Annotated in this window: 56 protein-coding genes, 1 tRNA gene and 1 pseudogene (2 of these 58 cut by a window edge); 33 read left to right on the top strand and 25 right to left on the bottom strand. The window is 39.0% G+C overall.

The annotated features are described in order from the left end of the window. A protein-coding gene (locus VB715_RS13975) for a mechanosensitive ion channel family protein (protein WP_323301832.1) crosses the window boundary here: on the bottom strand, window positions 1–559 show its 5' portion. Its footprint begins 263 nt before the window's first position; the window shows 559 of its 822 coding nt (coding positions 1–559); the start codon lies at window positions 557–559; the stop codon falls past the left edge of the window. A 138-nt stretch (window positions 560–697) separates the two neighbouring features. Continuing rightward, the gene (locus VB715_RS13970; protein WP_323301914.1) at window positions 698–2,230 is read right to left on the bottom strand and encodes a phosphomannomutase/phosphoglucomutase; all 1,533 of its coding nucleotides are present in this window, start codon (window positions 2,228–2,230) and stop codon (window positions 698–700) included. Between the two features lie 325 nt (window positions 2,231–2,555). Here VB715_RS13970 and VB715_RS13965 point away from each other — a divergent pair, with 325 nt between their 5' ends. From VB715_RS13965 to VB715_RS13930, 8 genes are all read left to right on the top strand, one after another. Beyond that, a complete protein-coding gene (locus tag VB715_RS13965) occupies window positions 2,556–3,530 on the top strand; it encodes a hypothetical protein (RefSeq protein WP_323301831.1) in 975 nt (324 codons plus the stop codon). Window positions 3,531–3,593: 63 nt separating this feature from the next. Further along, on the top strand, window positions 3,594–3,863 hold the full coding sequence (locus tag VB715_RS13960; RefSeq protein WP_323301830.1) for a hypothetical protein: 270 nt from the start codon (window positions 3,594–3,596) through the stop codon (window positions 3,861–3,863). A 12-nt stretch (window positions 3,864–3,875) separates the two neighbouring features. Beyond that, window positions 3,876–4,100, top strand: coding sequence for a hypothetical protein (locus VB715_RS13955; protein WP_323301829.1), 225 nt, complete (start codon window positions 3,876–3,878; stop codon window positions 4,098–4,100). Between the two features lie 124 nt (window positions 4,101–4,224). Beyond that, window positions 4,225–5,085, top strand: a complete 861-nt coding sequence (locus tag VB715_RS13950; RefSeq protein ID WP_323301828.1) for a NifU family protein — start codon at window positions 4,225–4,227, stop codon at window positions 5,083–5,085. A 10-nt stretch (window positions 5,086–5,095) separates the two neighbouring features. Beyond that, complete coding sequence (locus tag VB715_RS13945) at window positions 5,096–5,872, top strand: FkbM family methyltransferase (RefSeq protein WP_323301827.1); 777 nt, start codon at window positions 5,096–5,098, stop codon at window positions 5,870–5,872. Between the two features lie 340 nt (window positions 5,873–6,212). After that, entirely contained in the window at window positions 6,213–7,817 is a 1,605-nt protein-coding gene (locus VB715_RS13940) for a mechanosensitive ion channel (RefSeq protein WP_323301826.1), read from the top strand. A gap of 180 nt (window positions 7,818–7,997) precedes the next feature. Further along, window positions 7,998–9,191 (top strand): hypothetical protein, encoded by a 1,194-nt coding sequence (locus tag VB715_RS13935; RefSeq protein WP_323301825.1) that lies wholly within the window; start codon window positions 7,998–8,000, stop codon window positions 9,189–9,191. A gap of 125 nt (window positions 9,192–9,316) precedes the next feature. Then, window positions 9,317–9,769 carry a two pore domain potassium channel family protein gene (locus tag VB715_RS13930; RefSeq protein ID WP_323301824.1) on the top strand — a complete coding sequence of 151 codons (453 nt, stop codon included), beginning with the start codon at window positions 9,317–9,319 and terminating at the stop codon, window positions 9,767–9,769. Window positions 9,770–9,771: 2 nt separating this feature from the next. Here the strand turns inward: VB715_RS13930 and VB715_RS13925 are convergent, their stop codons facing one another. Continuing rightward, the gene (locus VB715_RS13925; RefSeq protein ID WP_323301823.1) at window positions 9,772–10,113 is read right to left on the bottom strand and encodes a hypothetical protein; all 342 of its coding nucleotides are present in this window, start codon (window positions 10,111–10,113) and stop codon (window positions 9,772–9,774) included. Between the two features lie 222 nt (window positions 10,114–10,335). Here VB715_RS13925 and hypA point away from each other — a divergent pair, with 222 nt between their 5' ends. The 6 genes from hypA to VB715_RS13895 all read left to right on the top strand — a co-directional run bounded on the left by hypA (window position 10,336) and on the right by VB715_RS13895 (window position 14,594). After that, window positions 10,336–10,680 (top strand): hydrogenase maturation nickel metallochaperone HypA, encoded by a 345-nt coding sequence (gene hypA, locus VB715_RS13920; protein ID WP_323301822.1) that lies wholly within the window; start codon window positions 10,336–10,338, stop codon window positions 10,678–10,680. Then, window positions 10,671–11,531 (top strand): hydrogenase nickel incorporation protein HypB, encoded by an 861-nt coding sequence (gene hypB, locus VB715_RS13915; protein ID WP_323301821.1) that lies wholly within the window; start codon window positions 10,671–10,673, stop codon window positions 11,529–11,531. Before hypA ends, hypB begins: the two co-directional genes overlap by 10 nt. 265 nt (window positions 11,532–11,796) lie before the next feature. Further along, window positions 11,797–12,642 (top strand): spondin domain-containing protein, encoded by an 846-nt coding sequence (locus VB715_RS13910; RefSeq protein ID WP_323301820.1) that lies wholly within the window; start codon window positions 11,797–11,799, stop codon window positions 12,640–12,642. 163 nt (window positions 12,643–12,805) lie between these two features. Then, a complete protein-coding gene (locus VB715_RS13905) occupies window positions 12,806–13,822 on the top strand; it encodes a DMT family transporter (protein WP_323301819.1) in 1,017 nt (338 codons plus the stop codon). Between the two features lie 19 nt (window positions 13,823–13,841). Beyond that, window positions 13,842–14,096: a TIGR03643 family protein gene (locus tag VB715_RS13900; RefSeq protein WP_323301818.1), complete on the top strand. Its 255-nt coding sequence runs from the start codon at window positions 13,842–13,844 to the stop codon at window positions 14,094–14,096. 30 nt (window positions 14,097–14,126) lie between these two features. After that, a complete protein-coding gene (locus VB715_RS13895) occupies window positions 14,127–14,594 on the top strand; it encodes a DUF393 domain-containing protein (RefSeq protein ID WP_323301817.1) in 468 nt (155 codons plus the stop codon). Between the two features lie 120 nt (window positions 14,595–14,714). Here the strand turns inward: VB715_RS13895 and VB715_RS13890 are convergent, their stop codons facing one another. Continuing rightward, complete coding sequence (locus VB715_RS13890) at window positions 14,715–15,200, bottom strand: DUF4079 domain-containing protein (RefSeq protein ID WP_323301816.1); 486 nt, start codon at window positions 15,198–15,200, stop codon at window positions 14,715–14,717. Between the two features lie 133 nt (window positions 15,201–15,333). Between VB715_RS13890 and VB715_RS13885 the strand changes: the two genes are divergently transcribed. The 10 genes from VB715_RS13885 (at window position 15,334) to VB715_RS13840 (ending at window position 24,077) form a co-directional block, all read left to right on the top strand. Continuing rightward, window positions 15,334–16,776: a phosphoglucomutase/phosphomannomutase family protein gene (locus tag VB715_RS13885; protein ID WP_323301815.1), complete on the top strand. Its 1,443-nt coding sequence runs from the start codon at window positions 15,334–15,336 to the stop codon at window positions 16,774–16,776. Window positions 16,777–17,287: 511 nt separating this feature from the next. After that, window positions 17,288–18,088, top strand: a complete 801-nt coding sequence (locus VB715_RS13880) for a PEP-CTERM sorting domain-containing protein (RefSeq protein WP_323301814.1) — start codon at window positions 17,288–17,290, stop codon at window positions 18,086–18,088. Window positions 18,089–18,292: 204 nt separating this feature from the next. Next, on the top strand, window positions 18,293–18,508 hold the full coding sequence (locus VB715_RS13875) for an RNA-binding S4 domain-containing protein (protein ID WP_323301813.1): 216 nt from the start codon (window positions 18,293–18,295) through the stop codon (window positions 18,506–18,508). A gap of 191 nt (window positions 18,509–18,699) precedes the next feature. Next, window positions 18,700–18,879 (top strand): hypothetical protein, encoded by a 180-nt coding sequence (locus tag VB715_RS13870; RefSeq protein WP_323301812.1) that lies wholly within the window; start codon window positions 18,700–18,702, stop codon window positions 18,877–18,879. Between the two features lie 15 nt (window positions 18,880–18,894). Beyond that, window positions 18,895–19,125 carry a hypothetical protein gene (locus VB715_RS13865; protein ID WP_323301811.1) on the top strand — a complete coding sequence of 77 codons (231 nt, stop codon included), beginning with the start codon at window positions 18,895–18,897 and terminating at the stop codon, window positions 19,123–19,125. A 65-nt stretch (window positions 19,126–19,190) separates the two neighbouring features. Beyond that, complete coding sequence (locus VB715_RS13860) at window positions 19,191–20,324, top strand: AAA family ATPase (protein WP_323289663.1); 1,134 nt, start codon at window positions 19,191–19,193, stop codon at window positions 20,322–20,324. Between the two features lie 2 nt (window positions 20,325–20,326). Next, window positions 20,327–20,986, top strand: coding sequence for a DUF3226 domain-containing protein (locus VB715_RS13855; RefSeq protein WP_323301810.1), 660 nt, complete (start codon window positions 20,327–20,329; stop codon window positions 20,984–20,986). Between the two features lie 126 nt (window positions 20,987–21,112). After that, complete coding sequence (gene hpnI / locus VB715_RS13850; RefSeq protein ID WP_323301809.1) at window positions 21,113–22,270, top strand: bacteriohopanetetrol glucosamine biosynthesis glycosyltransferase HpnI; 1,158 nt, start codon at window positions 21,113–21,115, stop codon at window positions 22,268–22,270. Between the two features lie 44 nt (window positions 22,271–22,314). Beyond that, the gene (gene queG / locus VB715_RS13845) at window positions 22,315–23,244 is read left to right on the top strand and encodes a tRNA epoxyqueuosine(34) reductase QueG (RefSeq protein ID WP_323301913.1); all 930 of its coding nucleotides are present in this window, start codon (window positions 22,315–22,317) and stop codon (window positions 23,242–23,244) included. A 119-nt stretch (window positions 23,245–23,363) separates the two neighbouring features. Then, window positions 23,364–24,077, top strand: a complete 714-nt coding sequence (locus VB715_RS13840; RefSeq protein WP_323301808.1) for an HAD-IA family hydrolase — start codon at window positions 23,364–23,366, stop codon at window positions 24,075–24,077. A gap of 43 nt (window positions 24,078–24,120) precedes the next feature. Here VB715_RS13840 and VB715_RS13835 read toward each other — a convergent pair whose 3' ends face one another. After that, window positions 24,121–24,681 carry a response regulator gene (locus VB715_RS13835; protein ID WP_323301807.1) on the bottom strand — a complete coding sequence of 187 codons (561 nt, stop codon included), beginning with the start codon at window positions 24,679–24,681 and terminating at the stop codon, window positions 24,121–24,123. A gap of 552 nt (window positions 24,682–25,233) precedes the next feature. Here VB715_RS13835 and VB715_RS13830 point away from each other — a divergent pair. The 6 genes from VB715_RS13830 (at window position 25,234) to VB715_RS13805 (ending at window position 30,610) form a co-directional block, all read left to right on the top strand. After that, a complete protein-coding gene (locus VB715_RS13830) occupies window positions 25,234–26,352 on the top strand; it encodes a tRNA (guanine-N1)-methyltransferase (protein ID WP_323301806.1) in 1,119 nt (372 codons plus the stop codon). Window positions 26,353–26,479: 127 nt separating this feature from the next. Then, complete coding sequence (locus VB715_RS13825; RefSeq protein WP_323301805.1) at window positions 26,480–26,692, top strand: hypothetical protein; 213 nt, start codon at window positions 26,480–26,482, stop codon at window positions 26,690–26,692. Between the two features lie 8 nt (window positions 26,693–26,700). Beyond that, window positions 26,701–27,972 carry a mannosyltransferase family protein gene (locus tag VB715_RS13820; RefSeq protein WP_323301804.1) on the top strand — a complete coding sequence of 424 codons (1,272 nt, stop codon included), beginning with the start codon at window positions 26,701–26,703 and terminating at the stop codon, window positions 27,970–27,972. A gap of 73 nt (window positions 27,973–28,045) precedes the next feature. Next, window positions 28,046–29,323, top strand: a complete 1,278-nt coding sequence (gene ahcY / locus VB715_RS13815) for an adenosylhomocysteinase (protein WP_323301803.1) — start codon at window positions 28,046–28,048, stop codon at window positions 29,321–29,323. Between the two features lie 80 nt (window positions 29,324–29,403). Next, window positions 29,404–29,994 (top strand): YqaA family protein, encoded by a 591-nt coding sequence (locus VB715_RS13810; RefSeq protein ID WP_323301802.1) that lies wholly within the window; start codon window positions 29,404–29,406, stop codon window positions 29,992–29,994. After that, window positions 29,987–30,610 carry an exopolysaccharide biosynthesis protein gene (locus tag VB715_RS13805; RefSeq protein ID WP_323301801.1) on the top strand — a complete coding sequence of 208 codons (624 nt, stop codon included), beginning with the start codon at window positions 29,987–29,989 and terminating at the stop codon, window positions 30,608–30,610. Before VB715_RS13810 ends, VB715_RS13805 begins: the two co-directional genes overlap by 8 nt. Window positions 30,611–30,689: 79 nt before the next feature. Here the strand turns inward: VB715_RS13805 and nblR are convergent, their stop codons facing one another. The 4 genes from nblR to metG all read right to left on the bottom strand — a co-directional run bounded on the left by nblR (window position 30,690) and on the right by metG (window position 34,932). Next, window positions 30,690–31,370, bottom strand: coding sequence for a response regulator transcription factor NblR (nblR, locus tag VB715_RS13800; RefSeq protein WP_323301800.1), 681 nt, complete (start codon window positions 31,368–31,370; stop codon window positions 30,690–30,692). Next, window positions 31,367–32,545: an LPS export ABC transporter periplasmic protein LptC gene (gene lptC, locus VB715_RS13795; RefSeq protein ID WP_323301799.1), complete on the bottom strand. Its 1,179-nt coding sequence runs from the start codon at window positions 32,543–32,545 to the stop codon at window positions 31,367–31,369. The genes nblR and lptC overlap by 4 nt, the downstream gene beginning before the upstream one ends. Window positions 32,546–32,587: 42 nt before the next feature. Beyond that, complete coding sequence (locus VB715_RS13790; protein WP_323301798.1) at window positions 32,588–33,193, bottom strand: NYN domain-containing protein; 606 nt, start codon at window positions 33,191–33,193, stop codon at window positions 32,588–32,590. 131 nt (window positions 33,194–33,324) lie between these two features. Next, entirely contained in the window at window positions 33,325–34,932 is a 1,608-nt protein-coding gene (gene metG / locus VB715_RS13785) for a methionine--tRNA ligase (protein ID WP_323301797.1), read from the bottom strand. 301 nt (window positions 34,933–35,233) lie between these two features. Between metG and VB715_RS13780 the strand changes: the two genes are divergently transcribed. Next, window positions 35,234–35,318 (top strand) — tRNA-Ser (locus VB715_RS13780). A gap of 54 nt (window positions 35,319–35,372) precedes the next feature. On the opposite strand, the gene secA is transcribed toward VB715_RS13780, so the two are convergent. From secA to cysK, 3 genes are all read right to left on the bottom strand, one after another. Then, complete coding sequence (gene secA / locus VB715_RS13775; protein WP_323301796.1) at window positions 35,373–38,174, bottom strand: preprotein translocase subunit SecA; 2,802 nt, start codon at window positions 38,172–38,174, stop codon at window positions 35,373–35,375. A 184-nt stretch (window positions 38,175–38,358) separates the two neighbouring features. Continuing rightward, the gene (locus VB715_RS13770; RefSeq protein ID WP_323301795.1) at window positions 38,359–39,054 is read right to left on the bottom strand and encodes a J domain-containing protein; all 696 of its coding nucleotides are present in this window, start codon (window positions 39,052–39,054) and stop codon (window positions 38,359–38,361) included. A 40-nt stretch (window positions 39,055–39,094) separates the two neighbouring features. Further along, complete coding sequence (cysK, locus tag VB715_RS13765; protein ID WP_323301794.1) at window positions 39,095–40,057, bottom strand: cysteine synthase A; 963 nt, start codon at window positions 40,055–40,057, stop codon at window positions 39,095–39,097. A gap of 151 nt (window positions 40,058–40,208) precedes the next feature. Between cysK and VB715_RS13760 the strand changes: the two genes are divergently transcribed. Further along, on the top strand, window positions 40,209–42,719 hold the full coding sequence (locus VB715_RS13760; RefSeq protein WP_323301793.1) for an AMP-binding protein: 2,511 nt from the start codon (window positions 40,209–40,211) through the stop codon (window positions 42,717–42,719). Here the strand turns inward: VB715_RS13760 and VB715_RS13755 are convergent. The 10 genes and pseudogenes from VB715_RS13755 to VB715_RS13715 form a co-directional block, all read right to left on the bottom strand. Then, window positions 42,716–43,696, bottom strand: coding sequence for a TauD/TfdA family dioxygenase (locus tag VB715_RS13755; RefSeq protein ID WP_323301792.1), 981 nt, complete (start codon window positions 43,694–43,696; stop codon window positions 42,716–42,718). The two genes, VB715_RS13760 and VB715_RS13755, sit on opposite strands and share 4 nt — an antisense overlap. Window positions 43,697–43,815: 119 nt before the next feature. Continuing rightward, entirely contained in the window at window positions 43,816–45,819 is a 2,004-nt protein-coding gene (locus VB715_RS13750) for an iron uptake porin (protein ID WP_323301791.1), read from the bottom strand. A gap of 540 nt (window positions 45,820–46,359) precedes the next feature. Then, complete coding sequence (locus VB715_RS13745) at window positions 46,360–47,751, bottom strand: cobyrinate a,c-diamide synthase (RefSeq protein WP_323301790.1); 1,392 nt, start codon at window positions 47,749–47,751, stop codon at window positions 46,360–46,362. Next, window positions 47,752–47,946, bottom strand: a complete 195-nt coding sequence (locus VB715_RS13740) for a hypothetical protein (RefSeq protein WP_323301789.1) — start codon at window positions 47,944–47,946, stop codon at window positions 47,752–47,754. Between the two features lie 29 nt (window positions 47,947–47,975). After that, on the bottom strand, window positions 47,976–49,073 hold the full coding sequence (mutY, locus tag VB715_RS13735) for an A/G-specific adenine glycosylase (protein ID WP_323301788.1): 1,098 nt from the start codon (window positions 49,071–49,073) through the stop codon (window positions 47,976–47,978). 205 nt (window positions 49,074–49,278) lie between these two features. Then, window positions 49,279–49,377: pseudogene (locus tag VB715_RS21975) on the bottom strand (IS630 family transposase); the annotation flags it as partial. A gap of 281 nt (window positions 49,378–49,658) precedes the next feature. Continuing rightward, a complete protein-coding gene (locus VB715_RS13730) occupies window positions 49,659–50,003 on the bottom strand; it encodes a DUF760 domain-containing protein (protein ID WP_323301787.1) in 345 nt (114 codons plus the stop codon). 169 nt (window positions 50,004–50,172) lie between these two features. Further along, complete coding sequence (locus tag VB715_RS13725; RefSeq protein WP_323301786.1) at window positions 50,173–51,129, bottom strand: RNA polymerase sigma factor, RpoD/SigA family; 957 nt, start codon at window positions 51,127–51,129, stop codon at window positions 50,173–50,175. A 629-nt stretch (window positions 51,130–51,758) separates the two neighbouring features. Beyond that, window positions 51,759–52,886, bottom strand: coding sequence for a hemolysin family protein (locus tag VB715_RS13720; RefSeq protein ID WP_323301785.1), 1,128 nt, complete (start codon window positions 52,884–52,886; stop codon window positions 51,759–51,761). A gap of 84 nt (window positions 52,887–52,970) precedes the next feature. Further along, on the bottom strand, window positions 52,971–53,111 hold the full coding sequence (locus VB715_RS13715; RefSeq protein ID WP_323301784.1) for a hypothetical protein: 141 nt from the start codon (window positions 53,109–53,111) through the stop codon (window positions 52,971–52,973). Window positions 53,112–53,254: 143 nt separating this feature from the next. On the opposite strand from VB715_RS13715, the gene VB715_RS13710 reads away from it, so the two are divergent. Next, window positions 53,255–54,184 (top strand): SGNH/GDSL hydrolase family protein, encoded by a 930-nt coding sequence (locus tag VB715_RS13710; RefSeq protein ID WP_323301783.1) that lies wholly within the window; start codon window positions 53,255–53,257, stop codon window positions 54,182–54,184. Here the strand turns inward: VB715_RS13710 and VB715_RS13705 are convergent, their stop codons facing one another. The 3 genes from VB715_RS13705 to VB715_RS13695 form a co-directional block, all read right to left on the bottom strand. After that, window positions 54,185–54,766, bottom strand: coding sequence for an RDD family protein (locus tag VB715_RS13705; RefSeq protein ID WP_323301782.1), 582 nt, complete (start codon window positions 54,764–54,766; stop codon window positions 54,185–54,187). A 53-nt stretch (window positions 54,767–54,819) separates the two neighbouring features. Next, complete coding sequence (locus tag VB715_RS13700) at window positions 54,820–55,491, bottom strand: N-acetylmannosamine-6-phosphate 2-epimerase (protein WP_323301781.1); 672 nt, start codon at window positions 55,489–55,491, stop codon at window positions 54,820–54,822. A gap of 73 nt (window positions 55,492–55,564) precedes the next feature. After that, window positions 55,565–57,671, bottom strand: the 3' portion of a protein-coding gene (locus VB715_RS13695; RefSeq protein ID WP_323301912.1) for an ATP-binding protein. It continues 188 nt past the right edge of the window; 2,107 of the gene's 2,295 nt are visible here — the last part of the coding sequence; its start codon lies off the right edge, out of view — the gene reads right to left on this strand; the stop codon is at window positions 55,565–55,567.

Here is a 57,671-nt window from a genome sequence, read left to right as displayed (position 1 = left end):
AACCAACCCCAAATATTAAATCAATGCGGCGGGTATCTTCAACAGAATAGTTAGTAATACTATTCTCAAAAAATTTGCTGTTAGGAACAATAATTCTACAGTTATCGGGACTAATTAAAATGGTGTTAAAGATCTGGATATCTTTAACAATACCTGCTGTCCCTCCTCCCTCAATATAATCTCCCACACGAAAGGGACGAAACAGAATTAACATTACCCCTGATGCAATATTCGATAATGATCCTTGTAAAGCTAAACCAACAGCAATACCAACTGAACCTAAAATGGCAATTAAAGAAGCCGTTTTAACCCCGACTTGTCCTAAAACAATAATGGTAACGAGGGCGAGAATGATGACATAAGTTGCATTTCCTGTAAAACTAATTAAGGTAACATCAACTTTCGTTCTTTTCAACAACCTTTGAACTAAATTTCGGGATAATTTTGCTATTTGTATCCCCACAAAAAGAATGATAATTGCTGCAATAACTTGTATGCCGAATTCGACTAACCATTCTTGTAGTTTAGCCCCTAGGACTTCTACATTGATGGTTCCCATTTGCTTTCCTCCAATTGATTTATTTGAATTTTATTCTAAACCATTATAACATATTTATCATAATAATGGGAGTAAAAAGCCTGTATATACAGGCTTTTTAGGGGTAAGATAGGGGTTTAATTTATCAAAATCAAAGAATTATTTTTGCTCAAAAGCTGATAAATCTAATAAATCAAACGGCGTTAAAAATTCTAGCAAGCAAGTGGCTATTTTAGCCACACCTCCCGAAACATTTGATTCAATATTAATAGGTATAACAGGATCGTGAAGAGATAAACGTAATAATAACCAGCCATTTTCTTCAGGAGATTGACAAGAAATTCTTACCCCTTCATAATTATTAGGTACTATTTGCCAATTGTCTTGAGTGCTGGCAAATTCGGTTAATTTCTGAATCACTTGATTGCCATATTCTTTGAAGTCTTCAGTGTTTATTTTCAAGCGGAATTCTTCACTTTCTTCTGGTTCTTGTAAAGTAGCAATTAAATCCGTTAAAAGTTTCCCTTTTTGCAGAGATTTAGCCAATTCAATTAATAGTTTTGTCACTAAATAAGCCCCATCATCTAAAAAATAGTTTTCTTTCATCGCACCATGGCCAGAAGTTTCAATGGCTAACCATGATTCTTGTCCCTCTTTATTTAAACGAATCGATTCATTAATAACATTTTTGTAGCCTCTTTTAAAGCGATGATGAACCCCTTTTAATTCTTCTTCAATAAATTTGGTTAACCCATCAGATGTAATGGAATCTGTGACAATAGTTGAGCCTGGATGCTCTTTTAAAACGATAGCAGAAATTAAAGCAATTAAACGATTGCGATTCAGTTCTTTTCCTAAATTATCAACTGCAGCCCCTCGATCTACATCCGTATCAAAAATAATGCCAAAATCTGCTTTATTATCAATAACTGCTTGACAAATTGAAGCCATTGCTGTTGCATCTTCCGGGTTAGGAATATGATTAGGAAATGTGCCATCAGGATTTAAAAATTGACTACCTGTTGTATCAGCACCCAAGGGTTTTAAGACTTTATCGGCGTAAAATCCCCCTGCCCCATTTCCCGCATCAACAATAATTTTTAACCCTTTTAAGGGTTGTTCAAAATCATCAGGATGATTGACACATTCTCGTACTTTTTTGACTAAACCTTCTGCATAAACAGCGATAAAGTCATGTTTTTCTAGGTTGCCTTTTTCTATTGCTGCAACAAAATTATTCTTTTCAGCTAAACTTAAAATATTCGTAATATCTGGTTTATCCAACCCACCTTCTGCCGTAAAAAACTTTAAGCCATTACGATTAAAGGGTAAATGACTAGCGGTTAACATAATTGCCCCGTCACAGTTAAAATTAGGGGTAATGGTACTCATAAACATAGCAGGGGTTGAGGCAATATCAAAATCATAAACCAGACTTCCCATGAGTCTAATTCCTTCACTTACTGCTGCCATTAAAGTTGGCCCAGATAAGCGACTATCTCGCCCTAAAGATATGGTTAAATCTGAGGCTTTTTTGTCTAATTTCTGGCTTAACCAACTGACAAACCCTTGACCTAAAATTTGAGCAACTTCAGGGGTTAAATTAACGGGTTCATCCACAACCCCTTCTAGGGTAACTCCGCGAATATCTGACCCATTTTGCAGTTTTTTCCAGTTAAATTCTTGTGCCATCATGATTAATGCTCAGCAATCTCTTATTAGTTTAAAGTGTATCAGAATCGGGGTTAGGCGTTAGGGAATCTTACAAATTATTGAAGCGCACTGGATGTGAAGATTATTGATAATAATCTTAAAACAATACAAAGAAAAAGCCCCAAAATTTAGAGCTATTGTTTAAATAGAGTCAGTATTCTGTCAACCTAAAACTTAATCTCTGAATTAGATTTCTATATTGTGAGAAAACCATGACATTTTTTTCTTGAGAAAATAACCATTTCTCATAATTTCTTAAACTATCTGACAAAAGCTTTTAACCCTTATTTGAAATATTAAAGCCGTGACACCTACCATTAGTGATACTAACGTCAAAGCTGCCTTAGCGGCCATCGAGTCTGACATGGCCACTGTGTCAGAAAAGATTGAAATGTTGATTGAAATGGCAGCAGGACTACAAAATAAACCAAAAACCCCGCAACAACTCGAAGATGCTGTCTTTCTCTACCGTAGAGGACTAGAATTATGTCCCCCCGACTATCCTTTATTACGGGCCAGATGTTTGTCAGGAATGGGGACAGCTTTGCGTACTATTCCCTATGAAGGGCCAAACGTATTATTAGAGGCAAAAACGGCTTATGAGACAGCCTTGCCCATTTTAGAAGAATATGCCTCCCCTGAAGAAGTGGCCGAGACACAGATGAATTTGGGGGTAGTATTGCAGGGGTTAGTGGGGTTTAATCAAGCGACCATGCAAGAAGCAATACAAGCGTATCAAAAAGCAGTCAGAGTGTTTACGGGAGAGAGTTATCCGCAAGAATATGCCATTTTGCAGAATAACATTGCCATTGCTTATCTTTCCCTGCCTTTAAGCCCCGAAAAGGACAAAATGCGTCAAGGAATGGCAGTACAGTCTTTTGAAGCGGCGTTGGAATGGGTGACATTAATTGATCATCCGACGGAATATGCCATGTTACAGAACAATTTGGCCAATGCGTTGCAGTACCTTTCTAGTACCCATCCTATCGAAAATAATTTGAAAGCATTAGCTGCTTATGATGAGGCATTAAAGGTGAGAAATGCTCAAGATATGCCCATAGAATATGCTAACACCATTGCTAATAAAGCGAATGTTTTGTTTAACTTACCGGATGATGTAGAACACCCTCAATTTGGCAATGCCAATAATTTAAGACAGGCCCAAAGTTACTATCAAGAAGCGCAAAAAATCTTCAGGGACTATGGACAAGTAGAACGGTCTAACATTGTCGCAGAAATGTTACAAGACATTGCAAAAGAATTATCCGCCTTGACCTAATAACGCTTCGTTTAACTGGGACCAAAAGTTTTTCGTTTACTTAATTTAAGGAGTAAAATTTCAATGACTGACATTATGGGTTATTTAAGTACGGATGAAGTAATTCAGACCTTTTTTGGTAATCTCACAGGAGGAGAAATCACCTTAGTGACTGGACTATTTTGGTTAATGGTTGCTGCGGTTATTTCTGCTATTGGTGGGGCCATTGGTGGCATTTTATTAGCAGGGAAAGATATCGGTTATGAATTAGCGGCAATTCTTGGTAGTATGTTTGGGCCGGCGGGGGTTATTCCTGTGGCGGCTATTGGGTTAGTTATTTTAAAATTTATCTAGGAGTTATTGACAATGTTAGATCTCGCTTGGTATTCTGCAAAATTGTTTTTAAAGGGCAAATTATTCCGTAACCCTGGTTATTTTTATCGACAATTAACCTTTGGCGTATTAATGGGTTTATTGTTATTAGTGGGGTTAGGCGAAACCGGATTAAATCTTGCTGTTGTTATCGTCATTTCTAGTTTAGTTACGGGAATGGCTATGCCATTTTTACTCAAAGATGTAAAGATGCAATAATTAAGGTATTCCTGGGGGCAAACCGCCGTTTGTCCCTGCATTACTAAAACAATATATACAGTTCGTAGTGAAGGCTTTAGCCTTTACAAATCAGCCCTAAAGAGCTTACTACAAACATAAAAAAATGACGCAATCAATTGATAAAATAGCCACCCTAGAAACCTTGATCGAAGAAATTAGTCGTTATGAACAAATTGTGAGTCAATGGGATAAGAATCAACAGGTTGTAGTTGAAAGATTAAAAGAAGCGGTTGAAGCGTTACATAAAGAAGCTTTAACCCGTCTAATTAAGACAGTAAAAAAGGACGCTTTACCTGCCTTACGTCAGGCAGTAGAAGATGAATTAGTCTATGGACTTTTGCGCTATCATGACTTAATAAAGGCCCCCACACCTCCCTTAGAAAAACGCATCGAACAAGCATTAGAAACCGTTCGTCCAGGGCTAAAAAGTCATCACGGAGATGTAGAATTAGTTGCCATCAAATTACCGGATACCGTAGAAGTTAAATTAGTAGGAACTTGTAGCAATTGTCCTGCGTCTACTTTAACCATGAAACAGGGGGTAGAACAAGCAATTAAAACCTACTGTCCTGAAATCAAAAACGTAGTGTCTGTTAATACTTCTGCTGTTAGTAAGACAGGGGAAAATATTAATAGTCCTTTTGCTGCTTCTCAAGATGCAGGGTGGGTAGCATTAGCAAGAGTTGATGAAATTACTAATGGGGGAATATTACCCTTAGAAATTGAAGGATTAAAGTTAATATTAGTGAGAAAAGATGAGATAGTTAAGGGGTATCGTAATAGTTGTATGCACTTAGCGATGTCATTAGATACAGGAAAAGTAGAAAATGGCATTTTAACCTGTTTACATCATGGGTTTCAGTATCAGTTAGAAACAGGCGAATGTCTCACATCTCCAGGAATGTTTTTAGAAGCTTATCCCGTTAAACGGAGTGGGGAAAGAGTGTTAGTTAAAGTAGCTTAGGTTAAAAATCATGATCAAATTCTCTGGTAAAAAAATAAAAAACTTGCTCAAGAAGATAGAACGTAAATATCACCCAAAATATCAAATAAATTTTTTAAATCAGGGAATGATTAACCTCATTGATGTTGGGTCTATTGGTGGTTTACCCTCCCCTTGGAATACTCATGCTAATTGTATCAATTTTTTACTCAATTTTGAGCCAAATGAAGCGATCCAGAAGGGTAAAAATTTCATGACTTATAATACAGCATTATGGGAAAGTGAAGAAACTCTGCCATTCTATATTTATAAAGGATTTAATGCAACAGGGTCTTCTTTATTTCAACAAAATCATGAATATGTTCAAAATCATTGGGAAACTTTAAGGTTACAAGGGCCGAAAGAACTAGCAGAGACATGGTTTGAAAGGTCAAAATTAGTAGAAACAAAAACGTTAAAATGTCGTTCCCTTGATCAAATTATTAATGAAGAATTTTCTTTAAAAACCTTTCACTTTTTGAAAATTGATGCTCAAGGAGCAGAATATAATATTCTTAAAGGAGCATCTGAATTTTTATCAAAAAGTTGTGTTGGACTTCATCTAGAACTTTTTGTTATTCCACTCTATAAAGAAATTGCTTTGCTCAGTGAGGTAGAAAGTTATCTAAATAATTTCGGTTTTAAACTCATTAAAAAGTTTCCCCCCCATGGAACCTTTAATTCTCAGCATGATTGTATCTTTATTCATGAGTCAAGAAATCCACAAATTGCTTCTAAAATTCGTAAAATTTATCAAATTGATCATTAAAAAAAACCTAAACTACAATAAGCTAAGACGCATTTAAAATGCCTATTAGTAACGCAGGCTTCTAGCCTGTGACAAGCAAGAATTATGCTACACAAGTCATTATAAATGCACAGCAGCTTCCTAAAAATTAAGTCTGATATAAGGAAGATATTCTTTAAACAATTGCTGAACTTCAAGAATGTACCGATTATTGGACACAAAAAGAAACCGAAGATCAACTCAAAGAAAATTTAATTAATATTTATCAAGAATTAACGTCACGAAACAGCATCAATATGTTAGGGTACTGACGTATACTTTAGCGAAAAATAAAAATCAAAAACATTCAATGAGTTAGATTATGATTGAATTAGCACCCTCTATTTTACTTCAACTTAAATCCCCTCCACCAGATTTGAGTCAGAGAATTATTTCCGTTGTCGGTGGTGATATCTTTTCCTTTGGTAAAGCCATTTTAATCCTATTGATTGGTTGGATTATTGCGGTATTTGTGCGTAAAATTATCCGGCAAATTCTCAATCAAACTGAGATAGATAATCAAATTGCTTCTCGAATTCTTGGACGAGAAGATGAAGGACAATCTATCCCCATTGAAAAATGGGTGTCCGAGTTTGCTTACTGGATTATTATCTTATTTGCTGTTGTTGCTTTTTTAAATACCCTCAATTTACAAGAGGTTTCCAAACCCCTCAATACTTTATTAGGGGAAATAACGGGCTTTGTGCCTAAACTATTGGGAGCAAGTATTCTCCTAGGAGTCGCTTGGGTATTAGCGACATTAACAAAAATGATTGTCCAAGGTATTCTAGGAAGAATAGGACTTGATGAACAATTAAAGCAGCAAATGGGAACATCAGAACAGCAGCATGAGACACCTTCTCTGCAAAATACCATTAGTAATGCTCTGTACTGGTTTATTTTTCTGCTGTTTTTACCCAGTATTTTAAGTACCCTTAATTTACAAGGAACTCTTCTTCCTGTACAGACTCTCGTTAACAATATTTTGGCAATTGTGCCTAATATTTTTGCGGCTCTACTGATTGGGACTGTCGGTTGGATTATTGCTCAAATTGTGCAACGAATTGTCACTAATTTGTTAGCAGCGACGGGATTAGATCAAATAGGAACGCAATTAGGATTATCAGTCGAAAGAGGACAACAATCTCTCTCCCAAATCATGGGAAATATTGTCTATATTTTGGTTTTGATTCCGGTTGCCATTACTGCGTTGGACGCGCTGAAAATTCAAGCGATTTCGCAACCAGCAACGGAAATGCTGCAACAAGTATTAACCTTGTTGCCCAAATTATTTGCAGCCACTGTTATTCTTGGTTTAGCTTATGTTGCGGGACAATATCTCTCAACCTTAGTCAGTAACATTTTAAGCAGTATTGGCTTCAACAACATCTTTCAATGGTTAGGGATTTCTCAAACCTTATCAACTGCTCAAACCTTTGGCCCAGAAACTGAAGAAATAGACGAAAAAACGGACTCTATCACTCAACGTACTCCCTCAGAATTAGTGGGATTTTTAGTCTTAATTGGCGTGATGTTAGTTGCCACCTTGACGGCGGTTGATATCCTTCAAATTCAAGCCCTTAAGGGAGTCGTTGCCACATTTATGTTGTTAGCGGGTCAAGTGTTAGTTGGACTGGTTGTTTTAGCATTGGGATTATATTTGTCCAATTTAGCCTTTAACTTAATTACCAGTTCCCAAACTCGTCAATCAAAGTTTCTTGGTTATACGGCTCGTATTTCCATCCTCATTCTTGTTTCTGCCATGGCATTACAACAGATGGGTATTGCCCCTAATATTGTTAATTTAGCCTTTGGTTTGCTAGTCGGTGGTATTGCTGCTGCCATTGCTCTCGCTTTTGGTTTAGGGGGACGAGAAGTCGCTGCTGAACAATTACGTGAATGGTTAAATACTTTGAAACAAGATTAACTCTTTTTTTCGGGTTATTTATTTCTTCATCAGGAGAATTCTACTGGTAGATAAAAATAGGGGTCAATGGCAGTTGACCCCTACAATAAATTCAAAATAAAAAATATCTAACAATTGCCAACTTATCTGAAATTAAACGATACAATTAAGCGAAAACTGACAATTAAATTCCAAAAATTAATGGAAATACCCTTAAAAATAAACCCTATACCTCAAACCCCCATCAATGAATCCTATTTAAACATACTCTCTCCCCAAGGGGCAGAAATTATCCTGGGTGAACAAACCGCCGAAAGCTTGGTCATACCCCTAGAACCCAGTCCAACGACCATGTTTGGCCCAAGAGGGGCCTGCTTAGTCTCAGAAACCGGGCCGCTGTGGGTATCTGATACAGGACATCATCGCCTTTTAGGGTGGAAACATCGCCCCACAACCAACGGACAACCCGCAGACTGGGTTATTGGACAACCCGACTTTTATCAAGAAGGACAAAACGCCAAAGGAACCCCCCAAGCAAACACCGTCAGCGTTCCCACCGGAATATGTGTCTGTGGGGAAGGGTTAGCGGTAGCTGATGCTTGGAACCATCGAGTATTAATTTGGAAAAAATTGCCCCAAGATAGCAATATTCCCGCCGATATCGTCTTAGGACAAGCAGATTTTCACCAAAACCAGGTTAACCGAGGGGAGACAGACACCGCCGCCGATAGAATGCACTGGCCCTATGGGGTCATGTATCATCAGGGAAGGCTATTTGTGGCAGATACAGGCAACCGCAGGGTGTTAGTCTGGAATCAACTACCAACCCGCAACGGACAACCCGCAGACTACGTTTTAGGACAAGCTGACATGAACCGACGGGACGAAAATGGGGGCGGTAGTCCCACTGCTTCTAGTCTGCGTTGGCCCCATTCTTTAGCAATATGGCAAGATAATTTAGTTTTAGCAGATGCAGGAAATAACCGTTTGATGATTTGGCAAGGTATCCCCACCAAAAATAATACTCCCTGTGAAATTGTGTTAGGACAAGCTGACTTTTCAGCCGCAGAATTGAATCAAGGGGGCTATTTTCCGGCTGCTAATACCTTAAGTATGCCCTACGGGGTAGCAGTCACAGATAAATGGTTAATTGCGGCTGATACGGCTAATTCTCGCCTGGTGGGATGGACGGGAAACCTGAATATAGGGGCTACTGCTGAGGGGTTAACGGGACAATTACATTTTCGTAGCAAGAGTGAAAACCGTTCCTATGGAAGTTGCGATCGCCATAGTTTGAGTTGGCCCTATGGTATTTCAAGTTGCAGTAATACCGCCATTATCGCGGATTCTGGCAATAATCGGGTGTTGTTGTGGTCAATAATGGATAACGGCTAAATTCTAAATAATGTCCAAAATGAACATTTTGCAATCACCCAATTAGATGATTCAGTTGGGGGAAGTTTACATCGCCCGTTTATTCTTCAATGGAAAGATAAGCTGCTAGAACTGAAGGTCAAAACTTGAAGAGTAAGACAGCATTCCAACAACCCATGGAGAAAGCCCTCACCAAAGTTCATTTATTTCCGAACCAAACTCCTCCAATAAAAGCAATGGAAGAGTGGCAGGAAGTCGAAGAATTTTTGGGTGCCAGTTTCCAAAAAGAAACCACGTTTATTCGTGATTTTTTGGCCTACCTGAGTATGTCTACCATGTTCATTTTACTGGGGCTTTTAATTGGGGTTCTCGGTTATCATTGGACAGCCCGTTTAAGCTGGATTGATGCTACAGTGGAAGCATCGATGATCCTCAGTGGAATGGGGCCAGTTAGTCCTTTAAACACAAATAGTGCCAAGCTTTTTGCTTCTATTTATGCTCTATTTAGTGGGTTAGTTTTTGTGTTAGCTATGGGGGTTGTCCTCTCTCCTCTAGTATATAGTTTACTGAAACAATTACGCCTTCATGCAAAGGACTAAAATCAAATTTTTAGAAGTTCTTCATATCGGGTTTCTACCTGAGAAATTAACTCTCTTAAAGTTGAATCATTTTCTAGGGTTTCCCATACCTGTAAAATATAATCATCAGAAACGTCTCCTAACCCACAATTTCGGTGAGGAAGTTGGGTTAAATATTGTTCTAATAATTGAATGGTTTCCTGTAGCCATTTTCCTTGGTTTTCTGAGGAGAAGCTATTATAAAGTAGTTTTCCTTTAATTAAAGCTTGTTCAATGCGGCTTAATTTAGTTTTCTCCTGCTCAATCATCCATTGCTGCATATCTTGAGGATACTGCTGGAATTTTTCTCGAATATTCGTTAACATTAGGGTTATTTTAGAAGATATTTTTAACTAATTTACCAAAGTTATTAGAGACTGTTTATAAATAAAATGTTAAGCTAAAAACTTGTTCGTAGTAAGCCCTTTAGGGCTGAAGCCCTCACTAAGAACTCAATCTTATGTTAAGATTTTCTAAAAAAAGAGTGACGCTTGAGAATTTTACCCATTCAATAGAAGCATCTTCTTTGAAAGAATCTTGTTTGTATTATGCACGAACTGGGAATCACCCAAAATATTGTAGCCATTGTTACAGAACACGCTAGGGGCGCGCCTGTAAAGCGTGTTACCTTAGAAATTGGTGAATTATCCGCGATTATGCCAGATTCTATTCGTTTTTGCTTTGATATCTGTTGTCAAGATACTATTTTAGAAGGAGCAACTTTAGATATTATTGAAGTACCAGGAAAGGGAAAATGTCGTCATTGTGGGGCAGAAATTAACTTATCTCAACCCTTTGGAAAATGCGATCGCTGCGGAAGTAAGGAATTAGAAATTATTCAAGGACAAGAATTACAAATTAAGGAAATGGAGGTAGAAGAAATATGTGTGTAACTTGTGGTTGTTCTGATGAGAATAATGTTACAGTAACCAACATTCAAACAGGGATAAAAACAGATATGAATACTCATAATCATACCCATACTTTACCTGATGGAACAGTGATTACTCATTCTCACAATCATGAAGATCATCATCATTCCTCATCCTCAGAAATTCATGCTAGAATGCACGGTACGACCATTAGTTTAGAACAAAAGATTTTACAGAAAAATGATTTAATTGCTGCCCAAAATCGAGGCTATTTTAAGGGACGTGATATCTTAGCATTAAATTTAGTCAGTTCTCCAGGTTCCGGTAAAACCACCCTATTAACCCGCACGATTAATGATTTAAAAGAGCGTATGGTTATTAATGTTATTGAAGGAGATCAAGAAACAGAAAATGATGCCCAAAAAATCAAAGAAACAGGCTGTAAAGTCATTCAAATTAACACAGGAGTAGGTTGTCATTTAGAAGCCGACATGATCGAAAAAGGCTATACACAATTAAACCCCGAACCCCATTCAATTTTAATGATTGAAAATGTCGGAAATTTAGTTTGTCCTGCCTTATTTGACTTAGGAGAATATGCCAAAGTTGCGATTCTTTCCGTTACAGAAGGAGAAGACAAACCCGTCAAATATCCCCATATGTTTCGGGAAAGTAAGGTGATTATTTTAACAAAAATAGACTTATTACCTTATGTCCCATTTGATGTTGAAAAATGTTTAAACTATGCTAAAAAAGTCAATCCCAACATTGAGATTTTTCAAGTTTCATCCTTGACAGGAGAAGGGTTATCAGACTGGTATGATTGGTTAGCAGAACACTGTCATCTAGAAAATATTACCAAGGCAGTTTAAGTCCTGTATGCCAAGTTATTTTTTATCTTTGTAGGGGCCAGGCATGAGAAAATTATGGCAACTGAGACGAAAGCCTAATCATTTGCCTTGCCCACTCCTAAGATTAAATTTTTTTTAAATTTAACCTGTTCAGCAATTATAGAGAGTTGACATTTTTTGCGCCTAAATTTCTTAATCTGCTCTCAGTTAATTCTCAGGAAATATTCATACTTTCAAAGCTTAATAGTCCGTGAATTGATTGCCCAAATTAACGGATAAGAATTCGATGAACAGTCAAACACTCGCCTTCAAAATCCGCACTCTTATTACCATGTTAACCGCAGGGTCTTTATTCACCATGGCCTCTGCTGCTTCTGCTGTTACCCTAAAAGTATCTATCGAAAACCTGGCCCCTGCTAACGGAACCCTGTTAACCCCCCTTTGGTTCGGGTTTCATAATGGTAGCTTTGATATTTATGATCGAGATGTCTCCTTAAATTTATTTCCAGGTACTGAAAGTTTAGTAGAAGATGGCAACACTGGGCCTATCTCCGCCCAATTTGATGTAGTGGGTGCAGGTACAGTCCAAGGAACCATCTTGGGAACAGGAGGCCCAAACGTCGGCCCTATCGATATGGGTGAAATCGCCTCATCGCAATTACTTGAAGTTGACCCAACTTTAGCCAGTAGTCGTTATTTTAGCTATGCTTCCATGGTAATTCCTAGTAATGATGCTTTTATTGCCAATGGGAACCCTTTAGCTCATCGTATCTTTGATGATTTAGGTAACTTCATCGGTGCTGACTTTATTTTGTTGGGATCTAATATTCTCGATGGGGGAACAGAAGTCAATGACGAAATCCCTGCCAATACAGCTTTCTTTGGACAAGCTACCCCCAATACTGGGGTTGATGAAAATGGTGTTGTCACCCTTCACGGTGGATTTAATCCCGTCGGTAGTGGTGGAATTTTAGATGATGCTCGCTTTGTTAATGCAGACTTTACCGCTCCAGGTTATCAAGTTGCCCGCATTCGTGTGGAATTAGTTCAAGTTCCTGAACCAAGTACCATTGTCGGTTTATTAGCGATTGGTGGAGCATTTTGTCTCAAAGGCCGTAAAGGGGTTGATTAATGAGGTGATGGGGTGATGGGGTAATGAGATCAGAAAACAATTTTGCTCCTCACTTCTTCACCTCCTCACTCCCACCCTTCCCAAAATTAAAAATCTTCGCCAAATAGTTAACAAAACTAAACAATTCGTTAAGATAGACTATAGAGTTTTTTTAGCGTTGTTTATGAATTTGAACCTTAATCGTTCAACCTCCCTACAGTCTTCCTTAATACTCATTGCTCCATTTTTTCTCTGGGGAACGGCCATGGTTGCCATGAAGGGGGTAATTCCCCATACAACCCCATTTTTCATGGCTGGAGTGCGGTTAGTCCCTGCGGGCATCCTGGTGTTACTGGTGGCATCTTTGTTTAACCGGCCTCAACCTCAAGGGTGGAAAGCTTGGCTATGGATCGCTTTATTTGCCTTATTAGATGGGGCAATGTTTCAAGGATTTTTGGCCGCAGGGTTAACTCGGACGGGGGCCGGTTTAGGTTCAGTCATTATTGACTCCCAACCTTTAGCAGTAGCGTTAATGTCTAGCTGGTTATTTGGTGAAGTAATTGGCATTTGGGGAGGTATTGGGTTAGGGTTTGGTATTCTTGGTATTAGTTTAATTGGTTTGCCTCAAGATTGGTTTGAAAGTTTATGGCAAACTCAATCAATTTCTTTTAATTTTAATGCCTGGGAACTGTTGAACAGTGGCGAATTATTAATGTTATTTGCTTCCCTTTCTATGGCAGCAGGAACCGTTTGCATTCGTTATGTGAGTCGTCATGTTGACCCCGTAGTTGCCACAGGTTGGCACATGATTTTAGGAGGTATTCCTTTATTTTTAATCTCTGGTATTTGGGAATCTCAGCAATGGGTAAACATTGATTTACAAGGATGGTTAGCCTTAAGTTATTCGACAATTTTTGGTAGTGCGATCGCCTATGGAATCTTTTTCTATTTAGCCTCGAAAGGTAACTTAACCAGTCTCAGTTCTTTAACTTTTTTAACCCCTGTTTTTGCCTTGAGTTTTGGTAATTTATTTCTCAATGAAGTCTTAAATCCGTTGCAATGGTTTGGGGTTAGTTTAACCTTAATTAGTATCTATTTAATTAATCAACGGGAAACCTTTGGCAAACAATGGCGTTATCTTCGCCTTAAAACTTGGTCAATGTTTAAAAACACCCTAGGAAAAATTTCTGAAACCACTTAATATAAAGAGGTAAAAATAAATGGCTAAAAATCCTCCATTTGACCCAGAAATCCTGGATCGTATTATCGAAATGGCTTGGGAAGATAGAACTCCATTTGAAGCGATAGAAGTTCAATATGGACTCTCAGAAAAACAGGTCATTTCTATCATGAGACGAGAGATGAAATCTTCAAGTTTTCAGATGTGGCGCAAACGAGTCTCAGGACGTAAAACGAAACATGGTTATCAACGTTCTTTTTTAGTAGGACGATTTAAATCGGCTAATCAATGTTAATTTTAAAGACATTTTCTTGACATTATTATTATGACTCTTTCAACCCAAAATCAAACATCAAATCCCTTAAAATCTTCTTGGAAGGTTAAATTACTTTATGACGGTGACTGTCCCCTTTGTATGCGAGAAGTACGCTTTTTGCAGAAAAAAGACCAGGGACGAGGACTGGTAAATTTAGTTAATATTGCTGATGATAATTATTCTCCTGATGACCATTGTGAGGTAGACTATGAAGCAGCAATGGGACGCATTCATGCTATTTTGCCTGATGGAACCATTCTCAAAGATATCGAAGCGTTTCGCTATGTTTATGAAGTTTTAGGAATGGGTTGGGTGTATGCAATTACCAAAATTCCAGTGATTGGAAAATTAGCTAATTGGGTGTATGGTATTTGGGCAAAATTACGCCTTCCTTTGACGGGACGCTCTGATTTAGAAACCTTAATATTAGAACGAAAAACTAAAAGGAAATGTGAGCAAGTTTCTGGAGATCACTAAAATCATGTAGGATTTTTATTACCTACCTTAACTATGCAAACTGTACATAGATTTAAACAAAATAATAAAAATCCGGCCTCAAAAAGAAACCGGAATAATAATCACTTAAGAATCAAACAATTACAAAGAAAGGCCTAATTTTAATCCTAAAATACCATGAGCAATTAACACAATGGCAACCACACCACCCAAATACGCATGAAACGCACGATAACCTTCTTTTTGCTCCCCACCAAATCCAATTAAGGGGGTAACAGCACTAATGGCCATTAAACCTAAAACTGCCGAACCCGTCAAAAAATGAGGACTACTTAAAACAGGTTGTTTTTGCATTACCAAAGATAACACCCCGCCAGTGTATCCCAAAGTAATAAACAGGAACACCCAAGGGGCCAACTGACGATGAGAAGCGCGACTTTTCGCCACCACTTCCCCATCTTTGACAAAACGACTACGCCACCCCATATAAGCAGTAAAACTACCCATGACTAAGACAACAATGCCCATCATCACCGGGTGTCCCCAATGTACAATAGGTTCGGGTATGCCTAAGCTACGGAACCAAGCGGCGAGGGGTTCCAATAAATCTGCAAGTTTGTCTCCCATAGCTTTAATGCCCTATCACAATTTTTAACAGCAATCATTACAATTGTATTAAAAAATTGCACCCTAAAACCATTTTCAAAGGGAACTTAACGGGCTAATCTGAGAGTGTGTATAGAAAATTTTAAGCGTTCCTATGACATTTACTCAAAATCCGATTAAATTTGGTACTGATGGCTGGCGTGGTGTGATTGCGGCTGATTTTACCTTTGAAAGAGTCGCCATGCTTGCTCCCTTAGCCGCTAAAGTCTTAGCAGAGAATTATGGTACGTCATCGGGCAATCACAAAGTTATTGTAGGATATGATCGCCGTTTCTTGGCTGAGGAGTTTGCTCAATTGGCGGCTGAGTCCATGCAGGAAGCCGGTTTTGATGTGATTTTATCTAATTCCTATGCCCCGACTCCTGCCTTTAGTTGGGCCGCTAAGATGCAAAATGCTTTAGGGGCCATTGTGTTAACCGCTAGTCATAACCCGGCCAAGTATTTAGGATTAAAGGTTAAAGGGGCTTTTGGGGGGTCAGTTTCCCCTGAAATTACTCAACAAATTGAAGCATTGTTACCTAACCCTCCTCAATTTTCGGGGCCGGCTGGCACTTTAACCTATTTTGACCCTTGGGAAAGCTATTGTCAGGGGTTACGTCAAAAAGTTGATATTAATGCCATTCAAGAGGCAATTAAAGCGGGGAAATTGCGGGTTTTTGCTGATGTGATGCACGGGGCTGCTGCTACAGGGTTAGAACGTTTATTAGGCTGTCCTATTGAGGAGATTAATAGTGACCGTGACCCGTTATTTGAAGGGGGCGCACCGGAACCTTTACCCCGTTACCTTTCTAAATTAATTACTACCATAAAAACGGCGGTTAGTCAAGGAGATAATAGTTTAAAAGTCGGGTTAGTATTTGATGGAGATAGCGATCGCATTGCTGCGGTTGATGGTCAAGGAAATTTCATGAGTTCCCAGATTTTAATTCCGATTTTAATTGACCATTTAGCTAAGCGGAAAGGGTTCACAGGAGAAATTGTTAAAACGGTGAGTGGTTCGGATTTATTTCCCCGTTTAGCTAAACTTTATAACTTATCGGTTTATGAGACTGCGATCGGTTATAAATATATTGCTGATCGGATGTTAGTTTCTGATGTATTAATCGGAGGAGAAGAGTCTGGGGGAGTTGGTTACGGAACCCATATTCCTGAAAGAGATGCTTTATTATCTGCTTTGTATGTGTTGGAAGCAGTGGTAGAGAGTGGGGAAGATTTGGGTGACTATTATGCTAAATTACAGGAGAAAACTGACTTTTATAATGCCTATGATCGGATTGATTTACCCTTGGCAAGTATGGAAGTTCGCGGTAAATTAGTCGAAAGTCTGGAGACGAAACCCTTAACAAAAATTGCTGGTCAAGCAGTCACAGATTGTGATAAAACAGATGGTTATAAGTTTCGGTTAATTGATGGTAGTTGGTTACTAATTCGCTTTAGTGGGACGGAACCAGTTTTAAGATTATATTGTGAATCTTTGACCTTAAAACAGGTTCATGAAACCTTAAATTGGGCAAAAGATTGGGCTAATTCTGTTTAAATTTTTAGGTTAAACTAGATCAAAATGGCATCCAAAGTAGATGAGACAAAAGTGCAAAGTCTGAGTAAAAACATTGAATAATTTTCTATAAATGGTTAAGACTTAACGCACTCTAACTATAGACATCCGATAGGGTTTTAGGCGATTACTGTCAAGTATATTAGTAATCGTCTACATATCTTGTTGAATTTAGAAGTTCAAAAATCAAACAAGTGTAATTTTTAAATCTTAATTAAAATAAGTTTTTATTAAACTAATTTAAAATCTGAACATATCAGATCAGACCATATTTTGATTAGATAAGAAATATTAATGAATGGCAGGAAAATGGATATTATTGTACAGTTTTAGCTTTCATAAATGCACAATGACTAATATTTTTTATTGATTTTACATTTTTGTCTAATTTTTTTTTTTTTGATTAAAGTTGATGATTTTAGTCATGAATGCTAAATTTTTCGTTGTTAACCGGATTAATTTTTAATCCATTTACTAAATCTAGGAATGCAAAATGAAGCTAATCAAGAATGCAAATTTCTTTAGCATAGCTCAGACAGCCCTCTCCGTAAGTGTGGTCACGGTTGGGTCTCTTGCTGTCAGTAGTCTTTCGACCCAAGCTGCCCCCGTTGTTTTCTTCGACAATATGTTTACTGGAGCAACTGACTTTGACTCAATCGTCAATAGTGTTAATGGTGATTTAACTATTGATACCTGGACAAATTTGCCTCAAGGCCAGACTATGATTGATCGTGGTGCTTATTCGTTCAGAAAAGTAAACAATGCTGCCATGTTTCCTTCTGTGTATACTTTATTTAATAGTAGTCCACTAACGACAACCAGTGGCGAGACTATCAATATCAACCCCTCTAGCACAGATGTCGAAGCCTCTCGTCTTGGCAGTGCGATTGAGTTTACCTTTGACTCTCCAGTTAATGGGTTCGGACTGGAGGTGGGAGACTGGGCAACTTGCTGTCAGCCTTCAAATCTCTATATTTCCTTTGATGGCGGCACGCCTATTCTTGTGGGAGAATCCTTAGTTTTTGGCGACCAGTTCCTAACTAATGGCGGGGCAGGTGTATTTGTTGGTGCTATCGATGATAGTGGTACATTCAGTACAGTCCAGTTCTGGGGTGATGGACAAGGAGAGTTTCTGGTCGCTGGTGGTGAAATTCGCTATGCAACTGTAGAGGAAGGTTCTGTCACCGGTGTTCCTGAACCTGCTACTGTGCTAGGTCTGTTGACGATTGGTGCTTTTGGTGTAGGCTCATCTGCTCTCAAGAAAGCAAACTACAAGAGAAACAAAAAAGCCTAAAGAAAAATTATCTTGTCGGATAACATCATTTCTTTAAGCTAGAAATACATTCTTAAGTGGAAGGCAGACATAATGATGTCTGTCTTCATTTTATATATTGTATCTGGTGGGCTAATGTCTTTCAACAATTGATAAATGGTTTAAACTGTAGAAATAAAGACCTTATACATAACGTCTCTATTTCTAGAATAATGAGGGATTATTATGGATATAAACGCAGAAAAATCAGAACCTATCATTAAATTAGGTCAATTTATGAAATGGCAAAACTTGGTACAAAGTGGAGGAGAAGCAAAAATAAGAATTCAAGGAGGAGAAGTAATGGTTAATGGTAGCATTGAAACAAGACGAGGACGAAAATTAGTCACAGGAGATGTGGTAACTTTTAACGAGAAAAGTTACGAGGTTAATTTAGCATAGGGTTAATTATTATGTCTTACAGTAATTTTAATTTGGAGAAGGTTAAACAACAGTTTAATCTAAGAACAATTGAAGAATTTGGGATTTTTGCTGATATTAAACCGATAGAAAGTAGTGAATTATTAAAATAAATTTTACAAGATAATTTACCGATTGCTATTACTGGCAATAGCAAAAAAGCAAGATCAGAGATGATTATTGCTCCGATTTTAGTGGAACTTAAACGAATATTTAAAGATGAAATAAATCTATTTTCTGGGGTTAATTTTACTGTTGATGAAACCCAAAACTTAAACGGAATTTGTGACTTTTTAATTAGTCATTCTCCTGAAAAATTGTTTATTGCTGCACCTATTATTACCTTAGTATAAGCGAAAAAAGAAGATTTGAATGCAGGGTTAGGTCAATGTATTGCTGAAATGGTTGCGGCTCAAATTTTTAATCAACAAGAAAATAATCAGATTTCGATGATTTTAGGTGTTGTGACTTCTGGTACAAATTGGCGTTTTTTGAGGTTGCACAATACAGATATTTTTATTGATTTAACGGAATATTATTTGTCTGATTTGAATAAAATTTTAGGCATTTTATCGAGTAGTATGGAACAATTTAGATAGTTATGGTCAAGAATGTGTTACCATTTAATTAAATGTCCTAATCATTCGTTAGGAGTTGCCGAAATATGTTAAGTTCACTACATATTGAAAATTTTAGAGGTTTCCAAGAATTTGATTTAGAAGATCTTGGCAGAATTAATTTACTTGTGGGAGAGAATAATAATGGTAAAACTTCTATTTTAGAAGCCATTTTAATATTTTTATCTCATGGGAATTTGAATGTAATCTTAGAATTAATGAAATATAGAGGAGAGTATTGGAGAGAAAAAAATGATAAAAAAGGAACCTCTGAATCTGAATATGCTATGCGTCATCTTTTCTATGGACATGAAATTGTACAAGAAACTAAATTTTCTTTAAAAGGAATAGATGATAATTCGCAAAATCAACTTATCATAGACATAAGATCAGATCCCATACAGCAAAGTCTTAACTTAAATAATAATGATGATGATAATCAAAGTGAAAAATCAGGAAATTTTAATCTCATTATTAAATGGAATCATGGAAACTTTGGTCGTAGTCCAATAGAAGTCCCTTTATCATTGAATAATACTCTTTCTCAAGATGATGTTCGGCGAATGTCTAGAAATTTATTTTCTGACATAGTAATTAATACACGATTAATCACTCCATTTTCTTTAGATATTACAGATTTAACTCAATTATTTGATAATATCGTCTTAACACCTAATGAACAATTAATTATAGAAGCACTTCAAATTATTGAAGCAAAAATTGAAAGAATTGCTTCAGTTGGCCAAGAAAAATATAGTTATACTTCTAGAAACTATAAAGAAAGAGGAGGTTTTGTCATCAAGTTTTCGGATCAAAAACAACCAGTACCTATCGGCAGTTTAGGGGATGGCATTTGGCGAATCTTATCAATTATTTTAGCAATGGTTAATCTAGAAAATGGGGTTTTATTAGTGGATGAAATTGATACAGGATTACACTTTACAACCTTATTTGATATGTGGAAAGTAATTCTATTAACTGCGAGAAAACTCAATATACAAGTTTTTGCCACAACCCATAATAGTGATTGTTGGACGAGTCTTGCAAGTTTAATTAAAAAAGAAAAAATTGAAGATAATGAAATTACCATTCAACGAATAGAACCCGATAGAAAAAAAGCTGTTGCTTTTAGTCCTAAACAAATTGTCATTGCTGCTGAAAGAGGAATTGAGGTACGTTAAAAATGGCAACTAAACCGTTAAAAAAGCTGTTAGTCGAAGGGACTGAAGATCAAAGAGTTATACCAGAATTAATTGAAGCATCTGGTATTCCTTGGGGAGAAACAAAGGAAACAGCAATTGTTAAAATTAAGTCTTATGATGGTATTGAGAATTTACTTGATAAAAATGTCATTTATACAGAATTAGAAGATAGAGGATTAATTTCATTAGGAATTATTATTGATGCAGATGATCATCCTTTAGACAGATGGCAAAGTATTCGTCATGTCTGTTTACCTACTATTTTTGATCTTCCTCAAGAATTACCAGACACTGGGTTAGTTCATTCATTTACACATAATAGCAAAGATCTAAAATTTGGTGTTTGGATGATGCCAGATAATAAAATAAGAGGAATGTTAGAAACTTTTTTAGAGTATTTAATTCCTGATACGAATAATCATCTTTGGGACTATAGTAAAGAAGTTGTCCAAGAAGCAAAAATAAAAAATGCACCTTTTAAAGACAGTTATACCGATAAAGCTTATATTTATACCTGGTTAGCATGGCAAAAAACACCAGGAAGACAACTACATGATGCCATCAAACAAAAATTTTTAGTTCCAACGAACCCCAAAGCACAAATATTCGTTAATTGGTTTAAATCTCTTTATGATTTATAGTTTTTGTCTTATCGTAATTTTAATGATTTTTTTTCCCATGATTAGCTCAAACTGAATTTTTAGCTATAATTTCTCTAAATTGGGGTCAACTGTCTCAATTTAACTGTGTGAGGAAAGGAAAAATTTGTGTTAAATCTGATCAATAGCTTACAATTTCTCTGTTTAGTTCCCATTTTAGGGGGTTCTGTCTTCTCTATCTTAACCGTAGGGACAGTCAAACGCTTCTTCAAACGTTCCCCTAAAACCCTCAATTTTACCCCTCCCGTTTCAGTTCTAAAACCTGTCAGGGGTTTGGAAAAAAACCTTAAACGCAACCTAAGAACTATTGCTACCCAAGACTATCCTGATTATCAAGTCATTTATTCTGTCCAAGATCCCCAAGATCCTGCCTACCCTATCTTAAAAGAAATTCAAGCAGAATTTGGCACTGACCGCATTTCTGTGGTTATCAGTACCGTTGAAGTAGGGGCCAATGGTAAGGTTAATAACCTCCTAGGAGGCATGGAAGCAGCGCGTCACGATATAATTATCATCAGCGACAGTGACACCTCTTTACAGCCCGATTATATCGCAACTATCGTTAATCCTTTGGCTAACCCTGATGTGGGTTGTGTCTGTACCCCGTTTAAAGTGACTAAAGCAGACAGTTGGTACGAGAAACTGGAACTTTTGACCATGAATGCTGATTTTATGCCTAGTGTGATGTTTGCTGAGGTAACAGGGGCCTCTAATTCTTGTTTGGGGCCATCTATTGCCATTCGACGGTCAACCTTAGATAAATTAGGGGGTTTAGATAGTTTAGCTGATTATTTAGTAGAAGATTACGAAATTGGCAGACGGGTTTGGACTTCTGGTCAAAAAATGGTCTTATTACCCTACATGATTGATGCGGTGGTAGACTTAGCTAGTTGGCGTAATTGGTGGAGTCATCAGGTATATTGGGATCAAAATACCTATTTAGCAAGACCTGGGGCCTTTATTGCGACCATTTTAATTCGGGCCATTCCCTTTGCGCTAATTTTTGCTTTACTGAGAGGGGATATGATTGGGTTAGGGGTGTTAATTGCTACCATTATGATTAGATTAATTACTGCTGCAATAACGGCCCAAGATATGAAGGATCAAGAAACGATCAACAGTTTATATTTATTACCCTTTCGAGATGCAGTGGGATTGATTTTTTGGGGTTTAGCTTTTACTCAGCGTACCGTAATTTGGCGTGGGGTTGAATTTAAGTTAACCAGTCATGGAAAAATGGTCAGACATCGTTTCATTCATAATTAACCCTGGGGGTCAACGGCCGTTGACCCCTACCTATGAATCATTATATGCAAGAATTAACCACAAAAGTCAAACAAAAGGCCCTTGATATCGGGTTTCATAAAGTCGGTATTGCTGATGTTGATAGGGACTATTCAGATGATGCTGTGTCTCATTTCCAAGCTTGGTTAGCATTAGGTTATCATGCTGATATGGCCTGGATGAATAACCCAAAACGTTTTGATATTCGTCAATGTATGCCCGAAGTTAAATCAGTAATTTCTGTGGCATTAAATTATTATACTCCTCATCAACATTCTGAGGACAAAAAATACGGCAAAATCTCCCGTTATGGATGGGGGAGAGACTACCATAAGGTAATGGGAAAAAAACTTAAATCTTTTAGTCAATGGTTAGAAGCTCAAGACAATAATATCAAGACTCGTTATTATGTGGATACTGGCCCCATTCAAGATAAAGTTTGGGCCCAACGTGCAGGAATTGGTTGGATTGCTAAAAATGGTAATCTGATCACTAGGGAATATGGCAGTTGGGTCTTTTTAGGAGAAATTTTAACTAACTTGAACCTCATTCCTGATACCCCTCATAGAGAACATTGTGGGACTTGTAGCCGTTGTTTAGATGCTTGTCCTACCAATGCGATTACCCGTCCTTTTGTGGTGGATGCTAACCGTTGTATCGCTTATCACACCATTGAAAATCGCAATGAAACCTTACCTAAAGATATTGTTAATCATCTAGAGGGATGGGTGGCCGGATGTGATATTTGTCAGGAAGTCTGTCCCTGGAATCAACGCTTTTCTACAGAAACAGATATCTCTGATTTTCAACCCTATCCTGGAAATCTTAAGCCAGAATTGTTAGAATTAGTTGATATTTCTCAGGAGGAATGGCATCAAAAGTTTACCGCATCAGCATTAAGGAGAGTTAAACCTGAGATGTGGCATCGGAATGCTCGTGCTAACCTAGAAGTATAGGGAATTTAGTCAGTCTACATATTCTAGATGATCCAGATTAAACAATCTTTTCCTCTGGGGAAAGATGTGATCGCTGACTTCTCTTTCACTCTTACTCCTCACCCTTCACCTGGAAAAAAATGGCACTCAAAGTAATTGTTTTTGATTTTGATGGCACTCTAGCTGATACCTATGATACTTTTGTTGAGATTGCCAACGGTTTATCAGCAGAATTCGGTTATAAACCAGTTGATCGACAAGAACAGGAAAAACTGAAGCATTTGAGTATGAAAGATCTTATTAAACAATCAGAAATTTCTCCCCTCAAAATTCCCTTTGTTCTACAACGGGTAAAATCTGAGCTCAATCATAAGATTCAAGATCTTCAACCTATCAATGATATTCCTTCCTGTCTTCAACAACTCAAAGTTCAAGGATATCTCTTAGGAATTATAACCTCAAATGCAGAAGATAATGTCTCGATTTTTCTAAAAAATCATGGTCTTGAGCAATTATTTGATTTTATCTATGCAGGAATTAATTTATTTGGTAAACATAAAATCCTTAACAAACTACTAAAACAACATAAATTACGGTCAGATGAGGTCATGTATATTGGGGACGAAACTAGAGATATTAACTCAGCTAAAAAAAGCAATGTTCAAGCTGTCGCAGTTACTTGGGGATTTAATTCTCCTGAAGTTTTGTCCAAACATCAACCCGATTTTTTGATTAATCATCCTCAAGAATTAATTACTATTATTCAAGAAAATAAATACTCAATTGATCGTCAAACCGCAATGATTGAAAGTTTAAACATGGAAGGAGAAAACCCGAAAATTATCCCTTGCTAAACTGATGATTGGTGAATCTAGCAAGGGGAAATTAACAGAAACCCTAGTGCTTTTGTTGTAGAAATCCTAAGACTTGTCTTAGCTGTTTCTTCAGCAAATCGATTTCACCCTGCATCTGATTTACTTGCTGACGCAAAGTAATGATTTCCTGGGCCATGCTTAAGGTATCTTTCGCGGAAATATTGTTTTGATTAATCGCTGAGTCTGACTCTTGAGGTTGAGGATGTTTTCTGGCTTTGGCCATGGCATCTTTAATAGCCTCAAGCAACTGCTTTTTCTCAAAGGGTTTTTCAATAAAGGAAAAATACTCAAAAGGTTCGTTCAATTTCTCGACGACTTCTTCTTTCCGTCCAGACATCAAAACTAGCGGAATTTTCTTGAGATCGTACTCTTTTTGGACTTCTTGATAGACATCCCAACCACTCATTTTGGGTAGGAGAAAATCTAACATGATTAGGCTGGGTTTTTCGCTACGGATGAGGTTATAGCCTTCTACTCCGTCTTTGGCTTCAAGAACTTTAAAATTGCCTTCGGGCAACATATCTTTAACCCGCATCCGGATCACTTTACTGTCATCAATTACAAGGATTTTGTGAGTTGGCACGGTAAACTCCCCTTCAAGAGTTAAGTCAATGGTACTTGAGGTTTATCCATCCTCACCCTTAAAAGTGATGGCTTGGCTTTGTCTCTTTCTTAAGGTTCCCCATAATTGTCTCAAACTCACCATCTCTCCCTAAAGTTTTCTGTCTCTATCTGGTGAAATGCTGATTTTATCTAGTTTATCGGGTATTTAGTTTGGGTTTTAGAGGGCAATTTTCAATAAGTTTAAATTATGTTTTTGTTGTTTTGATTGATAAATTCCAATCTATTGACTTTATGTACTTTCATTAAGATTTGAGAATTACTATCAATAGTTAACGAATCTTCGGCTTTTGATGGTATTATAAGACAAATAAACATCTACAGCCAGTGTGTCTTGTCCTAAATATAGTTCCTAAAACCCTGATTAATTGGTTTTTTTTCCCGGTTGTTGATGCAGTTTTCCCTAATGTGACTAATTTTTAAGCCTTTATTTTGAGCAAATGTACTAAAGCAAGGTAAGTATTATTGCTGATGGGGTTGACAAAACACTTTTTTGTGTATTGAGTATTAAAATATGAATAATGAGTCTCTAATTACGGAAGGAAAAGCAGAGTTTATTGTTGGTAATACGTTTTATCGATCGCAAAGTAAGGTTACAAGAGATTTAGGGGTATTAGCAGCAGCAATTTATCAACAAAATCAGGGACAATTAAGAGTATTAGATGTAATGGCAGGTTGTGGAGTTCGTTCCTTAAGGTATTCTTTAGAGAGTGGTGCTGATTATGTTTGGGTTAATGATAGTAACCCAGAAAATCAACTAATCATTGAAACTAACTTAAAGAATATTTTACGAGAAAATCAAGCTAAAATAACGTATAAAAATGCTAATGAAATCTTTTTTGACTGTTATAATCGGAAAGACTATTATGATTTAGTGGATGTGGATGCTTTTGGTTCCCCTAATCCTTATTTAAGTACCCTATTATGGGCCACAAAAATTGGAGGACTAATTTATTTAACCTGTACCGATGGCAGAACCGCAACGGGACATTTACCGGAAAAAAGTTTACAGGTATATGGTTCTTATGGGCGATCGCATCCTGCGGCCCAAGAACAAGCTTTGCGCTTATTAATTGGTAGTGTTTTACAACAAGCAGCGACCATGGGGTTAGGAATTAAGCCAATTTTTTCTTTATTTACGGGGCAAACCTATCGGGTCATGATGATGTTATTGCCAAAAATTAATTTAACTCTAGAGAGTTATGGTTTTTTAGGTTACTGTCATCAATGTGGGGAATATACAACAATTTTTTATGGAAAATTAGGCAAAGTAAGCTGTTATCATGCAGCAGAAGATAAACACTATCCTTATACTATTTCAGGAGCAATGTGGTTAGGAAATTTGCATAATAAAATATATTTAGAGCAGATGAAAAGCTTAGCAGAAAGTTTAGAATGGATAGAGAGAGTTGAGTTATTATCAATGATGGTTCATGAGTTAGACTTTCCTCCTTATTTTTATACCTTGGGGGAAATAGGAAGACGAGGAAGATTAGATCTTCCCAAGCGATCGCAACTGATTGAAAGATTACAAACTAAAGGTTATCGTGCTGCTCCCACTCATATTAATCCCCAAGCAATTAAAACCAATGCAGACTTAAAAATGTGTATTGAAATTGCCAAAATCAAGTGATTTTTTTCCTTCTGCCTTTCAAATAAGTGCATCCAAAGCTGCATTACCCGCTTCAAGATCTCGCATTGCTTGGAAAGCACGATTAACACCACGGGTATAAAATAAGATTGATTAAGAGGGAAATATTATGAGTGCATCAGAAAATGTCGCAATTGTCAAACAACTTTATGAGGTGATGGGACAAGGCGATCGCCAATTCATCAAATCTTTATTGACAGAAAATATTCAATGGTATGGATTAAGCTTAACGGAAGGGGTTCAATCCCAACTACTAAGCGGAATTGTTGCCGTGACTGACTTTCTAGAAAAGTCTGATCCTGTTTTAACCATGTTAAGATAACTCAAAAAATGCGGGATTTTTGGCCAAAAATTTACCAAAAGGAGGCTGGTTTTATTCTCGCCATGGGTTTACTCAGTCGAGGGGTAATTGCGATCGCCATGTTGGGGATTGCACCTTTGCTAACTGCGCCCTCTGGCGGCATACAAGCAGAATTAGGATGGGATGTTTTTTCAGCCTGGGACAGTGATTTGTATCAGCAAATTGCCGTTAATAATTATGATGGGTTAGGAGAAAATCCTGGAGCAAACGTAGCATTTTTCCCCCTGTTTCCCTTACTGATTCGGGGGGGAATGTTATTAGGATTTTCTTCAAACGTCGTGGGAACTTTAATTAACAATGCTGCATTTTTAGCAACGTTATTTGTTCTCTATGATTGGGTCAAAAAAACCAATGGCCTTGTCGCTGCACGTTGGGCAACAGCAATTTTAGCCTGGTGTCCCCTCTCAATTTTTGGCACAGTAGTTTATAGCGAAGGACTCTTTTTGTTCTTCAGTACCTCAGCTTTATCTGCCTTTGAACGTCAACATTACAGACAAACTGCCCTCTGGGGGATCTTAGCAACCGCTACCCGTATTACCGGACTAGCCTTAATGCCCGCTTTAATGATCACGGCTTGGCATAAACGCTTACCTCTGATGGCTTATGTTGCTAGTTTTGCCAGTGGGGGAGGAACCCTATTGTTTAGCCTTTACTGTTGGCTGCAGTTTCGTGATCCTCTAGCATTTATTACCGTACAACACAGCCAATGGCAACGAAAACAAGGCATTGACTGGGAAGGTTGGAGCAAGATGTTAGGAGAAATCACCATTGGTAGCAAAAATTTAGCAGCAGGTGCGATCAATGATCCTTGGCATCCCTTGTTATTTGGCTTAATTATAGCGATCGCTTACGGATTATGGCGTTATCGTGCTGATCGTCCCCAAGCCTACTTAGATTATAGTCTAGGGGTTTTAGGCTTATTCCTCTGGCTGTTAATCGGCGATCCCTTATTAAACACTCTTTCTGTTCTCGGTGGTATCGTTTTACTCTGGTGTTTACGTCATCAGTTGAGTTTCCTGGTGGTTATTTACGGTTTTTGTGCCTTGGGACTGCTGATTTCTTCTGGGGGGACAATTTCTTTAAATCGTTTAGCCTACGGCATTATTTCCTTAACCATTGCCCTAGGACTATTACTATCGCGATCACCTCGCTTGGGCTATGTTACTCTAGGATTTTTTGGCTTATTATTAATCAGTTTTTCCATTCGTTTTGCTCAACATCAATGGGTTGCTATGATTTGAACTGTAAAAAAAATGTTAACTTAAGTTAAACTGGCCAATTAACAGATAAATATTGCAGAGGAAACCTTATCTTATGGTTGCAACTCCGATTAAACCAAAATACGAGATCAAAGATATTAACCTAGCCCCTAAAGGAAAACAACGTATTGACTGGGCAGGGCGTGAAATGCCAGTTTTGCGTCAAATTCAAGAACGTTTTGCCAAAGAAAAGCCCTTTGCTGGTATTCGGATCGCAGCTTGTTGCCATGTTACCACCGAAACCGCCCATCTAGCGATCGCCCTGAAAGCGGGTGGTGCAGATGCTGTTCTGATTGCCAGTAACCCCCTCTCTACTCAAGATGATGTGGCTGCTTGTTTAGTGGCTGATTATGGCATCCCTGTTTATGCCATTAAAGGGGAAGATAATGCTACTTATAGCCGTCACGTTCAAACGGCCCTCGATCACAAACCTAACATTATTATCGATGATGGTAGCGATGTCGTAGCTACCTTAATTAAAGAACGTCAGCATCAAATCAGTGACCTCATTGGCACCACCGAAGAAACCACCACAGGGATCGTTCGTCTTCTAGCCATGCTGAAAGATGGGGTTCTCACCTTCCCCGCGATGAATGTCAATGATGCTGATACGAAGCATTTCTTTGATAACCGTTATGGAACTGGCCAATCTACCCTAGATGGTATCATTCGCGCCACCAACGTTCTGTTAGCAGGTAAAGTGGCTGTTGTCGCTGGTTATGGTTGGTGTGGTAAAGGGGTGGCTATGCGGGCCCGTGGCCTCGGTTCTAACGTAATCGTCACGGAAATTGACCCTGTAAGAGCGATTGAAGCAGCGATGGATGGTTTCCGCGTCATGCCCATGGCTGAAGCTGCCACTCACGGGGATCTCTTTATCACTGTAACAGGCAATAAGCACGTCATTCGTCCCGAACATTTTGAGGTGATGAAAGATGGGGCCATGGTTTGTAATTCTGGTCACTTTGATATTGAAATTGACCTCAAATCTTTAGGGGCAAAAGCCACTGATGTGAAGGAAGTTCGCAACTTTACCCAAAAATATACTTTACCTAGTGGTAAGTCTATTGTTGTCTTGGGAGAAGGTCGGTTAATTAATTTAGCCGCAGCAGAAGGTCATCCTAGCGCAGTGATGGACATGAGTTTTGCTAACCAAGCCTTAGCTTGTGAATATTTAGTCATAAATAAAGGCAAGTTAGCCCCTGGAATTTATAATATTCCCAAAGAACTCGATCAAGATATTGCCAGCTTAAAACTTAAAGCAATGGGTATTAGCATTGATACCTTAACCCCCGAACAAGAAGAATATATCAACTCTTGGACAGTGGGAACCTAAGCCCTGGTTAAGACTTTTCATGGGGTGGGCATTGCCCACCTTTCTCTTTAGTTATTTTGGGGAAAAATGGCAGATAATCTATGTTAAGAAAAACTTATAATTGGGTGATTGGTTGGAGTGAAACCCCTTATGGAATTTGGGCCTTATTTGCTTTAGCCTTTGCTGAATCTTCCTGTTTTCCTTTCCCCCCTGATGTTCTTTTAATTGCTTTATCTGTAGGACAACCCATTGCTGCCTTTCAATTCGCGTTAGTTTGTAGTCTGGGGTCTGTTTTAGGCGGTTTAGCTGGTTATGCCATTGGTTACTTTGCTTTTGCTACCATTGGCCAAACCATCCTCAATTTGTATGATCCCCATCAAGCCGTGTTTGAACAAATTAAAGGACTATATAATACTTGGGGGTTTTGGGGGGTTTTAATTGCTGCTATTACACCCATTCCTTATAAAGTTTTTACGATTGCTTCTGGGGTTTTTAAGTTTAATTTGTTTCAATTTATTCTAGCTTCTATTTTAGGCAGAAGTTTCCGCTTTTTCTTAGTGGGTGGTCTAATTTTTTGGGGCGGTGAATCTCTCAAAGATTGGATCGAAAAATACTTTGATTGGTTAGCTTGGGGCTTTTTAGCCGTTTTAGTATTAGGATTTGTTGTTTTAAAAGTGATTGGTCATGGCTAAATTATCAGCAGAATTAGAAAAATATTTTTGGGCAGAAGAACGGTCTTCTGATGTCAAGTTAGGGGATATTCTCGAATTAACGGGAGAACGAATTTTTGGCTTTTTATTAGTCATTCTCTCTTTACCGTCAGCCTTACCTGTTCCTGCTCCTGGTTATTCCATTCCTTTTGGCGTTTTAATTTTGTTATTGGCGGTTCAAATGATTGCGGGGGCGAAAATTCCTTGGCTGCCTGAAAAGATGAAAAAAGGGTCAATGAAACTGGAAACTGTGCAGAAGTTTATCAAAGCAGGTAATCCTTGGTTAAAACGCATTGAAGCAATCACTCGCCCCAGAATGACTTATATTTGTACCAGTGTTCCTGGTCGCGTTATCATCGGGGTTGCTATTTGTTTAATGGCTATTTCTATGATGATTCCTATTCCTGGAACCAATACTTTACCCGCTATGGGAATTTTTATAACTGCTTTTGGACTTCAAGAAGATGATGGCTTTATTAGTCTTGCTGGCTTAGTTATTTGTCTAATAGCAAGTATTCTTTCTACTTCTATTATTATGGCAGTAATTTGGGGAGGAAGCAGTCTTTTAGACATGATTAAAGATTCTTTAGGTCGTTAAGTTTTAGATAGGGGATAGAGGTTTATTTGTTAGGAAATGTCTCTATCTTTCTAGCTTAACCCATCACCTACTCACTGCCTCACCCCTCCCGTAAAACATAACCCACCCCTCGAACCGTATGAATAAGACGTTTATGACCTTCACTTTCTATTTTTAAACGCAAATAACGAATATAAACCTCAATTACATTAGACTCTCCCTGAAACTCTTCTCCCCAAACATTTTCTAAAATTTTATCTCTGGCCAAAACTTCTTGAGGATGAGACATAAAATACTTCAAAAGTTCAAATTCTTTCATGGTTAAATCAATAACTTTCTGATTAACAAAAAGTTGCCGAGTTGTCAAATCAAGAATCACATCCTCAAATTGCAATTGTTCTTTAATCACTTTTGGGGGAGTCAAATAAAAGCGAACTAATTTTAATAGAGTTTGGGTATGATCCGTTTTTAATAAAAAATCATCGGCCCCAGACTCCAAACAAGTCACCCTTTCTTCAACGGTTTCTTGCTCAACCAACATAATCACAATCACCGAGTTTCCCATCTGTCTCAACTGACGACACAACTCTAAACCCGCTTGTCCCGTCCCCTGACGATTAATCACCACCATCGCAGGTTGATAATTCTTAATCCCTTCTAAGGACTGAGACACATCTGCGATCGCCATGGGAGTATAACCCCCTTCCCTTAAATCAAGAGAGACTCGTTGACTCAAAGGTTCATCTAATTGCACAAGAAGAATACAAGGATTGAAGCTCATTTATTTTGATCTGGGAAAATTTCTGTAACAACACGCTCTTGACGATTACTATTAGTGACGATAATGTTCTTATTATTCAATGTACCGACGGCTTTTTCTCCCGTCAGATTAAATTGCGGATTTTGTTGTTCATAAATCACATTACCAACCGCTTCAATGGTTTGAGATGCCATGTTCCAGGTTAAATCATTAGAGTATAATTTTGCTTCATTGCTTTGACTCATCCCTTGCACCCCACCTTTGAGATGGGCAATATTTTGAGCAAATTCAACCTCTGCTTGATTGCCTGTAATCGTAACATTATCTTGATAATGAATCAGTTTAACGGGTTTGTCTGACCGAACTTGACGAGTTTTATAGTTCCAAATAATTTCATTGCTGGCCACTTGTACCGGAGGTTTAACTGACTTAAATTCAATATTTTCTTTGATGACAACCTCTTTCTTATCCAAGTGTACGGTAGCTTTGTTAGCAATTAAATTATCGGTAATAATTTTATTGTGAAACCTTGCCAATTTTAACAAGCGATCGCCGATAATGGTTTGTTTCGGAATTTCCCAGATTAAATGTTCTGTTTTCAACTGTAAGCTTTTCTTTTCAGAAGTCCCGACAATTTGCCCCGTTAATTCTAATTTTTGCTCACGAGTATTATAGTTCCCTTCTTTAGCAGAAACTTCGAGTTGTGGATGAGAACCCTGTAAGTCTTTCCTGACGATCAATAAAGAGTCTTTTGGCCGCCATTCTACTTCTTGACTGCGAATTACCGCTTTATTACGGGGATCAACTGCGAGAATATTCTTCTTGAGGAAAATTTCTGTGCCATCACGGTAAATTTCTCCCTGATCAGCCTTAATTTGCAAAACAATCTTCCCGTCTTGGAAAATATTGCCTTTGACTGCGGTTAAATTGGCTTTTTTGCGATCAGGACTGTATTTTGCCTCATCCACCTGAATTTTCCAGAGGAGTTTTCCTTCCTCATTGGATTGTTCTAAGGTGGCATCATTGAGCATTAAACTGGTTTCGTTTCTGGTTTGCTCGGCCTGACTGTCTGGTTTTTTTTGAGCTTGTTTACCGGATTGACAGGCTATCAAACTTAACAACAGTACCAGCATTCCCCCTTTTAGTAGCCAATGGTACAGGGAATGCTGTTGTTTGAATGTATTGTATTGGTTCATCACCCTCTTTAATCAATCAGATGTGTCCCTTTTACTCTAACGCTATCGTTGCTTATTTTGATCGAGAACACCAACCCCGGAATAACTGTTATAAGACAAATTAGGTTTGGGGTTTTTTTGGATATCTTCTTTGATTTGATCAAGATCAATGTAGCGATCAGCCACATTAATTAGACTATCACTGGTCATGGAACGAAGACTAACCACTTCAATGCGGGCCCCGCGATAACTCACCGCATCAGCAGCATAGGCCAAATCTCCGTCTCCACTGACGATCACGGCCGTATCATAGGCCCCCACTAAGGCCATTAAATCAACGGCAATTTCTACATCTAAATTGGCTTTTTTGGAACCGTCAGGTAGTTGCACTAAATCTTTGGCAATAACACGATAGCCATTGCGTCGCATCCACAGCAAGAACCCTTGTTGTTTTTCGTTGCTACGATCTACCCCTGTGTAGAAAAAGGCTCTTAATAAACGAGATCCTCCGGTGAGGCGATAAAGAAGCTTGGTATAATCAATCTCGATGCCTAACTGTAACGCAGCATAGAATAAGTTAGAGCCATCGATAAAAATAGCAACCCGTCCGCGATTTTCTAATACTTGTTCTGGCGTAAAAATGGAATCATCTTCAAAATCGTCAAACATTGTTGTTATGCCTCGTTGATCATCAAAAAAGGATGGGTTGTGAAAGTTATTTGTGAGTTCGGGTTTGTATTTCATGGGATTTGGGATGGGTTTAACACAAAAATCGGAAAAAAACTTGAATTTTCAGTTTTTTAAGAGCTTTCCTCCGATGGAAGCTCAAGTTTCGCAAAGATGGGCTGGGGTTTGGGTAGGTTTTGATTGGCGGTAATTTTCCCCCATTGACTATGGTGGTTAAAGGGTGCAATCTGAGCGAGGCGATCGCCTTGATTAAAGTCTATAGAAAAACCTAATTGTTGGTAGATTTTGCCACTGAGATTAGGAATAATAGGAGCGAGTAAATAAGCAGCAAGGCGCACTGATTCTAACACGGCGTATAGAATCCTTTCCACTTCGGACTGTTTTCCCTCTTTGTATAAACGCCAAGGGGCCTGTTCATCAATGAATTTATTACCGGCCCGAATTAACGTTAAAATCTCCTCACATCCCTCATTAAATTTCAGGGTTTCATAGGTTTTAATCACTCGTTCCCCTAGATCTAAACCAATGGTTTTTAGGGTATGTCCTTGGGGTAAATCGGCTGCGGTCAAAGCAGACAATGAGCCTTGACAGTATTTTTGAATCATCCCTAAGGTACGATTCAGAAGATTCCCTAAGTCATTGGCTAAATCCGCGTTAAGGATATTAACAAAACGGGTTTCATTAAAATCACCATCCTTCCCACATTCTATCTCTTTTAAGAAATAGTAGCGCAGACCATCCGCACCATAATTATCTACCAACTTAAATGGATCTAGGGTATTTCCTAAGCTTTTTCCCATTTTTTGTCCATCTTTTGTTAGAAACCCATGACCAAATATTTTTTGGGGTAAGGGCAGTTTGGCTGACATTAACATGGCAGGCCAATACACAGCATGAAATCGTAAAATATCTTTACCAATTAAATGCAAATTAATCGGCCACCAATGAGCAAGAGCATTCTCTAAGGTGGGGTCTTGTTCTGGTTCGAGTAAGGCGGTAACATAGGCTAAAAGCGCGTCAAACCACACATAAATGGTATGTTTGGGGTTGCCAGGAACAGGAAACCCCCATTCGACATTGACGCGAGAAATGGAGAAATCTTGTAATCCTTGACTGACAAAGTTTATGACTTCATTGCGACGACTTTCTGGTTCAATAAATTGGGGATTTTTTTGATAGAGTTCTTCCAGTTTTTCTTGATATTTGGATAATCTAAAAAAATAGTTTTCTTCATCACGCCATTCGGCTTTTTTATTGGGATGTAGGGGACAACACCCATTCTCTAATAATTCCCGTTTTTCTTTAAATTCTTCGCAAGGGACACAATACCAACCCTGTTGTTGGGCTAAATAGATGTCGTCATTCTTCTCAACCCGTTGCCAAAATTCATTGACAATAGCTTGATGACGGGGGGCAGTTGTGCGACTAAAGCGATCATATTGAATGTCTAATTTGTCCCATAAGGACTCGAAACTGGCCACCATCTGATCGCAATGTTCTTGGGGGGGGATTCCTTTTTCTTGGGCTGTTCGTTGGATTTTCTGCCCATGTTCGTCGGTTCCAGTGATTAGAAGAATTTTTTCCCCTCTTAACCGCTTATGACGAGCGATAACATCCGCAATCATCGTTGTATAGGCACTACCAATGTGAGGGACTCCGTTTACATAATACAAAGGGGTCGTCAGGGCAAATTTTAAAGGGTTTGTCTTTTCTGGGGTCATTTAAATCTAATCAGATTTCAATAAACAATATCTCTTGAGATTATTGGACATAGGGAACAAGATTGCTAATGATTTATTCTAGCTGTTTTTTTTCTCTTTCACCCCTTTAGTATTAACTTATTTTTGTGTCTTCTATCAATAAAAACATCCTTAAGGCTTCTTTATTAAGAGATTTAAAGGAACTCTAAAGATAATTGAAGTAACCCATTAAAATTTATTTTTTTGTTATAAGAGCAGAGAAATAGGGAAAAGAGAATGATTCTTAGCCAAACTTCTGTTAGAATTAATACTGGCTTGTCTGGGAGAGGTGGCAGAGTGGTCGAACGCGCCCGACTTGAAATCGGGTTTGGTGAAAGCCAACGTGGGTTCGAATCCCACCCTCTCCGTTTTTTTGAAGTCAGAAGTTGGGGAGTTTTGAGTTTCCCCTTACTTCCTCACTCTTAAACCGCTTGAGGTTGTCCTTGGGGTTGAAACTGGAACAGAGAATAGACCACATTGCGACGAATATCAATCATCATCTCTAGGAACATTTCATAACCCTCCTGTTTATATTCAATCAGGGGGTCTTTTTGTCCGTATCCTCGTAACCCAATGGACTCCCGTAAGGCATCCATTGACTGTAAATGTTCCCGCCATAAAGTATCAATTTGTTGCAAAATAAAGAAGCGTTCGGCCTCTCGCATCAAACCAGGACGTACCTTATCCACTTCATCCTCTTTAAGATCGTAGGCTTTGCGAACCTCTTCATGGAGAAAGATCTTCATTTCACTTACCGTCATATCTTCCATCTCTTTTGCCGTAAGATCTTGCAGGAGATAAACGAATTCTTTGACCTTATTCACCAGATTTTCCACGTCCCATTCTTCGGGGGGTAATTCAGGGTTAACGTAAGCATCAACAATTTCATCCATTGTCTTTTCTGCATATTGCAACACTTGTTCTTTGAGATCTAACCCTTCTAATACCCGACGACGTTCCGCATAAATGGCCCGACGTTGGTTATTCATCACCTCATCATATTCAAAAACCTGTTTACGGGTGTCATAGTAAAAGGTTTCCACCTTTTTCTGGGCCCCTTCCAGGGAACGGGTTAACATTTTCGATTCAATCGGCATATCTTCTTCAACCCGGAAGGCATTCATTAAACCGGCCACGCGATCGCCGCCAAAGATTCTTAACAAATTATCTTCTAAACTTAAGAAGAATTTGGTTGATCCTGGGTCTCCTTGTCGTCCGGCCCGTCCCCGTAACTGGTTATCAATCCGACGGGACTCGTGACGTTCCGTTCCCATCACATGAAGTCCCCCTGATTCCACCACTTCATCATGTTCTTTATCCGTCAATGCGTCATATTCTTTGCGAATGGCCTTATAGACTTCCCGTAATTTTTGAATTACGAGATCATCTGTGGGGGCATTTTCTGACGCAATAGCGATTTTTTCTTCTGCTTCTAATTCAGACAAGCTTTGCTGTCCATATTCTGTCACGGCCAATTTAACCGCTTCTTTGATCAAATTTTCCGTCCCTTCTGACAGTTTAGTAGGGAAAATATCTGCTGAAGGTTGCCATTTTTTCTTCTTCTTATCCTTGCCAAACCCTTGAGGACGACGACTATTTCCCCCCATTCCGCCGGCCATTAGGTTATCATCTTCTGGCATCACGATCTGAGGCATAAGGTATTCCCGAATTTTCAGACGGGCCATGTAGTCAGAGTTCCCCCCTAAAATGATATCCGTTCCCCGTCCTGCCATGTTGGTAGCGATGGTAACAGCCCCTTTTCGTCCTGCTTGGGCGACAATTTCTGATTCCCGTTCGACGTTCTCTGGTCGAGCATTAAGGATATTATGGGGAATATTTTTTTGTCGTAGTAAGGAAGCAATGACCTCTGATTTTTCAACGCTGGTAGTTCCCACGAGAATAGGCCGACCCTGTTGATAGAGTTCTTCGACTTCGTTGGCCACTGCTTGCCATTTAGCGGGTTCGGTTTTATAGACCACATCAGGCAGATCATACCGTTGAGAGGGCCGGTTAGTGGGAATAATGGTTACTTGAAGGTTATAGACTTTTTCCAGTTCCGTTTCTTCCGTTTTGGCGGTTCCGGTCATGCCTGAGAGTTTAGAATATAACAAGAAAAAGTTTTGATAGGTAATGGTGGCTAGGGTTTGAGTTTCCCGTTGAATGGGAACCCCTTCTTTAGCCTCGATCGCTTGGTGAAGTCCATCACTCCAACGTCTTCCTGCTAATACCCGTCCGGTAAATTCATCAACGATGACCACTTCTTTATTTTTAACGATATAATTCACATCTTTGGTGAATAATTCTTTAGCTTTGATGGCATTAAAAATATAGTGGGCCCAAGGATTTTCTTGATCATAAAGGTCTTGAACACCGAGTAATTGTTCAGCTTTTTCAAATCCTTGATCTGTCATTAAAACGTTGCGGGCTTTTTCGTCTACTTCGTAATCTTTAGGGTCGTCTTCTGATTCTTGTTCTTCGAGTTGTTTGGCAATTTCCGAGGCTTTAAGATATTTTTCTGTGGGCCTTTCTACTTGCCCAGAAATAATTAAGGGGGTGCGGGCTTCATCAATTAAAATCGAGTCAACTTCGTCAATAATGCAGTAATTAGGGGGACGTTGTACCACTTCGGCCATGGAGGTGGCCATGTTGTCCCGTAAATAATCAAAGCCTAATTCACTGTTAGTTGTATAAGTAATATCACAAGCATAGTTTTTCTTGCGTTCTTCGGGGTTCATTCCTGACTGAATGAGTCCCACGGTTAACCCTAAGAAACGGTGTACTTGTCCCATCCATTCTGCGTCCCGACGGGCCAAATAGTCGTTGACGGTGACAACATGAACGCCTCTTCCTGTCAGTCCATTAAGATAGGCTGGCAGGGTAGCTACCAGGGTTTTTCCTTCCCCTGTCTTCATTTCGGCGATTTGCCCTTTATGGAGAACCATTCCACCGAGTAGTTGTACATCAAAATGACGCATTCCTAAGACACGGATACCTGCTTCTCGTACCACAGCAAAGGCTTCCGGTAGGATTTCGTCTAAAATATCCTCTAATTCCTCATCGTTGTTGGCTTTATCGAGGGCTGCTCGAAATTCGATAGTTTTTTCCCTCAATTGGCCATCAGATAATTTCTGAATATCTTCTTCCAGCAGGTTAACATCTGTAACAATGGGTTGAAATTTCTTAACTTTTCGGGTGTTAGGATCACCAAATAGAGCTTTAAGCATAGGTTTTTTTTATGATTTATTTTACCGCAATCTTGAGCTATGGCCCTTACTTTGAAAGCTTGGGATTTTTGGCCGACAACGGATAACTAAAGAGTAGACGATGATTTATTGTATCATTTTGGGTTTTGACCTCAGTATTTTCCTGGGTTTTTGGAATATTTTAAGACCTTTTCTCATCACCCCATCAACTCCTCATCCCTTGAACCGTCATTTGAGCTTCATTAAGCAACTGATAACCAATGCGAAAAAGTTCTTGACCTGTATGTAAATGGGAGTCATCATAATTACAGGAAAACCAGTCTAATTCGTCAATGCCATCCCCTACCTGATTTAAGCAATAATAAAGCGCGGCAGCCACTTTAGCTAATTTAGGGGGATTTGGTTGGGAGTCAAAAATATGTTTTGCTTGTTGTAAATGGCTGTGACATGAGCGTAAATAATCTTGAAATACTGCCATTAATTCATCGTCAAAGGGATCGGCAGCTAAAGCATCAATTTGTTCATTCAACTGATAAATAATCCGAGAAACTAAGCGATCAACGGGTTGATAAACATTTTTTAACCATTCATCAATTAACCCTGCTGATGCTTGTTCGGCTGCTCGTTGACGTTGATAATAATATTGGGCCGTGGCTGTGCGTTGTTGTCGTTGGGACGAGGGATAGTTAGGAAGAAATTGCCGATCATAATTATGCCTCTGCTGAGGATCACCTAATATCTCATAAGCGGCATTGATACGAATAATCTGATCGTGGTTAGCAGTTTTAGTCTGACTATCAGGATGGAATTGTTTGGCTAGCCGCCGATAAGCCTGTTTAATTTCTGTTTGGCTGGCACTTTGACTGAGTTCGAGGATTTGGTAATGATTAGTAGATGTCATGACAGTCTGGACAAGAGGACAACAGCGGCTAACCCTTTCCTCAATTCATCATCGCCAACTGAGGCGGTTCTAGGTCTTGGAATAGGGGTGTACTTAAGTAACGTTCGCCGAAACTGGGTTGAATCATTACGATTAGTTTACCGATATTTTCGGGGCGTTGTCCAACTTTTATGGCCGCAGATAGGGCGGCCCCTGTGGAAATTCCTGAAAGTAAGCCTTCTTCCCTGGCCAGTCGTCTGCCATAACTCATGGCCTCTTCATCCGTCACTGTCACCACTTCGTCAATTAATTCTACTTTGAGGACTTCTGGCACAAAACCAGCCCCAATGCCTTGAATTTTATGCCCTCCTGGTTTACCTCCTGATAAGACGGGGCTATTTTCCGGTTCAACGGCGATCGCTTGAAAGGTGGCTTTTCGTTGTTTAATGACTTCTGCAATTCCAGTAATAGTTCCCCCTGTCCCCACTCCAGCAATTAAAATATCCACCCGTCCATTGGTATCTTCCCAAATTTCCTCTGCTGTAGTTAAACGATGAATCTCCGGGTTAGCAGGATTATTAAATTGTTGCAACATATAAGCATTGGGCAGGGTGTCTACTAATTCTTGGGCCCGACGAATACAACCACTCATGCCTTCACTGCCAGGGGTTAATTCTAATTGGGCTCCATAAGCTTTTAACATGGCCCGACGTTCTTTACTCATGGTTTCGGGCATAGTTAAGATTAATTTATAACCTTTGGCTGCGGCGGCCATCGCTAAGGCGATACCTGTATTCCCTGATGTGGGTTCTACTAATAGGGTTTTGCCTGGAATAATCAACCCTTCCCGTTCGGCTGCATTAATCATATTAACCCCAATCCGGTCTTTAACCGAGGCCGCAGGGTTCATTCCTTCTAATTTCACCACAATTTGAGCTACACAGCCCTCTGCTTGGGGAATACGATTTAATCGCACAAGGGGAGTCCGACCAATTAATTCTGTAATGTCGTGGGCAATTTTCATTCTTCTTTTCGTTGGTGTTATTGATCACTTGTTCTTTGGTTGTAGTCCCTGATGGTGAGGTTGACAGTATTTTTTATGCTTTCTTTAACTAATTGTGTCGGGCAACAGTCCTTGATAATATAATTGGCAATGTGAAATTAAATAAATAATAATGGCAAAAAATCAAGATTTTCAGACAGTTAGAGAATGGTTACTCGAAAACAGTCAACAGTTTTCTCAGAAAAAAGCGATTATTGATGTTGAACGTTTGGGAATTACTTATCATCAATTAGGAGAGTGCCTACATCAACTGGTTAATCAGTTAAATTCTCTGGGAATTGCCCGTAATGATGTTGTTGTCGTCAGCTTACCCGATGGAGGTAATACCCTGGTGACAATTCTAGGGGTGGCTGCCACAGCGATTGTTTTTCCTCTTAATACTAATAGTCGTTTAGAAGAATTTAACTACTACTTCGATCAAATTCAGGTTAGTGCTGTCATTGTAGAAGCAAATTCCAGCAGTGAGATAGTCAAAGTGGCTAAAAACAGGGGGATCTGCATTCTAGAATTAAATTGTGAGACAGGTGAGACTGTAGGAAGTTTTCGTCTGTCTGCTTCTGCTCAAATTGCCGCACCTAAATATGATGTTCCACAGCTTGATGATCCCTTAATTTATATTGGCACGGCTGGCTCAACTTCAACCCCAAAAATTGTTTCTTTGACCCATAAAAGTATTTATATTTCCATCGCTCATGCTGCACAATGGATGAAATTAAGTGAAGATGACTGTTCTTTATGCGTTATGCCTTTTGCCCATCTTCATAGTATTGTACGTTCTACTTTTCCGGGATTACTCACAGGAGGCAGTGTTGTTTGTACATCTGGGTTTGATCCAGCACGGATGTTAACCTGGATTAATCAGTATCATCCCTCTTATTTTACGGCGGTTCCTAGTATTTATCGAGCATTATTAAAGCGCATTGAGAGAATCGGATGGTCATTATCTCCTGAGAGTCGTTTACGCTTATTGATTACGGGTTCCGACGCTATTAATGCCGAAACGATCACCCAAGTACAAAAGGTTTTTGGGGTTCCTTTGCTACAATTTTACGGTTTATCAGAAGTTTCGCCCCTATTAGCCACTTTACCCCATCCCTCCCTATCCTATCCTTCTGGTGCTGTTGGTCAAGTTAACCCTGTCTGGACGATTAAATGTCTTGATACAGAAGGAAAAGAAGTTCCTATCGGTCAAGAAGGAGAAATTACCGTCAAGGGAGGGATTATTAATCATTTAGTCGGTAAAAATATTGATCCTGATGGCCAGAAAATTCGGGAAGGATGGTTACAGACAGGAGATTTAGGTCGTCTTGATGATAACGGATTTTTATTCTACACAGGACGAGTAGATGATCGCATTAATCGGGGAGGAAAGAAAATATCTGCCCGTCAACTGGAATCTATACTAATTGCTCACCCTGATGTAGTTCAAGCAGTGGTATTTCCTGTTCCTGATACGATTTATGGTCAAAAAGTAGGTACAGCAATTATCCCTAAAGATGGAGTTAACCTGACATCTCAAATTCTACGGGAATATCTCTTAACACGGGTATCTGATTATCAAATTCCTGAGTATATTGTCTTTACTGATCAAATTCCTTTGTCTCATGCGGGTAAAATTCAACGCAAAAAACTAGCCCAATATTTTGAGTTGAAGGAGTCAACTACATCTGTTTTACCGGAGCAACCTTTAACCGTTGATCCTGATCAAACCACAGAGAGATTAATAGCTGATGTTTTTAAGCGAATTTTAGGATTAACTGAGGTCAAAATCACCGATAGCTTTTTTGAATTAGGGGGAAATTCCCTGACTGCACTAGAATTACTCCATGCTATTCAAACTTATTTTGGTAAAACCCTCTCTATTGCTACCTTACTAGAAAATCCCACCCCTCAAGGATTGGCGATCGCTATTAAACAACAGGGATGGGTTGCTAAAGCGTCGGGGTTATTAGGAATACAACCCGAAGGAAATTATCCACCATTGTTTGCCTTTACGGGATTATGGGGATTTCCTACCGCTTATCGACAATTAGCCCAATTAATTCGTGAGAGTGATCATCCTCTTTGGGCAATGGGTAATCCTGAAGTAGATAGCATTGAGGAAATGGGGAAAATTTGTCTGGGGGATATGCGTCAAATTCAATCCACTGGTCCATATTACCTCATGGGTTATTCCTTCGGTGGATTATTAGCCCTCGAAGTGACCAAACAACTGGAACAGCAAGAAGAAAAGGTCGCTTCTGTCATTCTTTTAGATCCAGCTAAATTTCGCAAAAATGTTTCTCAAGGTCAATTTTTTTCGATGGTGAGAGATGAATTGCGCCAGGCAAAACAAACCTTTCAACAAAATCTTCGCTTAAAAAATCATCCTTTCCGGGAAATAATCCATCGCAATCTAAAAGCTAGGGATAGTTATGATCGCCCAAAAGTTAACACTCAAGCCATGCTCATTGTCACTCAAGAAAGAGTTGCCGAAAATCCCGACTATGTGCAAAAATGGCTTAGTTTATTTGGGGCAAAAAGTACCTCTTTGGTACTAGAAGTGGGACACACCATGCTTGATGAACCTCATGTTAGTCAAGTCGCGCCCCATATTAAAGACTATTTGTTGAATTTAACCTAGGCCATTGAAACAAGAATCTTTCTTTCTCCAGTAAAGGGTTGTCTCCCATGGGCGATCGCCTGGTTATCACAGATTAAAATATCCCCCTGTTGCCAATTAAATACCACTTCTTCAGAAAGCAGCACCTCGCGGATGTGATCAATTTCTTGATCACTGATGGGGGTGCCATCTCCATAACGGGCATTCTTGGGTAAACCATTTTCTCCATACAAAGATAACAGCAATTGACGTTGTTTCGCATCAAATTCATGAGGATGCCAATTAATGGCTTGATTTCCCCAATAAGCTTTTCCTGTGATGGGATGATTGCGAATTCCTGGACAAGTCAGGGATGTTTGTAACCCTCCATCTGCTTTCCACTGATAATCATAACCATCTGCGGTTAAAATCTGTTCAACTTTGCTGCGATCATCAGTTTGAAAGGTTTCTTGCCAAGAACGATTAAATCCTTTTCCTCCATGTAAATTACTAATATAAGTAACCCCTTTCTCGGCAAATTTATCTCGAATATCTGGGGAGATTTTCTCTAAAACACGACGCATATCACCAATAGGAGTTTCTCCGCGATCAGTTGGTGGTTGTTGGCAAAAAAAGAACAGTATGCTTGGCATCTTTTTTAAATAAGAACACTCATTATGCAGCATAATGTGTTGCTGAGCAGGATAATGGGTGCTAGTATAAACCCGATTTTTCACAATAGTACGGGGCGATCCCCCACCAATATAATTCAGCAATTCGGGAGAAAAAGTCTTACAAACTGATTCAAAGTCTTCTGCTGAATTGCACTTAAACCCTCTCAATAACAAGGCCCCTAATTCCATCAGGACTTGATTGAGTGATTCACGATGGTTATTAATCCACTCCACAAAATGCTCAAAGGTAATATCTGGTGTACTGGGAGTGATTACGGTGGGAATAGCAGTAGAATTGGCTGCTGCTTCCCAGACAGCAAGGGTTTGATCGTTTAATTTAAGCATTTTAGGGGCAAATATAAATAACTATTGTTCCCATAATAAAGCAAAAAATCTAAAAAACCCCGCCTTATGGCAGGGTTGATGATTATTTGAGCTTAGATCAAACCAGGGTCATCAGATTCCTAGAAGGAGAAGGTTCCGCGAAGGGTTCCAATCACTTCATCGTCAGCACCTTGGAGGTTGACAAACTGGTCAGGGTTTCCAATCCAGATCACACCAGGGGTGATAGAAATGTTATCCGTAACTTGGTAACGGTAGAACACTTCAGCCGTTACCGGGTTACGACTGGTAAAGTTGGAGAACTGAGCAGTGGTAGGACGACGACCATCCCCTAAATAGGGTTGAACCCCAGCGAAGATACCTAAGAGGTTTCCTTCTTTAAAGAGGTCAGGGAAGGCAAAACCGCCACCACCTGTCCAAACCTCGGCACTCAAACCACGACCGATAAAGCGAACGTTGGTATAAGAACCAAAGGCACTAAAGTTTAACCATTCAGCAAGCCGCCAGGTTAAGGCACCACCATAACTGTTGGTGACTTTACCGCCGATGTCGAAGGGGTTAACTTGGTTGGGAGTAACGCTATTGTCACCATTGCCATTAAAAGTGGTGGTCGGAGTTCCAGGAGAACCAACAGACCCATTCGCAAAAGCGTTATTCAACTCAGAACGAGAGAAGTTAGCAAAGGAAGTACCCACTTCCCCTGGCCCAGTGGGAACACCCTGACCGAAGATAGGACTATCAGGTTTGTGGTAAGCGTTAATAAAGGTAAAGGCAACATTAACTGTGTTAAATAGGTTGGTGTTGATTTGCGCTAACACCCCATAGTTACCGTTGAATAAACCGTTACCGCCCGCGCTTTCCGCATACTCTTCACCAGTAGCAGGGTTGATGCCGTTGTTGTTAACACAGCTATTTTGGCTCTGAGCTCCACCACCGTTGATGCAAGGATTATTCGCGGTTCCAGCTAAATAACCAAAGCTCACAGAGGTCGGCCCTAACAGACTTTGTAACCAACCCACATCAAAGCTCATACCAGCACCAGCACCACCCCCAATTCGGTAGATAGGGTTACGTTGTGCGAAGGTACTCAAGGAACCTTTACCACCGTCAAAGTCTTCAAAGTAGGGGTTTAAGGTGGGAACGAAATCATACCATTTACCACCCCAGGCAGTAACGTAGGTATTGATTTTAAAGTTCCCATAGGGTTGAATAGGAGCGTAGTAACCAACCCAGTCAATCACCACGTTGTTATCTTCTTCGTTACGACGAGGCCCAATGTTAAAGGTTTGGGTCGCCGTGGGGTTGATCAGTTGGTTTTCTTCAAAGGCGATCCCAATGGGTTGACCTGTGTTGGGGTTGATAACCTGTAAGTTAGGTTCGCTCAAGGTAAAACGGTCGCTTCCTGTACCCGTACTGGCAGATAAACGGGTTACTAATAAGTCTTCCCCACTGAAACTGGTGTTGAAGCTTAAACGAATCCGGTCTTGTAAAACGGCTTGGTTATCTTCAGAAGAACGGCTACCACCCGCAGCAGTTGCGGCCATGATTACTTCCCCAACTAACTTGGTGGTAGTGGAGAATTGGTGATCTTCTAAGAAAGAAACCCGACCTTCGAGGTTGTCAACTCTTGCTCCTAATGCGGCGAGTTCTGCCTCAAATTCCTGCATTAACCGCTTGAGCTTTTCGATGTCTTCCCGTAAAACCGCAACGTTTTCTTGGATCAAACGTTCCATCGTGTTTAAACAAGCGTTTAAACCTGCGGCAAATTCCCAACGGGATGTGGCGCGATTGCCTCGGAACGTCCGGTCAGGATAACCAACGATACAACCGTAGCGTTCAACCAAGCTTCGTAAGGCTTCATAAGCCCAATCCGTGGGGGATACGTCACGAAGCTCACTAACGCTAGTTACCTGATCGTTAGTGTTTTGTTGACCTTCTTGGCTGTAATTTTCAAGCTTGTCGAGTAATTCATCTTGGGCCTGGGCGATTTCGATTCCCGCAGTAGCACTTTGGGAGAACTCAGACTGAGACTGAGCCTCAACTGCCATAGCAGCAGATGAAACGGCTAAAGCACTACCCACAATTGCTGGACTGACCAGCAGCGTTTTCCACAATAATTTTAGCATTTTCAGCTTTTCCTCACACCATTAGGTTGACTACAGAGTTTATAGCCTCACTTATCATAATATTATACACAGCTTTTCAGAATCGGCAGATAGATAACTTTAATTTTTCTGTAGGAAAATGTTTTATTAGTTTTTCTAACAGTTCCACCCTGGGTTGGAATTGGTTTGGGTTATCTGTGATTCTCCATTAGCGAGTGTATGAAGTACGACTTCTATTTAGTGTAGCGTTAACTTTAAAAGTTGACCAACTGACTTTAAGAAAATTTAAAAGCCTCAAAAACTTGACCCCCCGATCGCATTACTTCTCAAGGGGTAACACTGAACGGGGGGTTATTAAGTTTGGGGTCTTCTGATTGAAACCTAACTGCCGGAAGGAACTCCAGCGTTAGTCGCGTCCAAGGGGATCTGACTTCTAGAGAACGGCTCCGGCGCACAGCCGGCTAACTTCAACCAGGAGACCCATGATTTTATCACTACTATCTGTCATGGGCATCACCTCCTTTAATACCTAAACGGTCTTTGTTTCAAGAACAACTGGGTTTAGTCTAGCGCAAGTCCTTGAGAAAAATCAAGGCAGCGATGTAAAAATTTTTCAACCACCCTCGAACAACCTCCAAAATGCAGATGAAGGTAAGAGGCGTGTAGGTTATGATGTTGCCATCCTTCAGCATAAGCTGAACTGGGAGAATGCCAACTATATAAGTGAAATAGGGGGTTATGAGAGGCTTGGGTTAACTCTGAACGATGAAATTCATGGCCCCAAAGGGTTTCCCCTGATGTTAATAAAAGACTGTCTTGAGAGGCGATCGCTTGTCGATAACCAAGGGTTAGGTTTTTTCCCATTTTCGCCCTTGTAGGTAATATTCCTACCATGGGCCAAGTTTCTGCTTCAAAGGTAATGATTTCTTGACATAAATACATCAATCCCCCACATTCGGCATAGGTGGGCATTCCTTTCATAATGGCTTTTTTAATGGCTTTCCGGGTGTTTTGGTTATGAAATAAGGCTTCGGCAAAGATTTCGGGAAACCCTCCCCCAAAATACAATCCTGTTATTCCCTCCGGTAAGGTTTCATCGGTGATCGGACTCCAAAATACTAATTCTGCGCCTAATTTTTCGAGAAGATCTAGGTTATCGGCGTAATAAAAGTTAAAGGCGCGATCGCGGGCAATGGCTATTTTTGTGGGGGTGTGGGGGGTGTGGGGAGTGTGGGGGGTGTGGGAGGTGAGATGAGGGAGGAGAAGATCCCAGTTGAAAGCGGTTTGGGCAAGGTGGGCTAATTTTTCGACGAAAATTCTGAGATCTTTTAGTTCATCAGTAGGGACTAACCCTAAGTGGCGATCGGGAATTGTTAAGCTATCTTGACGACGGAGACTGCCAAAAAGGGGAAGATTAAGGGTTAGTAAGGCGGTTTCCAGTAGGGTGAGATGGCGATCGCTGGCTACCCGATTTAAAATTACCCCGATAATCTCAATATTAGGATCAAGGGAACGATATCCATGAGCGATCGCAGCGACAGAACCCGATAAACGGCTACAATCAATGACTAAAACCACAGGTATTTTTAAAAGTCTGGCAATATAGGCTGTACTGCCATAGGGTAGGGATGTGTTAGAAAATGTCTCTACAGTATCTGATTTATGAATCGGAACCCCATCAAATAGCCCCATTACCCCTTCTATTAGGCTATAGTCTACCCCTTGGTTCTGTTCCTGAAAACAGTCTTTAACGTAGGTTTGGGAGGTAAGAATGGGGTCTAAATTGCGACAGGGACGACCTGTAATATAAGTATGGAACATGGGGTCAATATAATCTGGCCCCACTTTAAAGGATTGTACTTGATGGCCTTTTTTGACTAAAAACGCAAGGATGGCCAGGGTTATGGTTGTTTTTCCGACTCCACTGCGATCGCCGGCAATAATTAAGGTCACTTATAAAGTACCTTCCCCTGTATAGGCACAAGATTCCATTCTTAACTGTAAACCGTCAGGAACACTATTAATCCGAACTTTAAAATTTCCCCTGTGATTTCCTGTCCAATACTGATTTTCTTGATTAGACAATGGTCTAATTACTTCTAATTTTTTACCATTGGGGGCAATGACAGTGTATTTATGCGCTTTCATGGTTAATACATTTTAATTAATGTAAATATTTAGGGATTATTGAACTCTTTTTTTAATTTTTCAATAATTTTTGTGTTGGCCTTGGGAAAAGGAAAACTATCAATTTCATCTAATGTCACCCAACGAATTTCTTCACATTCTATCGGAGTAGGTTCACCACTCAAATAACGACAAATATGAACAAATAAAGTGACTTTAAAATGAGTATAAGCATGATCTAAACTCATTAAATGATCACCCACTTCGATCTCAATGCCAATTTCTTCTAAAATCTCCCGTTTAATACAATCTTCAACGGTTTCATCTTGTTCTATTTTTCCTCCAGGAAATTCCCACAACCCTCCTAATAAACCTTGTTCTGGTCGTCGATCAATTAAAATATTACCCGCTTCATTATAGATAACAGCAACACCAATTTTTTTATGGGGAATAGGGTTAGAAGTTTCACGCATAGGAAGATTATTTTGTAGACCTTGATGATAAGCTTGACAATGAATTCTCCAGGGACATAGTAAACATTTTGGCTTACTTTTAAGACAAACGGTTGCCCCTAAATCCATCAACCCTTGATTAAAATCTCTGGGGTTATGAGGATCAAGCAGATCATTAGACAGTTGCCATAATGATTGTATCGCTTTTTGGGGCGGAATGGGCAAGGCAATTAAACGAGATAAAACTCGCTTTACGTTTCCATCTAAAATAGACACGGGTTGATTGAATGCTGCACTGAGAATTCCTCCTGCGGTGGTTCGTCCAATTCCTGGTAATTTTACTACTTGATCTAAGTTTTGGGGAAAGATGCCATCATATTCATGATAGATAATTTGGGCGGTTTTATGCAGGTTTCTTGCCCTCGCATAATAACCTAATCCTTCCCATACTTTTAAGACTATTTGTAAGTCTGAATTGGCTAAATAATCACCTGTTGGAAACTTTTCTAACCACCGTTCATAATAAGGGATAACGGTTTTTACCTGGGTTTGTTGTAACATAATTTCTGATATCCAAATAGCATAAGGATCTCTTGTTTGTCTCCAGGGTAATATCCTTCCTTGTTCTTGATACCAGGTTAATAATAATTGTCTTAGAAGATCTAATGTTTTTTTAGTTATCACTTTATCAGTCATCAGTTATCAGTTTAAATTTAATCATAAAACTCTTGTATTTCTTGACTTGACATGATATTATATAGACAATAGGAAAGCTGTGCGCCTGTAACCCCCTTTTTAAATTCCCAGAAGTGTAAGAAGCAAACATCACCCAAAAATTGTAGGGACACGGCATTAACTATTACGGGTAGAAGCATAATATTTTTCTATGATATATCCTATTTTTCTTGGTCTGTTCAATTCTTTTTTGTTCCCCTCTTTTCGACCAACTATAAGTGACGCTTGACCAGAGACTAAATCCTGATTCATCTAACTGCGTCAAGAAATATGTGGCAAAAATGATAGTTTAAGAAGTCAAATTAAAGCAGTTCGTAAAAACTCAGAAAAGACCCCGATTTTAACGGGAATCATTATTTCTATTATCGAAAAATTTCAATTACCCCTTGATACAGCCTTAGCAACCATGATTTTGCTTTATCTTCTTAAAGTAGGAATCGATATTTTCTGTCAATATACAGCAAATTAAACAATTAGATTAAAAACTGGTAACTGTTCACTATCAGCTACCAGTTTTTAATTATTTCTCGATGATTTAAAACTCAATTACTCTTGATAATGCTCATTACTGTCGATCGCCTGTAGAGATTTTTCAAAATCCAAACGTTGTTCTGCATTCCGCAAGAAATATCCACTCATCATAGCAGATGCCAATAATTTGCCCAAATGATCCCGACTGGTACTAATTGTCACGCCAAAATGTTCAGAAGGAAGATTTCCCAACAAACCAATAATATTGCGTTCCATCACTTGAAACACTTCAGAAGAGTCAGGTTTAGACAATTGGGCAATGGTTTCTGGGCTAAGAGACTGAACATATTTCCACAAGTGTTCCCCTGTTTCATTATCATTGCCGAAAAAATTCTGAGAACGGTTCAATTCGTTATTCACTGTTGGCCTCCTGGGGACTTGGGTTTATCTTAATTAACTAAATAAATTAGATGGCTTATTTTTGATGAGTTACCTTTCTCCTTTACTGTAACAAGTTTATTGATAAAATTGAGGTCGTTAGAACCGAACCGTAAATTCCGATCTTCCGACCCCACCAACTTTTTTTAAATTAACTAGCAAGATATTCGCGGATATTTGCCTTTCGTTTGCGTAATTTTGACAGTGCCTCCCGTTCAATTTGTCTAACCCTTTCTCGACTGATATTGAGACGACTGCCAATTTTAGCGAGGGTTAAAGGTTGTCCGTCGGCCAGTCCAAATCTTAAGGCTAAGACTTCTTTTTGTTGGGGGGTTAAATCTTCCATCAGTTTTTCTAAGTCAAACTGTAAGGAAGAATGGGTGGCAAAATCTTCGGGAGAGGGGCCAGTATCTTCAAGTAAATCCCCTAATTCTGTGTCTTGGTTGTCCCCAACCCGTAAATCTAAGGATAAAGGTTGACGGGCCCGTTCTAAATATTCTCGCACTTGTCTGGGGGTTAATTCCAGTTCTTCTGCCAATTCGGCCACGGTGGCGGCCCTTCCTTTTTCTTGGGCCAATTGTCGTTGGGCTTTTTTGATTTTATTGAGTTTTTCGGTGATGTGAATAGGTAAACGAATGGTGCGACTTTTTTCGGCGATCGCACGGGTAATGGCTTGACGAATCCACCAATAAGCATAAGTTGAGAAACGATAGCCCTTAGTGGGGTCAAATTTTTCAACTCCTCGTTGCATACCAATGGTTCCCTCTTGAATGAGATCCAATAAATCAAGGTTGCGCTTGAGATATTTTTTGGCCACGGATACCACTAACCGCAAGTTGGCTTCTACCATTTTGCGCTTGGCCGATTCTCCCGAAGCGATCGCAGAACGTAGTTCTTTGATACTCAGTTTAGCAGCTTTGGCCCATTGGCTGTCTGTGGGATTTTGGCCTATTTCTTCTGCAAGGGTTTCTTTGACTCTTTCTAAAGTCACAAATCGCTGAACTCGTTTTGCATAGAGGATTTCTTCTTCGTGGGTGAGGAGGGGAACGCGCCCAATTTCTCTTAAATAGGCACGGACAGGATCAGGAGAATTTTTAGTAATGTTCATAACAGAGTTTTCAGTAATAGTTTGGTCAGTGTGACGAAGGGGTAAGTCGTAGTGATATGTTTAAGGGAACGCTTATGGTAACAAAAAATTGATTATGAACGGACTTTATGGGACTTTTTTATGGGTTCATCCCTTGGATCGGTAATATGAACGTTGGGGTCAGCGATTTTTACAGTTATATCACAGGGAGGAAACAAACTATTGGGTGTGATTAGCTGTTTTCTTAATTTGTTCCTTAACAATAATACATGGTAGTGTTAACTTTTGTAAAGTTTATGATAAATTCACATTTCACTTGGAAAATATGCTTGTCGGTCAATCTTACTCAGAATCTCCCATAATTAGTGCATCCTAGACGACAAAATACTGATTTTTTTAATATTCAGCGAAGATAAGCATTACTAATGTCTTTGATATTCTGGTTCTACCGAACTTGTTATGCTAAATCAACACCTACATACAGACTGAAGCCTGACACTATAGAAACCAAGTCTCTCTTCGGAGACTAAATTAAACCCATGTAGGCGGGTTTTGTCTGTATAGCTTAACCCTTAAGGGTTTGAGCCTATATTTTTTAATAGTTTTACATAACAGGTTCGATAGAGCCGATATTCTTAGGGGTTATCTGCTCACTCGCTGATCGATAAGGCTTTATGAACATGGGGAGAATCACTCTCATCATAAATTTCCCCAACTAATTCTTCTAAAATATCTTCTAAGGTGACTAATCCGACTGTTCCCCCATATTCATCAACTACGATGGCAATATGAAAGCGTTGTTGTAACATTTCTCGTAATAAATTAGCAACGCGTTTGGTTTCAGGGACATAAGTTGGGGCATCCATAGCCTCAGTCACATTAACTTGAGAACGCCTTTCTTTGGGGACAGATTGCAGTGTCTGGAGAGCTTTTTTAAGATGAACAATCCCGACAATATGATCTTTCGATTCTCCTTGTACGGGAATGCGAGAATAGCCTGTTTCTAAGGATAAATTGAGTAAAGTCTGTAAACTTGATTGATGGGAAATAGTCGTCATTTCTAAGCGAGATTTAACCACATCTTTGGCCATTAATTGATCCAACATTAGGGCTTTATGAAGCAACTGATGTTTATAAATATCAAGTTGACCTTTCCCCCCTAAAATTTCGATCATTAATTGCAGATCCGTTAAAGATTCTCCTGATTGCGCCGTTTTCTCCGATTTCCCTTGAAAGAGTTGAATTGTTTTTTGAGTAATGGTTTCAAACATCGGAACAATCCCAATTACTGATAGCAATTGAGATAACCTAGAAATCGGGCGAACTGAGAAACGAAAAAAAGCACGAGTATTGAGGATGGCTAGAGATTTAGGGGTAATTTCACCAAAAATCAAGACTAAAACTGTGACCACTGCTGTCGCAACTCCTAGTCCCGCACTGCCTAACCACATGGCAAAGAGATTACTGGTTAAAATTGCCGAAAAATTATTAACAAGATTATTACCAATTAACAAGCTAGTAATAAAACGCCGACGATTTTCTAACACCAAACGATAAACCCCGGAAGGATCGCCTTGATGTTCAATCAGTCCCCGTAACTTAAAATTATCAAAAGCTGTGATAGCGGTTTCCGAACCGGAAAAGAAGGCAGATAGCAGCAACATCAGGGCGATCGCGGCTAAATCAAGCCAAACCTGTCCCAATAGGGGGCCAGGTTCAGCTAAGGCAAGAAAATCACTGTCTAAAGCTAACAAAATAGGGCTGAAAAATAGAGACATAAAGTCTCAGAAACAGCAAGCTAGGATTTCTGAGAACTGAAGATGACAAAAGATTAACTGAGAGGAGAGAATTGTCAAGCTTACCTAACTAACTGTGTAAGCTGCTTTGAGGGCCCAAATGATGAGGGCAGTAATCGCACCTAAAACCAAAAAGGCTGAAATAGCTACTAAAGCGGGTTTATCAGCCCCTTCAAATTTCATGATGCCACGATTTAGATCTGACATAGAACTTTGTTCCTTTGTACGAGTTAAACCGGCCAGATAAGGCACGCTTAATATCTAGGTTAGCGAAAATTGGGGGAGAATGGGCGAAGAAATTGTGACAAAAATCCGTAAAAATAAGAAAGTTAAATCTTTATGTTTAGGTTATGAAAATCTTATTCTTAAGTCTTGGGGTAATTTTAGGGGTTTTATTGTTACTAGAAGGCTGTCTTCGCTTAATTTTCGGGTTGGGCCAACGTCCCCTTTACATTGCTGACCCTGAGATTGGTTATCTTTTGGCCCCCAATCAAAACATTCGTCGTTTTGGGAAGTCTACCATAATTAATCAATATTCGATGCGAACTGGGGAGATTAAACCCCATCGAGAAGAGAATAGGTTACGCTTATTTTTATTAGGAGATTCTATTGCTAATGGGGCTTGGTGGACGGATCAAACAGAGACAATTTCTGCCTTGATGACTGAAGATTTACAAACTATTTTATCTGAAAAAGTTGAAGTGTTAAATGCTTCGGCCAATTCTTGGGGCCCCAGGAATCAACTGGCTTATCTTCAACGGTTTGGCACATTTGAAGCTCAAAAGATTATCTTATTGATGAATACGGATGATTTGTTTGCCACGGCCCCAATTTCTTTGGTTGTGGGGAAAGATAATAATTATCCTGATCATCAACCATCTTCGGCAATTGGGGAAATTTTAGAACGTTTATTTATTCGTCCTCAACCAATTCCTGGAATGTCAGAATTATTAACTGAAAAAGGTGATCGCGTTGGGATTAATCTTCAAGCATTGGCACGAATAAATGCGATCGCAACTCAAGAGAATAGCCAATTTATGATTGCTTTAACACCTCTTAAGCGTGAGGTAGAAAGGGAACCGAAAGATTATGAAAAACGGGCGAGAGAAAGACTAGAAGAATGGACAAAAACTCATGAAGTTGTTTATCTTGATTTTTTACCAATCTTTAAAAAACAGGAACATACTTTGAATTTATATCGAGATCATATTCATCTTAGTCCCTTGGGGAATCAATTAGTGAGTCAACATATTAGTCAATTAGTTAAAATCAATAATTAACTATTCTCGGTAATCATAATCTCTATCATCTCTATTTTGATTTTTACGACTTTGTAGTTTTTTCTGAATAATTTTCCAAAGTTGTTTTAAACGTAAATCTAGAGAAAATCCTCTCTGGGTTTGAATTACGATGGTTTGAGCAACACGATCATGAAAAGCTTGGCCATAGTCTTCATCCCCTAAAGCAATACCACAATCAATAATTAAAGGGGTTATTAAGATTAACATTGAGAGTCCATTTCTGACATTAATACTTAATCCTATCATTGCTAATAATGCGGCTATTCCTAGAATTCCTTCTCGTTTAGTTAATTCTTTTAACCCAGGAATTCGACTGAAACGAGGATCAATTACTTTAATATCAAAGGCCCAACTTCCTAAACTTTGTCCTTTGTTTTTTTCGACAATAATCACCCGTAAAATTAACCAAAGAGCAATAAAAACTAAGTCTTGGACAAAACCCTGAAAAAAAGAACTTAAAAACCAAACAGTTACAAAGTCCAAGAGGAAAGCATAAGCGCGTCTCTCCAAGGGAACTTTAGGAAATCGTCGATAGGTAGAAGGTAACTCATTGGGATACATAAGATTAAAAGTAAAAAGTTAAATTTTTCTGTGATATTATACGCCCTTTATCTTTACTTCATAAAAACTGATTGAAAGGCTTTAACTTTTAAATCTATGCCCGTAATCGCTGTTCCAACCACTACGGAAAAAGCCCCATAATTTAGAGCTTTTTTGGCATCTTCTGGGGTAGAAATTCCTCCTTCAGCAATGAGAGGAACTCTTAATTTTTGTGTCATTTCTATGAGTAGAGAATAACCTGGCGGGGATAAATGTTGAGTGTCTTTTGTATAACCATAAAGGGTAGTTCCGACAAAATCTGCCCCAGCTTTTTCTGAGGCGATCGCATTTTCAATCGTATCAACATCTGCCATTACTAACTTACCTAATTGTTGATGAATTTTGTCAATCAAATCAGCTAAAGTTTCCCCTTGGGGACGATTTCTTAATGTTCCGTCAATGGCAATAATATCGGCTCCGGCTTCTGCTATTGCAACAGCATCATTAAAGCAGGGGGTAATATAAACATCAGAGCCTGAATAGTTCTGTTTCCATAGGCCAATAATGGGAATCTGGGGTAATTTTTCTCTGACTTTTTTAACATGGGCAGGGGTATCAATTCTTACCCCTGCTGCTCCTTGATTTATGGCTACTTCAGCCATAGCAGCGATAATTATTGGGTTGTGTAATGGGGATTCAGGGGGAGCTTGACAGGATACAATTAGACAAGATTTAGGAATGGTCATAAGGGTTTATTCTGGATTTTTTAATATCTTGATTTACCGTGTTTTTTGAGGGTTTAATTTAGGATAATAACTTCTAGATTGTACCATTTTTAAGCACCGGACGATCACCTCCCATTAGAGTATTAACTCGTTTCAGTAAAAGATTAGGCTGAATTGGCTTAATTAAATAATCATCAATGCCTATTTGAGAAATTTCCGTCCATTCTTGAGAGGATAGCTGATGACTCAAAAGTAACACTTTTATCCATTGAGTTTCTGGGATTTTTTTGAGATCTTTACTAATTTTCAAAGCATCCTCTAAGTCTTGGTCTAAAATAATAGCACTGGGTTGAAGTAATTCAATTTTTTTAATAGCATTAGCACTATCGATTAACCAGATAAATTGATAGTTTGCGGCGGTTAATAATTCTCCAATTAACGTGGCAAGTTCTTCATTACTTTCTACTAAAACAATAGTTCGATTTCGAGATAATAACCCTTCTTCATCTTCTAGATTAGCTAATATTTTATGTTGACGCTGGGGTTGATTGGGCAATCTCACGGTAAAAATTGATCCTTCTTTAAGGATTGATTCTACTTCAATTGTTCCCCCATGAAGTTCTACTAATTGCTTGGTTAAAGCTAACCCTAAACCTGTTCCTCCATAGGTACGTCTGCGAGAGTGTTCTAACTGTTGAAATGACTCAAATAGTAAAGGAATTTGTTCAGTTTTTATACCAATTCCTGTATCTTCTATCTGAAAAATAACTTGATTATTTTCTCGCCAAACTCTTAAAATAACTGTACCTTCTTCCGGGGTAAATTTGAGAGCATTATTCAGCAAATGATATAAAATTTGTTGAGTCCGTTCTGGATCTGCGAAAAATCTATCTTCTTCTGGATTTATTCTTAGATCTAATTGCAGATTAATTTGACGATTTTCTGCTTCATCACTTAACCGTTTCAAAACACTTCTAGCAACATAACTGAGAGAAAAATCTCGAACTGCTAACACATATTTACCTGCTTGTAACTGAGAATATTCGAGGATTTCATTGATGATTTCTAGTAAATGCTTGCCACTATCTTGAATTGTTTGTAAGTATTGTCGTTGTTTTTCTAAGGGTAAAGATGAACTTTCCCCTGACCAATGTAATAAGGTCCCTGATAATCCAATCACACAAGTTAATGGGGTGCGTAATTCATGGCTCATATTTCCTAAGAATTCACTCTTAGAATGATTGGCTGCTTGAGAAGCAATTAAGGTATCTCTGAGTTCCTGTGTTCTTTCAATTACCCGTTGTTCAAAAGTCTTTTTTTGTTCTTGGACTTGGGCGTATAATTGAGCTTGATAAATCGCAACGGCTAAATGTTCTCCGATTTGTCCTAAAAAGTTTTTTTCACTTTCTGACCATTCTCGTTTTTTGAAACATTGATGAGCAATCAATAAGCCCCACAAATTCCCCTCTAGGATAATCGGAGCAATTAATTTCGATAAAATCCAATATTTTTCAAGAAACTGAATTAAACACAAAGAAGATGAATAGGTTCTCTCTACATCTTCGACAGCGACAATTGATCCTTGACTGTATTTTTGTTGATAGTGAGGAATTCGGCCAAAACAGTTATCTTCTGCAACAACATTTAGTAAGGAAGGAATACTTTTAGAAACTCGTGATTCGTAGGTGACACGCCCCAAAGTTTTTGATAATTTAGACTGGTTAACCTGGGGAAAATTCTTAGAGCCAAATTCATAAATAACTAAGCGATCAACTTGCAGAAAACTTCTCAATTCTCTGACAGCCGTTTCCAAAATAACGGACAATTCTAAACTTTGACGAATTTGCCCAATTAATTGATATAGTAAGCGTTCTTGGGCAATTTGTTGACGTAGGGCATCTTCAACGGGTTTACAAACGGCTGGCACTCCGCACCAAACTTCTCCATCTTCTGAGAATTGAGGCACTAAAATATCGAATAAGCGAGTCATAAAATAGGTTTGTAGGGGTGTGGACTCGACAGATTGAGGCTTTAGGAAGGGGGTGAGGCGATCGCGCCAAGGAGAGGCATTAGAGAGGTGCTGCTGTAATTGATGGATGAAGTCTGTGATGGCTTGGGGTTCCCAAGTAATTGTCACCTGATAAGATAGGGAAGTCGAATTCAGGGTTGCTTGAAGCAAGGCGTTTAGCTGAGAAGACAGC

The organism is Crocosphaera sp. UHCC 0190 (assembly GCF_034932065.1).
In the GTDB taxonomy this organism is placed as follows: domain Bacteria; phylum Cyanobacteriota; class Cyanobacteriia; order Cyanobacteriales; family Microcystaceae; genus UHCC-0190.
The sequence above is the reverse complement of the archived record's forward strand: the minus strand, read 5'-3'. Positions and strand labels throughout refer to the sequence as shown.

Bases quoted from the DNA above. Each gene is read 5' to 3' on its own strand.
- VB715_RS13970 (WP_323301914.1), bottom strand. From the start codon at position 2,230: ATGGCACAAGAATTTAACTGGAAAAAACTGCAAAATGGGTCAGATATT.
- VB715_RS13960 (WP_323301830.1), top strand. From the start codon at position 3,594: ATGACTGACATTATGGGTTATTTAAGTACGGATGAAGTAATTCAGACC.
- VB715_RS13955 (WP_323301829.1), top strand. From the start codon at position 3,876: ATGTTAGATCTCGCTTGGTATTCTGCAAAATTGTTTTTAAAGGGCAAA.
- VB715_RS13950 (WP_323301828.1), top strand. From the start codon at position 4,225: ATGACGCAATCAATTGATAAAATAGCCACCCTAGAAACCTTGATCGAA.
- VB715_RS13945 (WP_323301827.1), top strand. From the start codon at position 5,096: ATGATCAAATTCTCTGGTAAAAAAATAAAAAACTTGCTCAAGAAGATA.
- VB715_RS13940 (WP_323301826.1), top strand. From the start codon at position 6,213: ATGATTGAATTAGCACCCTCTATTTTACTTCAACTTAAATCCCCTCCA.
- VB715_RS13935 (WP_323301825.1), top strand. From the start codon at position 7,998: ATGGAAATACCCTTAAAAATAAACCCTATACCTCAAACCCCCATCAAT.
- VB715_RS13925 (WP_323301823.1), bottom strand. From the start codon at position 10,113: ATGTTAACGAATATTCGAGAAAAATTCCAGCAGTATCCTCAAGATATG.
- hypA (WP_323301822.1), top strand. From the start codon at position 10,336: ATGCACGAACTGGGAATCACCCAAAATATTGTAGCCATTGTTACAGAA.
- hypB (WP_323301821.1), top strand. From the start codon at position 10,671: ATGTGTGTAACTTGTGGTTGTTCTGATGAGAATAATGTTACAGTAACC.
- VB715_RS13910 (WP_323301820.1), top strand. From the start codon at position 11,797: ATGAACAGTCAAACACTCGCCTTCAAAATCCGCACTCTTATTACCATG.
- VB715_RS13905 (WP_323301819.1), top strand. From the start codon at position 12,806: ATGAATTTGAACCTTAATCGTTCAACCTCCCTACAGTCTTCCTTAATA.
- VB715_RS13900 (WP_323301818.1), top strand. From the start codon at position 13,842: ATGGCTAAAAATCCTCCATTTGACCCAGAAATCCTGGATCGTATTATC.
- VB715_RS13895 (WP_323301817.1), top strand. From the start codon at position 14,127: ATGACTCTTTCAACCCAAAATCAAACATCAAATCCCTTAAAATCTTCT.
- VB715_RS13890 (WP_323301816.1), bottom strand. From the start codon at position 15,200: ATGGGAGACAAACTTGCAGATTTATTGGAACCCCTCGCCGCTTGGTTC.
- VB715_RS13885 (WP_323301815.1), top strand. From the start codon at position 15,334: ATGACATTTACTCAAAATCCGATTAAATTTGGTACTGATGGCTGGCGT.
- VB715_RS13880 (WP_323301814.1), top strand. From the start codon at position 17,288: ATGAAGCTAATCAAGAATGCAAATTTCTTTAGCATAGCTCAGACAGCC.
- VB715_RS13875 (WP_323301813.1), top strand. From the start codon at position 18,293: ATGGATATAAACGCAGAAAAATCAGAACCTATCATTAAATTAGGTCAA.
- VB715_RS13870 (WP_323301812.1), top strand. From the start codon at position 18,700: ATGATTATTGCTCCGATTTTAGTGGAACTTAAACGAATATTTAAAGAT.
- VB715_RS13860 (WP_323289663.1), top strand. From the start codon at position 19,191: ATGTTAAGTTCACTACATATTGAAAATTTTAGAGGTTTCCAAGAATTT.
- VB715_RS13855 (WP_323301810.1), top strand. From the start codon at position 20,327: ATGGCAACTAAACCGTTAAAAAAGCTGTTAGTCGAAGGGACTGAAGAT.
- queG (WP_323301913.1), top strand. From the start codon at position 22,315: ATGCAAGAATTAACCACAAAAGTCAAACAAAAGGCCCTTGATATCGGG.
- VB715_RS13840 (WP_323301808.1), top strand. From the start codon at position 23,364: ATGGCACTCAAAGTAATTGTTTTTGATTTTGATGGCACTCTAGCTGAT.
- VB715_RS13830 (WP_323301806.1), top strand. From the start codon at position 25,234: ATGAATAATGAGTCTCTAATTACGGAAGGAAAAGCAGAGTTTATTGTT.
- VB715_RS13825 (WP_323301805.1), top strand. From the start codon at position 26,480: ATGAGTGCATCAGAAAATGTCGCAATTGTCAAACAACTTTATGAGGTG.
- VB715_RS13820 (WP_323301804.1), top strand. From the start codon at position 26,701: ATGCGGGATTTTTGGCCAAAAATTTACCAAAAGGAGGCTGGTTTTATT.
- ahcY (WP_323301803.1), top strand. From the start codon at position 28,046: ATGGTTGCAACTCCGATTAAACCAAAATACGAGATCAAAGATATTAAC.
- VB715_RS13810 (WP_323301802.1), top strand. From the start codon at position 29,404: ATGTTAAGAAAAACTTATAATTGGGTGATTGGTTGGAGTGAAACCCCT.
- VB715_RS13805 (WP_323301801.1), top strand. From the start codon at position 29,987: ATGGCTAAATTATCAGCAGAATTAGAAAAATATTTTTGGGCAGAAGAA.
- nblR (WP_323301800.1), bottom strand. From the start codon at position 31,370: ATGAGCTTCAATCCTTGTATTCTTCTTGTGCAATTAGATGAACCTTTG.
- lptC (WP_323301799.1), bottom strand. From the start codon at position 32,545: ATGAACCAATACAATACATTCAAACAACAGCATTCCCTGTACCATTGG.
- VB715_RS13790 (WP_323301798.1), bottom strand. From the start codon at position 33,193: ATGTTTGACGATTTTGAAGATGATTCCATTTTTACGCCAGAACAAGTA.
- metG (WP_323301797.1), bottom strand. From the start codon at position 34,932: ATGACCCCAGAAAAGACAAACCCTTTAAAATTTGCCCTGACGACCCCT.
- secA (WP_323301796.1), bottom strand. From the start codon at position 38,174: ATGCTTAAAGCTCTATTTGGTGATCCTAACACCCGAAAAGTTAAGAAA.
- VB715_RS13770 (WP_323301795.1), bottom strand. From the start codon at position 39,054: ATGACATCTACTAATCATTACCAAATCCTCGAACTCAGTCAAAGTGCC.
- cysK (WP_323301794.1), bottom strand. From the start codon at position 40,057: ATGAAAATTGCCCACGACATTACAGAATTAATTGGTCGGACTCCCCTT.
- VB715_RS13760 (WP_323301793.1), top strand. From the start codon at position 40,209: ATGGCAAAAAATCAAGATTTTCAGACAGTTAGAGAATGGTTACTCGAA.
- VB715_RS13755 (WP_323301792.1), bottom strand. From the start codon at position 43,696: ATGCTTAAATTAAACGATCAAACCCTTGCTGTCTGGGAAGCAGCAGCC.
- VB715_RS13750 (WP_323301791.1), bottom strand. From the start codon at position 45,819: ATGCTAAAATTATTGTGGAAAACGCTGCTGGTCAGTCCAGCAATTGTG.
- VB715_RS13740 (WP_323301789.1), bottom strand. From the start codon at position 47,946: ATGAAAGCGCATAAATACACTGTCATTGCCCCCAATGGTAAAAAATTA.
- mutY (WP_323301788.1), bottom strand. From the start codon at position 49,073: ATGACTGATAAAGTGATAACTAAAAAAACATTAGATCTTCTAAGACAA.
- VB715_RS13725 (WP_323301786.1), bottom strand. From the start codon at position 51,129: ATGAACATTACTAAAAATTCTCCTGATCCTGTCCGTGCCTATTTAAGA.
- VB715_RS13720 (WP_323301785.1), bottom strand. From the start codon at position 52,886: ATGTCTCTATTTTTCAGCCCTATTTTGTTAGCTTTAGACAGTGATTTT.
- VB715_RS13715 (WP_323301784.1), bottom strand. From the start codon at position 53,111: ATGTCAGATCTAAATCGTGGCATCATGAAATTTGAAGGGGCTGATAAA.
- VB715_RS13710 (WP_323301783.1), top strand. From the start codon at position 53,255: ATGAAAATCTTATTCTTAAGTCTTGGGGTAATTTTAGGGGTTTTATTG.
- VB715_RS13705 (WP_323301782.1), bottom strand. From the start codon at position 54,766: ATGTATCCCAATGAGTTACCTTCTACCTATCGACGATTTCCTAAAGTT.
- VB715_RS13700 (WP_323301781.1), bottom strand. From the start codon at position 55,491: ATGACCATTCCTAAATCTTGTCTAATTGTATCCTGTCAAGCTCCCCCT.